Here is a 57,671-nt window from a genome sequence, read left to right as displayed (position 1 = left end):
CGCCTGGCGGAACAACTTCCGTCCACCCTCATTGCGTCCAGAACACTCCCACGAGCGTGCGCGAGCGCGGCCTTGTCTTCCATTGGAGACGGGGGCACAGGAGTTCCCCATGGTCCGTCTGGAAGACGCTCGTCGCATCATCGCCGCAGCCGAGAAGAAGGCCCAGGAGCTGGGTCAACCCATGAACATCGCCGTCGCCGACGAAGGCGGCAATCTGGTCGCGCATGTGCGCATGGATGGGGCGTGGCTGGGCAGCGTGGACATCTCCATCAAGAAGGCCTTCACCTCGCGGGCCTTCGACATCACCACGCAGGAGCTGGCGAAGCACTCCCAGCCGGGGGGCCCGTTCTATGGCATCCACGCGTCCAACGACGGCAAGGTGATGATTTTCGCGGGCGGTGTCCCGCTGAAGAAGAACGGCAAGGTCGTGGGCGCCGTCGGCGTCAGCGGTGGCTCCGGCGACCAGGACCATGCCGTCGCCACCGCGGGCGCGTCCGCCTTCTAGAAATAGTCGCCCAGGGTGAGCTTGCGCTTGCCGCCGTCCTTCATCGTGAGCACCACCGTCTGGCCCGCGGCGCGATACCGCCAGCGCGACAGCTGCGTGCTGGAGTAGTCGGGCCCGATGGCCTGTCCATCGATGGCGACGATTTCCTCGCCGGGCTTCCAGCCCGCGGCCGCGGCGGGGCTCCCGGGGGCGACCAGCTTCACCACGAGCCGACCCTCCGAGGGGAGGGCAATCAGTCCGGACCGGTCCTTGCGGAACGGCTGCCGCAGCGCGCGGGCGTCGGGGACCAGCATGAGCGTGTCGGTCGAATAGTCGGTGATCATCCGGAAGCGTCCGAGGACGTCGAGCCCCACGTTGCCCATGACCCGGTCCGAGGCGGACATGCTCTTGCCCGCGTCGTCGAACACCGTGGGCACGTTCTTCAGGGTGACGCCCGCGAACTGGATGTGCTTCAGCGTCGCCACGTCTCGCTCCCGCATGCCGCCCACCGCGCCGGACAGCGTCTTGGAGCTGCGCCGTCCCGTGAGCAGCCCCGCCTGCTGCCAGTATGAGGGGAAGAGCGAGAGCGCCCCTCCATTGCCCACGTCGAACAGCACCTCGATGGCGGGCCGGTCCTCGATGGAGAGCTGGACCGCGCGCTGCCCGCCCGCGGACTCGACCAGGGGGATGCGCACCGCTCGCGGCGGAGCCTTGAAGCTTCGCGGCTCGTGGAAGGCGACGCGCCGGTTGGGGAAGTCCACGTCCACGACGAGCTGGTTGAAGGCCTCCTTGCCCAGGATGACGGGAAGCGAGTGACCGAGATGCCGCGCGACCTCCGCCAGGTCGATGACGGCGACGGTCAGCCCCGTCAGTCGCAGGTTGCCCACGGTGATGTCCACGCCGCCGGCGAACTGGGCCTGCGCCTGTCCGCCGCTGCCGACCGCCGCGAGCTGCCCCTGCGTCTTCAGCCCCAGCTCGCGGGCATACGCCGTGTCGACCACCGTCATCTCCGCGCCGCTGTCCAGCAGCACCTGCGTCGCGCGGCCGTTCACCTGGGCCGGAATGTAGACGCGGTTCTCGTTGAAGAACTCGAAGGGGATGAAGCCCGTGCTGTGTCGGCCGTTCGCGAAGGTCGCCTTGCGCACGTCCTCGGGCCGTTCGAGGACGGCGGGCGGAATGGGCACGTTCAGCTCCAGCGTCTCCACCACCGTCCGCGAGTCGGAGTCCGGGTTGTCGGTGAGCTCCTCCTCCAGGAAGGGCATGCGCACGCCCTGCACCTGACGCCAGTCTCCCAGCCGCACGAAGCGGGTGACGTTGTCCTCGCGGATGAGCACGCCGTGGAGGGCCCCGTCGGCGTCATCGAGGAACAGGTCATAGAGGTCTTCGTCGCCGAACGTGACGCGCACCACCTTCCAGGTGCGGCCGTCGCGCTGCGCGTCGGGTTGCAGGGCGATTTTCGCTCCGGCACCGCCCCGCAGCGCCGTTCCGAAGTCGAGCGCCACCCGGTGCAGCGCATCGCGCGCGTCGGTGGGTGACGCGTCTTCGACCTGGCCGCTGGTGTTCACCTTCCAGCCGCCCTTGGGGGTGACGGCCATCGCTTCGCGCACCACGCCATAATCCGCGTTCATGCGGACGCGTCCGTCCCGATGGCGCCAGGACTCCATCGGGCCCTGGAGCCCGCCCGTCGCCGTCTTCCCCTGGGCGTGGATGCTCTCCAGTCGCGTGAAGGCGTCCCCGCCACGCCATGCGAGGTGCTTGTCGACGAGCGACCGCAGCGCGTCCGCCCTGGATGCGGCGGGAGTGAGCACGAGGGTCAGGGCCATCAGGCCCGGGAGGAGGAATCTCATGGAGTGTCTCCGCGCTTGGAAGTGGAAGAGGCCTGGCCCACGAGCTGGCGCAGGCCAGGCGGGCTCGAGGCAATGAGGGAGAAGGACCGCGCCAGTCGTGCGCGCGCGGACTGGGGCGCGTTCAGCCGGACCTCCGCGGACAGCCCGCTGTGCTGCAGGCAGGAGAGATAGCCGCTGTCGCTCCAGATGGCCTGCTTGACGCCGGTGCCATCCGGAGTGAGCAGCGCCACCAGGAACTCGCGGGCATCGACCACGAGCGTGAGCTGCGCGCCCGGCCAGCGCTCCCGCACGAAGTCCGCCTCGGACGAGCGCACGCAGTCGAAGGGCACCTTGGGAGTCTCGTCGTAGACGAGCCCCGCGATGGCCACGCGCCGGGAGCTCGCTTCGGTGAGCGCCTGGGTGAGGGACGCGAAGGGGGGAGGGAAGAGGTCGAAGAGCAGCCGCTCGGTGGCGCCGGCAATCATCGTCCGTGCGCGCTCCATCACCTGCGCGGTGCTCTTGAGGTGGTAGATGCGGTCGTCCTGCACCGGGGCGTGGAGCTTGCGCAGCGCGTTCGCGGCCTCGCGGCTGCGCGTCTCGAAGCCCCGCTGGAGCGCCGCGAGCACCTCGTCCGGAGGCACGGGCCGGAAGGAGCGGGGCTCGCCTTCTTCGACGAGCACGGCCCCCTTGTGTTCGAGCGAGGCGAGCGCCTGGTAGATGCTCGGAGGCGCCTTCCCCAGCGCCTGCGCGAGCCGGTACCCGGTGGCGGGCGCTCCCTTGAGCAGCTCGCAATACACCCGCGCCTCGACCTCGGTGAAGCCAAGGGCCACGAGCCCTTCATCCGCGTTCATGGACGCTGTTATTACTCGCGAATAATAATAGTCAAGCCGAAGCGCCGTGAGCCGGTGCCCCGACCTCCGGAGGGCGCCAGGGGGCAGGCGACCGTCCGAGGCCGTGCCCCGAGCGCCGCCCTGTGCTAATCCGCGCTGACCGCACAGCGACTTTTCACCCTCCAGCCCGAAAGAACTCCATGGCAGGCAGCAGTCTGATTGCGCTCATCGACGATATCGCGACCATCCTGGATGACGTCTCCATCCTGACGAAGGTGGCGGCGAAGAAGACGGCGGGTGTGCTCGGAGACGACCTGGCGCTCAACGCTCAGCAGGTGACGGGCGTGAACGCGGACCGCGAGCTGCCGGTGGTGTGGGCGGTGGCGAAGGGCTCGCTGGTCAACAAGGCCATCCTGGTCCCCGCGGCGCTGGCCATCAGCGCGCTGGCGCCCTGGCTGGTGACGCCCCTGCTGATGGTGGGCGGCGCCTTCCTCTGCTTCGAGGGCTTCGAGAAGCTCGCGCACAAGTTCCTCCACAGCGAGGAGGAGGACACCGCGCACCGCGCCGAGCTGCGCGAGGCACTGGTGAACCCGAGCGTGGACCTGGTAGCGCTGGAGAAGGACAAGATCAAGGGCGCGGTGCGCACCGACTTCATCCTCTCCGCGGAAATCATCGCCATCACGCTGGGCACCGTGGCGACGGTGAGCTTCGCCACCCGCGTCTCGGTCCTGGTGGGCATCGCCCTCATCATGACCGTGGGCGTGTACGGGCTCGTGGCGGGCATCGTGAAGCTGGACGACGCGGGGCTGTATCTCAGCCGCCAGTCCGGGGCCTTCCAGCGCAGCCTGGGCGCGGGCATCCTCCGCGCCGCGCCGTGGTTGATGAAGTTCCTCTCCGTGGCGGGGACGGCGGCCATGTTCCTGGTGGGCGGCGGCATCCTCGTGCACGGCGTCTCCCTCCTGCACCACGCGGAGACGTCCTTCACCGATTGGGTCACCACCGTGCCGGGTGTGGGCCGCCTCCTGGGGGGGCTCGCCCCCATGCTGCTCAATGCCGCGGTGGGTCTGGGCGCCGGAGCCGTGCTGGTCCTGCTCGTCGTCCTGGGCAAGAAGGTGATGAAGGGGAAGGCCGCGAAGAAGTAGCGCGGAGCGAGCGCGGGACCCCCGCCTCGATTCCTCCCTCCTGGCCAGCGCCTCTTGAAGGTGCCCAGGAGGGAGCTGTCGAGGCGACTGGATGGACCGTCATTCCAGCGCTCAGCGCTTCAGCGGGTCGCCGTGCTTCTGGTTGAGCGCCACGGCCTCGTGCACCAGCGCCGCGAGCGAAGCCGGGAGCCGCTGGCCCGACTGGATTCTCACGTACCGCATCCCGTCGCTGTCACCCTCCAGGATGCCGTCCGCATCGCGCATCTGCCCGCCACGCCAGAACCCGAGGGTGACATGCGCCTTGGCCGCCTTCACCAGCGCGAAGGGGCCCGCATGGTCCCACACGGGGTGTCCCCACTTGATGTAGGCCGATGCGCCGGGCGCCTCCTTCGCGATGAGCGCCGCGAGCGGGCGCACGAGGTCCTGCTGCCAGCCCTCCATCCTGGCGACAAAGGCGTCCACCGCCGACCCCTGCGCCGATGACGTCTGGGGGGTGACCTGCGCCGGCGCGAGCTTCGGTACGGGGCGCTCGGACCTGTCCTTCGACGAGGACTTCCGCGCCGTGGGGGCCTTCTTCGGGGGCGCGACCTTCTTGGGCGCTTCGTTCTTCTTCGACGTGGCGGTCTTCGAGGTGGAGTTCTTCATCGCCGCCTTTCGGGGCGCGGACTTCTTCGCGGTAGCCATCGGGTGGTGCCCTCCCTATTGGGTTCGGTTCGCTGCTTCACCCTGGCGACGAATGACCCACTGGGAGATCGACACACCCCTGCTTTTCTTGTCGGGCCCCTCGAAGCGGCTGGAGTTCCCGAGCCACCCTGACGCCCGTCGCCGTGGCGGGTTCGAGGGCACTGCGAAGTGGCGGTGGCACCCGCGTAAGGGTCGCGCCACGACGGCCTTGTCCGGAAAGGACAGGCCCGGGCTCGCGTCCTCAGAGGGAGCCGGGCCGTGCACCAGTCTTGCACTGACAGCGCGGCTCACAAGTGAAGGAGGTTCTCATGCGATGGACGCGCACGTTGTCCCTGGGTGTGCTGGTGATGCTGGGAGGCTGTACCGAGAGCAAGGTGGATGCGGACCAGGAGATCGCCCTGAGTGGGCGATTCATCGACGAGGCCGGCGCACCGCTCCCGGAAGCGCTGTTGAAGCTCTACCGCAGCGAGAACTCCTCGTGCGCGTTCGCGGGCTTCACGTCGAGCTGGAAGTCGGTGAAGACCCGGGCTGATGGCACCTTCGAACTCGACCTGCTGGGCGCGGACACCCGCAACGGGAGCATCGCGCGCTGCTTCGTCGCCCGCTCGCCCGAGCAGTCCCAGGGAAGGAGCCTCTCGGCCTTCTTCCTCATCCAGCAGTCAGGGGTGGCGCTGCCCACCCTCCAGGAGTGGACCGGCACGCTGACGGCCACCGGGGAAGCGCAGGGCGTGGGTGTGGGCTTCCGGCCCCTGTCCGCCACCCACGGCGCAGGGGACGACGACCACGTGCTCTCCGTTCACACCACCTCCCTCAGGGCGGCCTGGCAGGTCCCCAAGGTCACCTCGCCGGTCCACCTGAGCGACTCCGTCCTCGAGGACGTCCAAGGACTCAAGGCCTCCATCAGCGTCGAGCGCGAGGCGAATGCGGGGGGCGTGACGGTCGGCCTCTCCTACTCCAGCAACTTCGTGGCGCTGCCTCGCCGCGCGCTCGTCCCGGTGAGCCGTGGCGCGGCGTGTACCTACCTGAACGCGGAGACGCCCTGCCGCATCACCAACGGCGACCTCAGCGGGCTCGTGCTCTTCCAGCAGGGAGTCCGGGAGGTCGCCGTGCAGCTCTCGCGGCCCGTGGTTCCGCGCAAGGCCGTGCTGCGCAACTTCGAGGTGTCCGGCACCATGACCGAGCTGTTGCTGGAGGGCAGCGCCGACGGCACCCAGTGGCTGCCCCTGGCCAACCTGCTCGGCGGCGCTGGCGTGCGGCTCTTCATGGAAGTGGACCTCACGGGCACGACGTCCGTGTCGCACGTCCGCGTGCGAGCCACCCCGAGGGATACGACGGGAGAGCTTCGCTCGCTGGGACAGCTCTCCGTCTTCGAGTAGCGACGCGCTCGCGGACGGCTACCCTTCATGGCGCCACAGGTCCGGCCGGCTCGCGAACAGCTCCATCGTCCATTCGATGAAGACCCGCGGGCCGGCGCCCCGCGGGCGTGCGGGTGGGTAGACCAGGAACAGGGGCCGGGCTTCGGGCCGCCAATCCTCCAGCACCTGCACCAGCTCCCCGGTGGCGACGTACGGCTCCACCACGAAGCGGGGCGCGAACATGATGCCGAGGCCGGCCAGTCCGGCGGCCAGGTACGCGTTGGTTTCGTTGAGTGTGAGCAGGCTGCGGCCCTGGACCTCCAGCCGCTCCCCGTCGCGGAGGAAGACGAAGGGGAGCTCCTTGCCACTCAGCGACGAGAAGTAGCTGACCACCGCGTGCGTCGGGCCCGCCAGCTCTCGCGGGTGGCCTGGCGCACCGTGACGCTCCACATATCTGGGGGACGCGCACAGCCAATAGCAGAGGTCTCCCAGGTGTCGCGCCACCAGGGACTCATCCTTCACGCCCCCTCCGCGAATGGCGCAGTCGACATTGTCCGCGAGCAGGTCCACGACGCGGTCGCTCACCCCCAGTTCGATGTGCATCTGCGGGTAGCGCGCGTAGAACGACGGCAGCGCGGGGACGAGCAGCAGCCGGGAAATGGTTCCGCTCGACTCCACGCGTAGGCGTCCCCGGGGGCCGCGCCGTGACTGGGATAGCGTGGCTTCGAGCTCCCGCACCTCCCCGAGCAGGCGCAAGGCCTGGTGGTAGTAGGTCATGCCCTCCGGCGTGACAGTCACGCGGCGCGTGGTGCGGTGCAGCAGCTTCACGCGCAACTGCGCCTCCAGTTGTTGGATGAGCCGGGTCACCGCTGTCTTCGGGCGGCCCAGCGCGTCCGCCGCCTTGGTGAAGGTGCCGCTCTCCACCACGCGGACGAACGCCTCCATCGCCGTGAACCTGTCCATCTTCCACCTCCGCTGACGGCATATCGCGTTCAGCCCGAGGGCCGCGGGCTCCTGATTGTTTCTGGGGTGAAACAGTGTGTGTGACGCGCGCCCGTTTATCCGAGGCGAGGTCGGGCGCTACTTCGTCACCCATGACAAGACCTCTTCCTCGCGGTGTCTTTCTCGCTGTCTCACGCGCCCTGGCCTTGCTGGTGATGGCCACGGCTTCACTGCTTCCGGCCGCTGCCCACGCGGCCGCGCCCCAGGTGCGAACGCAGGCACCTGGCTTCTACCGGATGATGCTCGGAGACTTCGAGGTCACCGCGCTGTCCGACGGAACCGTCCCCCAGACGGTGCGCGACGTGGCGACGCACACGACGCCGGAGCGGGTGAAGGACCTGCTCGCGCGCGACCACCTCGAGGACCCCGTCGAGCTGTCCATCAACGCGTTCCTCATCAACACCGGCACGGCGCTGGTGCTCGTGGATACGGGCGTGGGTGGCTTCTTCGGCCCCGGCGTGGGAGGCCAACTCCAGCAGAGCCTCCAGGCCGCGGGCTACCAGCCCGAGCAGATTGACGTGGTGCTGCTCACGCACATCCATTCCGACCACTCCGGCGGCCTCATGTCTGGCACGCGCCGGGCGTTCCCCAACGCCATCCTCCAGGTCCACGCGCGCGAAGCGGACTTCTGGCTGGGGCGTGAGAAGGCGCGGGGACAGGTGGACCCGAAGTACTTCGAGGAGGCGCGGGCGATGGTGGAGCCCTACCGGGTCGCGGGGAAGCTGAAGACGTTCGGAGGCGGGGACTCCATCGTCCCGGGCATCCGGGGCATGCCCACCGCGGGACACACGCCGGGGCACAGCAGCTACATCATCGAGAGCCGGAGGCAGCGGCTGGTCCTGTTTGGCGACCTGATGCACTTCGGTTCGGTGCAACTGCGCGAGCCGTCGGTGACGGTCGCCTACGACGTGGATGACCGTGCGGCCGCGGCCCAGCGAGCGCGCACATTCGCTGAGGCGGCGCAGCGCGGCGACCTGCTCGGCCTTTCGCACATGCCCTTCCCTGGACTGGGCCGCCTGGGCGCGGAGGGGAGGAGCTACCGGTGGATTCCGGCCAATTACAGCTCAGGCCAGCGGTGGCCGGAAGCGAAGGTCCTCGCGGAGTGATTCGCTCCCGGCTCTGTTCACTGGTGTGCAGGTTGTCTGGGGAGGGGACACCTCCGCAGGCCGTGGCGACCGGGTTCCGGACAAGTCCAGGGGGCCACTATTGACGTTGTGCCAATAGCGGCCCATCATCCCTCTCACGAATCGCTCTCATGGCCTGTCAACGCAGCCGGTCGTCGGTTGCCGCGCAGGCCGCCACTGTCGAACTCCACCCTCCGGAGGCGCGCAACGGCTGCACGTTGACCATGGCCTGGCGGACGAACTCCGAGCTGCGCTCGACGATTCTCCTCCCCGCGGACGTCCGCCCCCGCCGACCGGGAAGTGGGAACACGCAGCGAAGGAGGAGGGACCCATGAGCGCAGTCAGGAAGGCGTTCGCAGCGCGCAGTACCGCTGTTCCATTCATTCGAGTGTTGCTGGCCATGGGGACACTGGCGATGCCCGGTGTCTCCGTCGCCAGTGATTTGCTGGGCAGCAGCCGAGGCGGCTCGGCGCAGTGGGACTTCTGTTATGGCAAGCCGGACGGTGCCGTCCTTCCGGTGGACCCACGAACCCTGGTGCAGCCCGGCGTCAGCAACGGCCGGGCGGTGCACTTCAATGCCTTCTGGAAGAACTGTCATGTCAATCCAGAGGCGGTGCAGGAGGAGGGCGCGGCCAGGACTTGCGGCGAGCTGCGTGGACGCTTCAGTCGCGGGGAGGGGCTGCTGACGAACGGCCATCCAGGCGTGGGTGCGCTGTTCACCGGCACCGACGCCACTCGCCCCGAGGCGGGCTTCGGCATCGCCACCTTCTCCGCGGCGCAGTACAACGAGCTGTGGCGTGTCTGGGGCTTTCCATTTCGTCCCGACAACTTCGATGCCCTGGTGGCCCAGCGCTACGGGTCGGGGCTGAGCACCGAGCGCAATCCCTATCCGCTGCCCTTGCAGCTGCCCAATCGCACCAACGGAGGAAGCGGCCAGCTGCCGCAGATGCTCACGCAGCTGCGCAACCCGGACGGGAGCTGGAGCGGACGCATGGGAGTCACCTGTCACGCCTGCCACAGCGGCGTGGTGGGCACTCCTTCGGACGGCCCGGGCCTTGGGGTGTTGATGGGCGGCGGCAGCAGCCTGGCGGACCTGGACCTGTTCCTGAGCGACCTCTTGCCCCTGGGGTATCCGGCGTCGCTGGCCACGTTCCTGAACCTCAACCGCACCCGGGGCACCAACAACGCCAGCGACATCAACCTCGCCTTCCTGTTCCCGGACGAGGAGCCGCTGACGCCCTCGGAGGTGATTGGCCTCATCAATTCCGGTTCGACCGCCGGAATGGATACGCCCGCCTGGTGGAACATGGGGCACCGGCCGGTGAAGTTCATCGACGGCGTGTTCCCGATGGATGCACCCCGCGTGGACATGGTGTTCTACACGCCGTTCCTCGGCCTGTTCGGCGGCCTCGGCGGGCCGGTGAGCGAAGCGGGGCAGGACTGGATGCGCGCCAACGGCCCGGCGCTCAACACCTGGGTGGAGTCGCTCAAGTCACCGCCCTATCCGCTGCCCGTCAACACGTCGCTGGCCGAGCAGGGCGCGGTGCTGTTCCACACCCTCGACATGTGGGCTCCGGGGCGCAACAACGCCGTGCCACGGCCTCAAGGCAATGGGTCCTGTGCGAGCTGCCATGGGGCCTACTCGCCCCGTTACGTCAATGACCCGGCGTTCCTGGCGACCCCCGCGTTGGCGGGCATGGCGAGCTACATCGCGCCGCTGCGCATCATCGGCACCGACCCGGTCCGGGTGAACACCAACAACGCCGCGGTGCAGTCCGCTGGCGCCAAGAACTTCTTCGGCTATCCGCAGACGGCCGGCACCGCGCAGGACTGCGGCCCGCAGAACCAGCCCCATCTTCGTGGAGACCGCGAGCACGGCTATCTCGCGCCGCCGCTCTACGGGGTCTGGGCCACCGCGCCGTACTTCCACAACGGCTCGGTTCCCAATGTCTGGGAGGTGCTCAAGCCCGCTGACCGCAAGCCCATCTGGCGCCGCGTCTCCGCCCCACCGCGCTGGGACCAGCCGCTCGTCATCATGGGCTTCGACACCAGTCTGCAGCGCGCCTACGACTCCTCCCGGCTCGGTTGGAAGTACGACAGCATCGCCTGCCAGTGGCGCACGCCCTGGAATCCGGCGGTATCGCCGTACATCAACTGCGACCCGGGTGACGAGTTCCGCACGCCCCTCGCGCAGGAAATCATGGCCGTGCTCTTCAGCAACCTGAGCGCTTCATGGAACATCCTCTTCCCACCGACGCGCACACGGCAGCAGCTCGAGGACCGGAAAATCTACAACACCCACGCGTTCGGCCAGGACAACGGCGGACATGAGTTCAACGCCGTCCTCACGGACCCGGAGCGCCTGGCGCTCATCGAGTACCTCAAGACGCTGTAGCCCCGGAGTCGTCCTCGGGCCGCCTGCTTCGACGACCTCGACTTCCGCCGAGGCCCGTCGCGGCGGGAGGCGCAGGTCGCTCTCCAACGGCCCGTGCTCGTCGTGTTGGCGAGCACGGGCGGGGCAGGGCGATTACGCCCGTGCCCGCGCCGTGTCGAGCTGCTCGGGCCTGGGGATGAGGTAGGCGCGGTCGATGGTGAGAAGCCCCAGCCGCTCGAGCGCGAGGCAGGCCACGAAGCCCAGGTCCACCTCGTGGCGGTGGTGCGAGAAGGACGCCGAGCCCGGGTAGGCGTGGTGGTTGTTCTGGAAGCCCTCGCCCAGGATGAGCCAGGCGGCCAGGTGGTTGTTGCGCGAGTTGTCCCGGGTGTCGAAGTTGCGCCCGCCCACCGCGTGCCCCAGCGCGTTGACGATGCCGCCCTGCACCGGGTGGCTCATCATCCCGAGGAAGTACGCCGCGCCCAGCACCCAGCCCACGCTCAGCGCCAGCGCCAGCCCCACGCCCGCGTGCAGCGCATAGGGCAGCCACCAGAGGTTCTTGCGGTTGAGGGCGTTGAGCGGGAAGTCGAGGTCCTTCGCGTACTTCGTGTACTCGGGCTTCTCTCGCATGAGCCCCACGATGATGCGCTTGTAGTTGCGCAGTTGCTCGTTCGCGATGCCCAGCAGCCCCACATTCACGGGGGAGTGCGGGTCGAGCGGCGTGTCCGAGTGCTCGTGGTGCAGCCGGTGCATCACCACCCACGCCTTGGGGTCCAGCCCGGTGAACCAGTTGCCGCCCACCACGAGCAGACGCCGCAGCGCCGGGTGCAGCCGCACCGCCTTGTGCGCGAGCGCGCGGTGATAGCCCACGGAGATGGTGAGGATGTTGAGCAGGTAGGCGCCAGTGAAGACGAGGCCGCAGAGGATGAGGTACACGGAGGTCTCCTGAAAACCGGCAGGTAGCCTACTCACCGGTAAGTTACGTTGAAGTAACCTACGCTCGGGTAGCCCAGAGGTCAAGGTGGCCAAGAAACAGCGTTTGACGGGCCCGCAGCGGCGCGCCCAGTTGCTGGAGGTGGGCCGCGAGCTCTTCGCCTCGCGCGGCTACGAGGCGACGTCCATCGAGGAGGTGGCGGCGAAGGCCGGCGTCTCCAAGCCCATCGTCTACGAGCACTTCGGGGCGAAGGAGGGCCTCTACGCGGCCATCGTGGAGCGGGAGATGGACGGGCTGGTGCAGGGCATGTCGGATGCCATCGCCCAGGGCAGCGCCCGCGAGCGCTTCGAGGCCGCGGTGCTGGTCTTCCTCACCTACGCGAAGGAGGAGCCGGCGGGCTTCGCCGTCCTCACGCGCGACTCGCCCACGTCCAGCGCCCGGCGCGGCCTCACGCGCGTCATCGACGACCTGGCGCAGCGGGTGGGAGACATCTTCCAGGCGGAGTTCAGCCGAGCGGGCTTCAACCCCAAGGTCGCCCCGGTGTACGCCAACGCGCTCGTCGGCATGGTGACGCAGGTGGGGGTGTGGTGGGCGGCGGAGGGCCGTCCCATCCCCCTGGAGCACGTAGTGCGGCACGTGTCGGCGCTGGGCTGGATGGGCCTGCGGCACCTGCCGCGCGACCCCTCGGCCAGTGGCCTCCGGACCAAGGGCAAGGCCAAGGGCTGAGTGCGCCGCGTCGCGCGGGTTTCCGTCTGGCGATTCCGTTGGGAGTCGCCCGCCCGCTCAGGACGCCGAAGGTCTCACGGCGGCGGGCAGGCTCGAAAGAATGGTCACCTGCGCGGGGCCGCCGAAGACCGAGGCGGGCACTCCGAGGACCCCTTGCTCCAGGAGTTCATCGAAGGAGCACTGGGAGGTGGCGAAGTAGCCCACGCACGGTGAGGCCCGGAGCTCGGGCCGGGTGGCGGTGAACGCGTCCAGGGCGCGGGCTCGCTCGGCCAGCAGCGCGCCGACCTGGCGAGGACGGGACGCGTGCTCCGTGAGGGCCGCGTAGCCGATGCGCAGCTTCTGTTCGTCTTTCGGCAGCGGCGCGAAGACGGCGCGCGCGTCCTGGTGCCACCGCGAAGGCGTGATGCACAACCCCACGTGGTCGGGGATGAGCCAGCTCTTCGAGAGCGAGACGAGGACGAACGCGAGCTCCTCTCGCAGCAGCCGGAGTGTCCACGGGGTGGGAGGGGTCGCGTACGCGGAGTCGATGATGAGCACCCGCTTTCCCGGCTCGGCGCGGACCCAGCGCTCCACGCGCTCGGTCTCTTCGCTCCGTGGGGTTCGTCCCCAGGGCTTGAGCGGCTCGCACAGGAGCAGCGCGTCGCGGGCCTCGAGTTCGGGCAGCCCCTCCTGCGCGGAGAATGGAACGACCTCGACGCCTGCTTCCCCAGCGAGCTGGAGGTAGACCGGATACACGTCGGCGGGAACCGCGACGCGGGCGTTGCGTGACGCGAGCCAACCGAACAGCGCTCGCAGGGAGCGGCGCACGCCGTGACTGACCTGGGTCCTGGACTTGAGTTCCGCGTCGAGTTCGAGGTGCGCGAGAAAGCGTTCGGCGAGGTGACACCGATACGGAGCCTCGGGATGCGTCGACGGAGCGATGGCGGCGAAGGCCGGCGCGAGGCTGCGATAGACATTGAGCTCCGCCAGGTCGACGAGCTCGGGGCGCTTGCCACGCCACGCGTCAGCCAGGGAGAGAAAGGCGTCGTGTTTCATCGGCGCAGCTCCGAGGCCGGGTCTTCCAGCGAGGCCAGGCAGGTTCCATCACTCATGAGGTTCCACGAGCGCACCAACCGATGTGTTCGCTCCCAACCGACCGAGGGCTCCGTGTAGGCCGCGACGCGCAGCACGCGCCCTGCGACCTCTCCCTCGAACACCGGGCTGCCCCACGGCAGTTCGGTGACCTTCGTGAAGCCCCACGCGTCCATCGCGCGGAGCACCACTTCGAGCGGCACCTGGTTCGCCTCGCAGTAGCGATTCACGGCGCTCGGCGCCCAGGCGTTCTCGGAGAGGCTGGAGACGTAGAGTTCCTTGAAGCAGACCTCGTGGAACCCTTCGCGCGCGCTGCGCTCCAGGTACGCGTGGACCTGGGCCGCGTCATCGACTCCGCCGCGCTGAAGCACGCAGATGGCCCGGCTGCGGAGGCCAAAGGCTCGCGCGAGCGCACCCGAGTCGACGGACAGGCCCATGATGCGCGCGTCGTCCTCGCGGGTGACGCCGTGACGGCTGACGGCCAGCGTGGTGAGTCCCTCGTCACGCAGGGCGTGCAGTTGCTCGGCGTCGAGCCGCGCGCCATTGGTGATCAACAGCGTCTTCGGGAATCGCTCGGCGAGGCCACGGACCAGCGAACGCAACTGGCCAGGCGCCAGCAGGGTCGGCTCGCCGCCGCCGGTGATGACGGCGCGCTCCGCCCCTCGTGAGCGCGCGAGGTCCGCCCAGTGCAGTTGCTCTTCAAGCGAGACACTCCGCTGCCGCGCGAGGTCCGAGACACTGGCCTTCGAGAAGCAGAACGCGCATTTCGCCTGACAGGCCTTCGCCACGGGCAGCACCGAGAAGGAGCGAGGCCGACAGTCGGCCCAGGGCGCGAGCCCCGTGTCTTCGAGCAGGAAGGCCTGCGCGGTGACCTCCTCATGAAGCGTGGGCCGCAGCGCACCGGCGTCGTCGACCCAGGCCACTCCGCTCAGGGGCACTTCGGGGGCGGGCCAGCGCCAGCCGATTCCGGTGCCAGTGGTGTCATTGGGGCGCATCGCTGGCGCCCCCGACGTCGGCAGCCGCGCGCGCAACGCGACGACGCGGTCCTTCGCGCGACCGAGTTTCGCCACCAGCCGCCGAGCCTTCTCGAGCCCGGGGGCCCAGGGCTCGTCTTCCTTCAACATGTAGAACGCGTCGGGGAAGGTCGACTCGGCGATGGACGCCTTCGAGTACCGCATTCGGTAGCGATCAAATCCGCGCAGCCAGTTCGACAGCGGAATGAAGGCGACGAAGGCGGTGTCCATGGTGGCTGCACTCTCGCAGCACCATAGGCTTCGTGTCAATAGTACACTTATGTGTGAAGGGCCCGTGGGGCGCGGTTCAGGCCTCCGAGCGCAGCGCCGTCATCGGGTCCACCCGCGAGGCTCGCCGGGCCGGCAACCAGCTTGCGAGCAGCGCCACGCCGAGCAGGAGGAGCGCCACCGCGGCGAAGACGAGCGGGTCGGTGGTGCTCACTCCGTAGACGAGCCCCGCGAGCACCTGACTGAGCCCGATGGCGCCCAGCACGCCGAGCGCCACGCCCAGCCCCGAGAGCAGCGCCGCCTGCCGGAGCACCAGCTTCAGGACGTCCCCCGCCGTCGCTCCCAGGGCGAAGCGGATGCCGAACTCCTGGGTGCGCTGCGCCACCGCATAGGACACGACGGCCGCGAGCCCCGCGACAGAGAGCAGCAGCGCCACGGCACCGAAGGCCCCCAGCAGCAGGAGGCTGAAGCGCCTGGGGGCGAGTGAGTCCGTGAGCAGGCTCTCCACGGTGTGCAGGCGCGAGGGCAGCTCGGGGGCGAGCTCACGCAGCACCGGCCGGACCGAGGTGACGAGGGCCGCGGAGCCCACCGGGCCGTACACGGCGAGGTGGAAGCGGGAGGAGGCGCGCGCCCGTTGGCGGGAGCAGCCATAGAACATGGGCTTCGGCGCCTCATCCAACCCCCGCTCGCGCACGTCCGCCACCACGCCGACGATGGTGAAGGGACGCAGGTCGCCGTCCATGTTGCCGAACTGGATGGTCTTGCCCAGCGGGTCTTCTTGGGGCCAGCGGGCCTTCGCGAGCGACTCGCTGATGACGGCGACATGCTGCGTCTCGGCGGTGTCGCGTGCATCGAAGTGGCGCCCGCGCACGAGCGGAATGTCGAGCGCATGGAAGTAGCCCTCGCTCGCCACGCGGTACTCGGCGGAGCCCGTGCGCTCGCGCTCATGCGCCAGCCGCCCGAAGTCCTCGATGCTCTTCACCTCGTCGGGACGGTTGAGCACGAGGAAGGTGCCGTAGCCCGAGGGGCTCCCCTCGAGCGGGAAGTTGCTCACGGCGCCCACCGCGCGCACTCCGGGCAGTGCGCCCAGCCGCGCGAGGAGTTGCTCCTGCAGTTGAAGGTTGCGCCGCCACCCCGCCTCGTCCTCGACGGGAGGGAGCACGAGGCTGAGCACCGCGACGTCCTCGGTGCGATATCCCGGGTCCAGCGAGAGCAGGCGCATCAGGCTGCGCCCGAGCAGCGCCGCGCCCAGCAGCAGCACCAGTGCGAGCGCGAGCTGTCCGACCACGAGGGCACGGCGCGTGCGCTCCGCTCCGACTCCTCCGGCCTGGGTGCGCCCCGCCTGCACCAGCGTGGCCCAGGGGTTCTGGCGCGCCGCGCGCAACGCCGTCACCAGCCCGAGCCCCAGTGCGAGGAGCAGCGAGAGCCCGAGCGCGAAGAGGAGCGCGGTGGCGTTCACCTCCACCTCGTCCACGCGTGGCAGGCGGCCCGGCTCGAACGCGAGCAGTGCGCGCACGCTCCATGCTGCGAGCAGGGTGCCCAGCGCACCGCCGGCCAGCGACAGCAGCAGCGACTCGGTGAGGAACCGCCGCGCCAACGCGCCGGGCCCGGCGCCCAGCGCCACTCGGACGGCAAGCTCGCGCCTGTGGGTCGCCGCGCGGGCCAGCAGCAGGTTGGTGACGTTGGCTCCCGCCACCAGCAACAGGAAGGCCGCGGCGCCCAGCAGCACGTAGAGCGTGGACTGGGCACTCCCCACCAGGCTCTCGTGCAGGGGCACCATGGCGATGTCTTGCATCGAGATTTCCCGGCCGTACCGCGCCTCGAGCTCCCGTGCGATGCCCGTGAGCTCCGCTTGCGCGGCTTGGGGGTTGACGCCCTCCGCCAGCCGTCCCACCACCCACCAGTTGTGCGCGGTCCGGCTGGGCAGGGGCGCCTTCAACTCGCGCGGAATCCACAGCTGTGTGCCCACCGGGTAGTCGAAGGACTTGGGCATCACACCCACCACGGTATAGGCGCGCCCCTCGAAGGTGAGGGTGTCCGACAGCGGCAGCGGCCGTGCGCCCAGGTGCCGCTTCCAGAAGGTCTGGCTCACGACCACCACCGGGGCGCCTCCCTGCTGCTGCTCATCCTCGGCGAACAGGCGGCCCTGTACGGGCTGCACCGCGAAGGCGCGGAAGAAGTCGCGCGAGGCGAGCGCCATCATGGCGAAGGTCGGCTCGTCCGTGCCGGTGACGGCGACGCTCGCCGCTCCCGATACCTGGGCCAGCGCCGAGACGGTGCGGCTCTGTGTCCGCACATCCTCGAAGTTGGGGTCCGAGAACGGAATCGAGCGGCCGACGGCCGTCCGCTGCGACAGGTGCACGAGGCGCTCGGGACTTGGATAGGGCAGGGGGCGCAGCAGCACCCCCTCCACCACGCTGAAGAGCGCGGTGCTCGCTCCGATGCCTACCGCCAGCATCAGGACGCAACTGAGCGTGAAACCGGGGCTCCGGCGCAGCGAGCGCAGTGCCTGACGCAATCCAACAAAGAAGGTGTCCACGCGGGAGGCTACGTCCTGGCCGTCGAACGATTGCCGCACGGGGTGGGGGGGACTGAAACCCGGCCGCTGCGTCAATCAGGCCTCGGGTCGAGGGCGTCGCCAATTCCCGCCAAGCTTGTCCTTGAGCTGATTCCAGATGGGAACGAGCGGCTCGGAACCGCATGGGGGAGCGGTTGGCGCGGGCTTGCTCCGTTGCGCCGCGCTGGGTCCGAGGCCAGCAGCACCGACCGTCCTGGCGAATCTCCCGAGTCGTGAACCCTCCCCGGTGCGGTCCTCTTGTGACCCCGGCGCCACCCGCGCTACTTGAAAATTGTGGTACGAAAGGAACTTTGCTGGGACCCGGAGGCTTGCTTTGACGTTGTTTCGAGGGTGTCTGACCGCGTTGCTGGTCTTGGTTGTTTCCTGTGGTGATTCAGAGCCTGGGGTGATTCCCGATGCGGGGGAGACCCGGACTGACGCGGGAAATGGGACGCCGGACGCGGGTGGTGGGACGCCCGACGCGGGTGGTGGGACTCCGGATGCGGGCGAGGTGACGCCGGACGCGGGCGGAGACATTCCGGACGCAGGCGGAGAGCTTCCGGACGCGGGTGAGGTGACGCCGGACGCGGGCGGAGAGCTTCCGGACGCGGGCGAGGTGACGCCGGACGCGGGCGGAGAGCTTCCGGACGCGGGCGAGGTGACGCCGGACGCGGGCGGAGAGCTTCCCGACGCAGGCGAGGTGACGCCGGACGCGGGCGGAGAGCTTCCGGACGCAGGCGGTGAGCTCCCCGATGCTGGAGGTGAGACGCCGGACGCGGGTGGTGAACTCCCCGATGCGGGTGGTGGGACGCCTGACGCGGGTGGTGGGACTCCGGACGCCGGTGAGCCTCCCGTCGTGAGCGTCATCGACAACTGGGGCTTCGAGGTGTGGCCCGATGCGCTTCCGGCGCAGTGGTTCGGCAGCAAGTCGAATATCGATTCCGGCGCCGTGCAGAAGGTGACGACGAATGCCTTCGAAGGCGTGAACGCGGTCCGACTGACCAACGCCTCTTCCACGCACCGGCGGTTCACGACGCTGGCGAAGTCGATGCCCGCCGGTCGCTACTCCTGCACCTACCAGGCGCGGGGCACCGGCGACGTCCGGAATGCCTTCTTCGACGACGACTACTCCTCGTACTCGTCCTACATCTCCGTCGACACCACGGCGTGGACCCAGGTGACGTACAACTTCAACCTGGCGAGCGACGTCTTCGACACGTTCGAACTCATCTTCAGCGTTCGGAATACGAGCGGAGAGAACCTGCTCCTCGACGACGTGCGCTGCATGCGGGCGGCCGAACCGTGTGACGTGGTCAGCTGCGAGTCCTGGGAGCGGTGCGTGAATGCCTCCGCGACCTGCGAGCCGCTCTCGGGTCGCTGCAACATCGGCGGGGACTGCGCCGCGTGGGAGGCCTGTGATGACACCAACACGTGCGTGGTCGCCGAGGACCGCTGCGTCCGCCACGCCGATTGCGCGGAGACTCCGCAGACGCCGGTCTGCGAAACCAGCACGCACCTCTGCGTCGCCGGAGACCCTTGCGCTGGAGTCGTGTGCAGCAGCCCGGCGACCACCTGCAATCCCACGACGGGCGTGTGTGAGCTGGCCGAAGGCGCCTGCTTCACGACCCTCGACTGCGTCGGCGCCCTGCCGGCTTGTGACCCGGCGACCCGCAGCTGCGTCCCAGCGGAGCACCCCGCGAACATCGTCCGCAACGGTGGCTTCGAGTCCTGGAACATCTATTCCATCCCCTACCAGGGGAACCATCTCATCCCTGACTACTGGTACGGCATCGACAACGGCGTCGCGGACCCGGGCACGGAGATCAAGCCCACGCGTCTCGTGCGCTACCTCAACGCGGTGCACGGCGGTTCGACGGCGCTGCAGTTCGTCGTCCCCATCCAGGTCGCCGAGCGCTTCTCCACGGAGAAGTTCAACGTCCCGAGCGGCAACTACTCCTGCTCGTACCGGGTGCGAGGCCACGGCAGCATCCGTCATCGAATCTACTCGAGCGGAGGCTGGAGCCCGCAGACGGACTTCCTCGTCGTCGACAGTGACGAGTGGCAGCCGGTGTTCTTCCGCTTCACCGGCAACGTGCGCGACTGGCGCCTGTTCCTCTATCCGAGCCGGAGTGAAGCCGACCGCGACCACCTCCAGGTCGACGACGTCGTCTGTACGAAGGACTAGCGCCGCTGTCGCATGAGGGGGTCGAGCGCCGGTCGGGGTGGATGAACCCGACAGCGCTCGACCCTCTTTTCGTCGTGAGTCACCCGTCCTCGGTCTCCGCTGTCTCCAGGCTCAGCGTCAGCTTCCGCAGGAGCGAGGTCAGCGTCGCCCGCTCGTTGCGTGACAGGCCCGCGAGCAACCGGGCCTCGACGGCCATGTCGGCGCGGAACGCCGCCTCGGTGCGCTCACGGCCCTCCCGGGTCAACTCCACCGGAAGGCTGCGCGCGTCTCCCTCCGTCGCGGGGCGGCGAATCAAGCCCGCGCGGGTCAGCCGGGCCAGTCGGTCGGTCAGCCCCCCGGAGGAAATCATCAGCGACTTGTAGAGCTCCGTCGGGCGCATCCGGTAGGGCGGGCCCGAGCGCAGCAGCGCTGACACGACGTCGAACTCGCCCGTGTCCAGGCCGTGCTCCTCGAACACCGCTTCGATGGGGGGCCGCACCCGCAGGGTGATGCGACGGGCCCGCCCGAGGATTTCCATCCCTTGGGTGTCGACGTCCGGAAGCTCCCGCTCCCACTGGCCCCGCAAGCGGTCGACATGGTCCTGGGTGCTCCTGCTCATTCGCGAACTCCAGATATCTTGACGTCGAGATAATTCGGCTGCATTGTCTCGACATCAAGATAATGGAGTTCCAGCGATGAGTCAGCGACCCTTCCAACCAGCCACGGTCGACCACCTGGTCCTGCGTGTCGCCGACGCGGCGCGCATGGCCTCCTTCTATCGGGACGTGATTGGCTGCACCGTCGACCGGGAGGTGCCGCACCTCGGCTTGACGCACCTGCGGGTGGGGACGGCGATGATTGACCTGGTGTCCCTGGATGGAAAGCTGGGGCGCGCGGGAGGCGCGGCACCGGGGCGTGAGGGTCGCAACGTCGACCACTTCTGCATCACCGTGCAGCCGTTCGACGAGGCGGCGATTCGCGCCCACCTGGCCGAGCAGGGGGTCGCCGTGGTCGCTCCTGGGGAGCGGTACGGTGCGACGGGTGACGGCTTCTCGTTCTACATCCAGGACCCGGAGGGCAACACCATCGAGTTGAAGGGCGCATAGGCGTCGCGGATGCTCGCTCGACGCCGCGCCCGGCCCTCTGGAGCGCTGCCGCGTCAGAACCCGAAGAGGTTCGAGACGCCGTCCTTCTTGTCGGGGGACGCCGCGCTGGAGGACGAAGCCGGTGTCGTGGCGGGAGTGGACGCGGGGCGGTTGGAGACGCGCATGGGAGTGCTCCGGGGATGCGGTGGGGGATGGGGCCAGACGTCGTCCAGCCCGTGACGTGACCTCCCCTAAGGCACGGCGTGTGCCAGCCTCTCGCGGTCCCCCCAGTGTGCCGTTTCCCCTCTGAAGCGCTTCAGCCGGGACGGGCGCTGGAGCCCTGTGGCCGGTGACTGGAGCCATCGAGGGTGATGACCGCTGTCATCAGGCTCGATGAGGACTGTCCGGGCGTCAGCGAGGGGCCGCTGCGAGGGGCGCGGCCAGCCTCACGCGGAAGCCGAAGCCGACCCACAGGTGGAGGGTCCGCTCGCGGAGGCTCTCGCTTCCAGAGCCGGTGCTCAGGTCCACATCCAGCGTGCTGTATCGGCCGCCCGTGACATTGACGAAGAGCCCCGCCCAGAAGGCTCCGCCGAAGTTCCTGTCGAACCCTGCCTGGAGCGTGATTTCCGGCCCGGAGTACGTGATGTCGACGTCTCCAATCGAAAACGACGTTGTTTCGTGGCCGAGCGCCACCCCCGCCCAGGGTGAGTAGGGGCCGGCTGGATTCCAGTGGTAGTTGCCTTGGAGTCCGAAGCGCAGGTTGCTGCCTGGACACGCCTGGTCGGCGGAGCAGCGGATCCGCATCTGCGCGTAGGCGAGCTGAAGCCAGGGCCCCAACTCGACGTTCGGGCCGATTCGGACGGTGGGTTCCAGGATGGCGGCGAAGAGCCCCTTGTAGACCTCGTACAGGTAGAACGGCTCGGCGGAGCCATCCATGCGCCCGCCGGGCATGAGGTAGCCCCCGCGCGCGGAGATGGCGAGCCAGCGCGGAAAGCCCCCTTCGAGCCCCGCGTGTTCCTCCGCCAAGGTTGGAGAAGACACCAGGAGTGACAGCAGGACCAGCGCCTGCGCGGCGGGACGAGAGAGCGTTTGCATGCGCGGGTGTTTGGTTATTACGGTCAATCGACGGTCGTCAACCCAAGGTCTCCGGTGTCCCTCATTCGCTCATTTTTCAGCCCGCGCCTGTTCGCGCTGGTGGCCTGCGGCCTCTGGGTCGCCTGTGGTTTCCCTTCCGCCGAAGAAGACGCGCGCGTTTGCGCCGATGTGGAATGCAGCGCGGGACGCTGCGTCTCCGACGATGGCGCCCCCATGTGTCACTGCAGCGCATGGGAGGAGGCCTCGGGCCTCAGCTGTTTCATCTCCGCCTACCGGCAGCCGGACGACCACGGTGACGCCGTGGCGGCCGCCACGACGCTGGCACCCTCGGTGGATTTCCACGACGCTGCCATCCAGCCTCCCTTCCGGGTGTGGAAGGATCAGGATGTCTTCGCCATGCCCACCCTGCCGGGCCATGGCCTTCGCTTCATCGTCCGGCCCGGCACCTTGGCCAAGGTGGCCGTGCGCCTGCTGGGTGCCTCGGGGCAGGTAATGAGTTCGCTGGTTGTCGTGGCTCGAGGCGGCGCCCACCTGGAGTTCACTTCCACGGAGGCGTCTCCCCGGTTCATCACGGTGGCCGCGGATGAGGACGGCGCTTCGGGGACGTATCTCTACCGTTTGGAAGACATGGGCAAGGATGCGAACGGTGACACACCCGCCACGGCGACGCCGGTGGAGCTGGCGAGTGCACCATTCCCTGTCACGCTCGAGTTCGACGATGACGAGGATGTCTTTACCTTCCGCACCGAGGCGGGCCAGGGCTTCCGATTCTCTTGTGAGTCCGAGCGAACCTCCCTGACTCTGATGAATGGCGCGGGCGCAGTGTTGGAGAGCGGAGCGTCAGGAGGGGGAGTGGGTGGCAGCGTGGGCCACAAGAGCCCGGACCCGACCACGTGGTTCGTCCGCGTCTCCACCTCGAACGGCAGCCTGCCGGCCACCCACTGCCAGTTGGACGACCTGGGGGTGGATGAACACGCGGATGCGATTCCCGCCGCGACCCGACTGACGGACGGTGTCCCCGTGACGGCACGGCTTCAGGGCACCAACGACGTGGATGTCTTCTCCTTCTTCGCCACCGCGGGGGAAATCCATGACGTCAGGCTGACGCCCTCGCGTGTGGCGAACGTCAAGCTCACGGACGCGGACGGCACGACGCTGGCGGCGACCACCTCCAGCCGAATCGTCCAGGGCGCACCCACGACGGGGACGTATTACGTGCATGTCCAGAAGGACTCAGCCTGGGGGACGGACTTCCAGGTGGGAGTGGAGAACCTGGGACCGGATGACCATGGTGGCACTTCCGAAACGGCCACTCGCGTCGCGGTGGAGGAGACTGTCACCGGGCTCATCCACAACGTGGCGGACCTGGATGCCTTCACCATTCCTCTCGAGGCGGATGGCGTGTACCGGCTCACCTGCACGCCCGGCTGCACGCTGTCGACGAGCGCTCCTGTCGCGTCCTTCCGCGTGCATCGTGCGTCCGGGGGTGGCACCTGGAACATCCACCTGCTGTCCTCGGGGGACGTCACCTTCACGATCAGCTCGCAGACTGCTCCTCTCTTCTTCACGTTCAAGATGGCGCGGGTGGGCACGGACGACCACGGCGATGACGCGGCCCATGCCACGCCGTTGACGCTCCCTGCGACAGTGGACGGCTCCTTCGAACTGGGGACGGACATCGACGTATTCGCCTTCGAGTCGGAGGCGAGCCGGACCTATGTCGTGGAGTCCAGGGCGGTGGGTCTCCGGATTCTGGACCCGAATGGCGCGGAGGTTCCCCTGCTGTTCGATGCGCCAACGGCGACCCGGCGCTTCACCGCCCAATCGTCGGGGACTTATGGCGTCGTGGCCACCTCTCCCGATCCTTTCGTGGGTGTTGCCAGGTCCTGGAGTTTCACCCTGCGCCTGCCGTGAGCTGTCGGGCGGCGGGGCGCTCCAGAAGCGCTGAACCGTCGTGGGTGTCGGTGGTAGCCTCCTGGGTGTGGGCCCCGGTTCCGTCGAATCGTGGGCTTGATGTCAGGAGTGCCTGGGATGCATGGGGCTGACGCCGAGTCCTTCGAGCTGGTGGTGCAGTCCGCCGGCGAGCAGTCCTCCCTCCGTCTTCGAGAGGCTCCGGGAGCCCGAGCCGCAGTGGAGCGAGCCGTCTCCCAGGCCGCCGCCCTCCGCTCCGCCGCGCCCCAGCCGAGCACCTTCGCGCGTCACCTCGGGGCCCAGCTTTCACGGGCGGCGGACCCGATGCGCGTGCTGGAGCGACTGCATGCCCGGGACCTCGCGCTCGCGCTCTCCTGCGCGCAGGGGCTACCGGCGGCTTGTGCGCTCCTGGAGCAGGAGGTCCTCCTCAAGCTGCGTGTCCCCCTGTCGCGCATCCATCCCTCACCGGCGTTCGCGGACGAGGTCCTGCAGGTGCTCCGGGCCAACCTCCTGATGCCTCGCGAGGAGGCACCCTCACGGTTGCTTGGCTACTCGGGTATGGGGCCGCTGCTGCACTGGGTGAGCATCTCCGCGGTGCGGCTCGCGCTGAGGCTGCGCAAGGCGCAGGGTGAAGAATCACACGTCGAAGCGGAGGTGCTCGCCGCACATCCCGCCCCGGGTGGGCTGGAGCTGGGCTTCGTCCGGGAGGAGGCTCGGGGGCATGTGCGCGCGGCCTTCATCCGGGCGGTGGCCTCGCTGGACGACGAGGACCGGGAGCTGCTGCGACTGCACTTCGTCGAGCGCCTCTCCCTGGAGCGAATGGGCGCGCTGTTCGACCTGCACAAGTCCACGCTCTCACGCAGGCTCTCCGCGGTGCAGACGCTGCTGGAGAAGCGCACGCGGCGCGCGCTCGCCGAGCGTCTGTCGCTGCCCGAGCCGGAAGTCGACAGCCTGATGCGCGCCATCCATGGCCGGTTGGACCTGAGCCTCTCGGGTCTGCTGGCGGTGCGCGAATGAGCTGCCCGGACGAGAACACGCTCTCGGGTTATGCGAATGGCGCGTTGGACTCGGAGGGCACGGCGGTCGTGCGCCAGCATGTCGCGGGCTGCTCGGAGTGCCGGAGCGTGCTCGCCGCGCTGGGCGGACTCGAGGCGCCTCCACCGCTGGTCGACACGGGGCTGCTCGTCTCCGGCGCGCGCGTGGGGCGGTACATGGTGCTCGGTCTGCTTGGCGAAGGAGGCATGGGGCGCGTCCATGCCGCCTATGACCCGGAGCTGGACCGCAAGGTGGCGCTCAAGCTGCTGAACCTCGCGAGGCTGGGGGTGGACTCCCTGGCCCAGGCGCGTCAGCGACTGGAGCGCGAGGCCCGCACGATGGCCCGGCTGTCGCATCCCCATGTTGCCCACTTGCACGACGTGGGCGAGTTCCAGGGGCAGCTCTTCCTGGTCATGGAGTTGGTCGAGGGCGGCACGCTCCGGCGGTGGTTGGCGGAGAAGCCGCGCACGCGCCGGGAAATCCTCGCGCGCTTCATCCAGGCGGCGGATGGGCTCGCGGCGACGCACGCGCTGGGCATCATCCACCGCGACTTCAAGCCCGACAACGTCCTGCTGACGCGCGATGGTCAGGTGCGCATCACCGACTTCGGCCTGGCCAACGCGGCGGGTGCCCTGGAGCCTCTTCGAGAAGACGAGGCTCCAGTCCCTGGTGGAGAGTCGCTCACCGTCACCGGGGCGTTCCTGGGGACGCTCGCGTATGGCGCGCCGGAGCAGCTCCGCGGAGAGCGGGGGGATGCTCGCTCGGACCAGTTCGCCTTCTGCGTCGCGCTCTACGAGGCGCTCAACGGGCAGCGGCCCTTCGAGGGCGCCACGCGCGAGGAACTCCTGTCGTCCATGCAGCGCCAGGAGGTTCGTCCCGAGACGCGGGGCGTGCCCTCGTGGCTCAAGGCCGTGGTCCGGCGTGGACTCTCGGTGGACCTGTCGCGGCGTTTCGAGTCCATGCAGGTGCTGCGGGCCCAGCTCTCACGGGAGGTGGTGGCCTGGAATCGCATCGCCGCTACGGCGGTGCTCGCGGGAGGCGTGGTGGGCCTGGGGTTCGTCGTGCTGGGGCCTTCCGCGGCGACACCGAGCGAACTCTGTCAGGGCAGTGAGCGGCACCTCGCGGGCATCTGGGATGTGTCCGTGCGTGAGTCCACGCATCTGGCCTTCCTGCGGACGGAGGACCCTTCGGCCGAGGCCTCGTTCCAGGCCGTGGCCTCCTCGCTGGAGCGGTGGACCCGGGACTGGATGCACGCGCATCAGTCCGCGTGCGAGGCGACTCGTGTCTTCGGTGAGCAGTCGGAGGCAGTGCTCGGGCTTCGGATGACGTGTCTGGACCAGCGGCTGGGAGAGCTGTCCCGGCTGACGGTGGCGCTGCAGGGCGCGGACGCGCGGACGGTGGAGCGGGGCTTCGGGCTGGGTGCCTCGATTGGCGGCGTGGGCCGCTGCGCGGACGTGCGCACGTTGCAGGAGGCCGTGTCTCCACCGGAAGACCCGAGGGTGCGCGCGGAGGTGGACGCGGTGCGCACGGAGCTGGCGCGGGCGAACGCGGAGCTGCTCGCGGGCCATACACCGGAGGCGCTGCGAATCGCGCTGCCTGCCCGGGAGCGCGCGCTCGCCACCCGGCATCGCCCCCTGGAAGCGGAGGCGCATCAGCTCTGCGCGCTGTTGCAGGAGGATGCGGGAGCGTTCGAGGACGCGCGAGCGTCGCTGGCCCAGGGCTCGCTGGCGGCCGAGGCGGGGCGACACCTGGGTGTGCTCGCGCGGGTGCTGAAGTCGCAGGCATGGCTGCATGGATATGGCCTGGGGCGCACCCCGGAGGCGTGGCCCTTCCTCCAGCGCGCCCGTGCCGTGGCGGAGACGCTGCGTGACGCCGAGTTGGACACGATGTTGGACAACGTGCAGGCGGAGCTGCTGGAGCAGGAGGGCCGCTTCTCGGAGGCGGAGCCGCTCTTGCGTGCGTCGCTGGAGACCGTCACCGCGCGCGGACAGACGCACGCGCGCGCGGAGCTGAGTGGTCGGCTGGGCCTGCTGGCCCGGCAACAGGGGCGCCTGCTGGAGGCGAAGCGTTGGCAGGAGGAGGCGCTGCGGCTCCATGAGGAGCACTTTGGTCCGGTGCACCGGGACACGGGACGGGCCCTGGCGAACCTGGGTGGCACCCTGGCCCTGCTGGGTGAGTTGACGAGGGCCGAGGCGGTCCTCCAGCGGGCGCTCGGAATCCTTCGCCGGACGCTGGGCGAGGAGAACCTGTCGGTGGCCCGGACGTTGTCCAACCTGGCCCTCGTCTACTTCGAGTGGGGACATGGGGCCCAGGCGCGCAAGGCCGCGGAGGAGAGCTGGGCAGTGGCGCGCGCGAGCGTGGCCGCGGACAGCCCGGTGTTGATGGGGATGGAGTCGAACCGACTCGGCGTCCTGGGAGAGCAGGGCGAGCGCCCGCTGGAGCTGGCGCACGTGCGACGCGTCCTGGCGCATCGAGAGCGCGTCTACGGCGCCTCACACCCGGAGGTGGCCCTGGATGTCCACGAGGTGGGCAGGCTGCTGCGTCTGCTGGGGCGTCCGGACGAGGCGCGAGGTTTTCATGCGCGCGGCGTCTTGCTCCAAGCGCCCCTGGTCGCCAAGGGCGAGGTGGATGGTGCAGGGCTGCGTGCCCTGGCGGATGCCCTCCTCTTCCTGGGGCGGGTTGACGAGGCCCGGGGGCATGTGGAGCGGGCGCTCGCGAGCATGGAGCGGGACTTGGGGTCTTCGTCGTCCGAGCGCATCGAGGCGTTGCTCCTCCAGGGGGACGTCCACCTCGCGCGGGGCCAGCCCGCCGAGGCACTGGTGCCGCTGCGAACCGCGCTGGAGGTACTCACGGCGCGGCAGGTGGTCTCCGCGCGTGTCCCGAGAGTGCGTCGTCGGCTCGCGCGGGCGCTCCGGCTGACGGGTGCGGTGGATGAAGCCTGCGTAGAGGCTCGGCGCGCCTGGGAGGAGCTGTCCGTCTGGAGTAAGGCCTACGCTCAGGAGACGGCGGAGGCGCGAGCCGAGCTGGGGCGCTGTCGCGGGTAGCCGCTTCAAGGGGAGCGACATCAACGGCGAGGGGGCGCGGTCATCACCCGCGCCCCCGTGGTCCACGACTCCTCGTCAGCGGATGTACGTCGCGAGGTGCTCAGCGGTCAGCGTCGAGCGCGCCGCGACCAGGTCGGCCGGGGTGCCCTCGAAGACAATCTTCCCGCCCTCGTGGCCCGCGCCCGGTCCCAGGTCGATGATCCAATCGGCGTGCGCCATGACCGCCTGGTGGTGCTCGATGACGATGACCGACTTGCCGGAGTCGACCAGCCGGTCCAGCAGCCCGAGCATCTGCTCGACGTCGGCCAGGTGCAGTCCGGTGGTCGGTTCATCCAGCACGTAGATGCCTCCGTCGGTGCCCATGTGTGTCGCGAGCTTCAGCCGCTGCCGCTCGCCACCCGACAGCGTCGTGAGCGGCTGGCCGAGCCGCAGGTAGCCGAGCCCGACGTCGGCCATGTGCGTGAGAATCTCATGCGCGGCCGGCGTCTTCGCCGCGCCGGAACCGAAGAATGCGACCGCGTCCTTGACGGGCAGGTCGAGCACCTCGGCGATGTTGAGCCCGCCGAGCTTGTATTTCAGCACCGCCGCCTGGAACCGTCGGCCCTCGCAGTCCTCGCAGGGCGTGCTGATGCCGGCCATCATCGCCAGGTCGGTGTAGATGACTCCGGCGCCGTTGCACGTGGGGCAGGCGCCCTCGGAGTTGGCGCTGAACAAGGCGGGCTTCACGCCGTTGGCCTTCGCGAACGCCTTGCGAATGGGCTCCAGCATGTCCGTGTACGTCGCGGGGTTGCTCCGCCGCGAGCCCCGAATCGGGGCCTGGTCGACCGACACCACTCCGTCCCTGCCCGACACCGAGCCGTGAATCAGGGAACTCTTTCCCGACCCGGCCACGCCCGTCACCACCACCAGCACACCGAGCGGGATGTCGACGTCGACCTTCTTCAGGTTGTGGGAGCTGGCGCCGCGGATTTTCAGCGCCCCCGACGACTTGCGCACCGACGGCTTCAACGCAGCCCGGTCGTCCAGGTGCCGTCCGGTCAGCGTCTTGCTGGCCCGCAGCGCGGCGACGGTGCCCTCGAACACCACCTCACCACCGGCGGTTCCAGCCCCAGGGCCCAGGTCGACGACGTGGTCGGCGATCTCGATGACCTCCGGCTTGTGCTCCACGACGAGCACGGTGTTGCCCTTGTCGCGCAGCCGCAGCAGCAGGTTGTTCATCCGCTGGATGTCGTGCGGGTGCAGGCCGACCGTCGGCTCGTCGAACACGTACGTCACGTCCGTGAGCGCGGACCCGAGGTGACGAATCATCTGCGTGCGCTGGGCTTCACCGCCCGACAGCGTCCCCGACGGCCGGTCCAGGCTCAGGTAGCCCAGGCCAATCTCCACGAACGAGTCGAGCGTCTGCCGCAGCGTCGCCAGCAACGGCGCGACGGACGGCTCGTTCAGCCCGCGAATCCACTCGGCCAGGTCGCTGATCTGCATCGCGCAGGCGTCCGCGATGTTGATCTTCTTGATTTTGGAGGACCGGGCGGCTGCGTTGAGCCGGGTGCCGCCACACTCGGGACAGGGGGTGAACGTCACCGCCCGCTCCACGAACGCACGGATGTGCGGCTGCATCGCCTCCTTGTCCTTGGTCAGGAACGACTTCTGGATTCGCGGAATCAGGCCCTCGTAGGTCAGGTTGATGCTCTCGAACTTCACCTTGATGGGCTCGTGATGGAGGAAGTCGTGGAGCTCCTTCTTCGTGTACTTCCGAATGGGCTTGTTCGGGTCGACGAAGCCCGAGGCCGCGAAGATGCGCACCTGCCAGCCGTCGGGGGTGTACCCAGGAATCGTGAGCGCGCCCTCGGCGAGCGACTTCGTGTCGTCGTACAACTGCGCCAGGTCGATATCCGTTATCGAGCCCATGCCCTCGCAGCGCGGGCACATGCCGCCGGCGGCCGTGAACTCGCGCTTCTCGGTCTTCCCGTCGCCCTTCTCGACTGAAACCTCTCCGACCCCTCGGACCGACGGGATGTTGAAGGAGAAGGCGTTGGACGAGCCGATGTACGGCTTGCCGAGGCGGCTGAACAGCACCCGCAGCATCGCGTTGGCGTCGGTCGCCGTGCCGACCGTCGAGCGGGAGTTGGCGCCCATCCGCTCCTGGTCGACGATGATGGCCGGCGTCAGCCCCTCCAGGACGTCGACCTCCGGCCGGCCCAGGCTCGGCATGAACCCCTGCACGAACGCGCTGTAGGTCTCGTTGATGAGCCGCTGCGACTCCGCGGCGATGGTGCCGAACACCAGCGACGACTTGCCCGAGCCCGACACGCCGGTGAACACCGTCAGCCGTCGCTTGGGGAGCTCGACGCTCACGTCCTTCAAGTTGTTCTCACGTGCGCCCCGGACGCGAATCAGGTCGTGGCGGTCCGCGGGAGGCTGGCTGGGGGAGGGCTTGCGCTCAGTCATGGCTTGGGAACCAACGGCAGTGGGGTGGGGTGTGGGACATCCGAACGGTCTGGCCGTCCGGCCGCTCAGCTTCTACGTCGACCGGCGGCTGACGGCGAGTAATATGCCTTGACGGGTATATACCTCAATGGGTATATATTGGGCGTGGAATCATCGTTCGCCATCATCGCGGAGCCTCACAGACGGGCCATCCTGAGCCTGCTGCTCTCGTCGGAGCGCTCCGTGGGCGACATCGAGCGCGAGCTTCGATTGTCGCAGCCGTCCGTCTCCAAGCACCTGCGGGTGCTGCGGGACGCCGGGTTCGTGGAATCACGTATCGAAGCGCAGCGTCGCCTCTATCGATTGAGACCGGAGCCGCTCATGGAACTCGACGAATGGCTGATTCCCTTCAGGCGCTTCTGGTCGAAGCACCTGGATGCGCTGGAGCAGCACCTGGACAAGATGGACAAGGTTCCTCCTGTGAAAGGAAAGAAGAAACATGAGCAGCCGTGAGCACTACATGCCGGGTGCCGCTTCTGGTGCCAGGGTTCAGAAAGAGGGGGAGAAGTGGACGCTCGTGGTCGTGCGCGACCTCTCCCATCCTCCCGAGAAGGTCTGGCGGGCCATCACCCAGCCCGAGCATCTGCGCGAATGGGCGCCGTTCGACTCTGACCGGAACCTGGGAAGCGTGGGCACCGCGAAGCTGTCGACCGTGGGCGCTCCGAAGCAGATGGTCGCCGAGACGCAGATCAAGCGGGCCGACGAGCCCCGGCTGCTCGAATACAGCTGGGGGGGACAGGACCTCCGCTGGGAATTGGAGCCGCAGGGTGCCGGCACCCGGCTCACGCTCTGGCACAACATCAACCGTGGCTTCATCTCGATGGGCGCCGCGGGATGGCACATCTGCTTCGATGTGATGGATCGGCTGCTCGCGGGTCAGCCCATCGGACGCATCGTCGGCCCTGACGCCATGGGGTTCGACGGCTGGCAGCGCTTGAACGCCGAGTACGCCAGGCAGTTCGGCGTTGAAGCTCCCTCCTTCTAACTAACCCCCGTTGGACATGAACATGCACCGCTCAAAAGGTATCGTCATTGGCTTCTGGGTCGTCACCGCGCTGCTCTGCCTGCAGATGGGCTTCACCGCCTACGCGCAGCTGAGCATGCCGGAAGTGGCGGAGGCGATCGCCCAGCTCGGCTTCCCCTCCTACTTCCGCAAGGAGCTCGCGTGGGCCAAGTTGCTCGGCGTGGTGCTGCTGCTCGCGCCGGTGCCGGCGCGGCTCAAGGAGTGGGCCTATGCGGGCTTCGCCTTCACCCTCGTCTCGGCGCTCATCGCCCACCTCGCGATGGGACACGGCCCGGAGTCGTGGATCTACGCGGTGGTCACCGGCGTACTCTGGGGGCTCTCGTACTTCTTCTGGCGCCGCCTGCAGGCCCCGTCCGTTGGGCTTCGCCCGGCGACCGCCTGAGCGCTGGAATTTCTAGGAGGAGACCATGAAAAAGCCCGTCGCGGGTGAAGGCCCGTCGGCATCGGAGCTCATCTCGCAGAGAATCGTCGACCTTGGGGGCTGGCGTGGGGAGACCCTCGCCAGGATGCGCAAGCTCATCAAGGATGCGGACCCGGACGTCGTCGAGGAGTGGAAGTGGATGGGCACTCCGGTCTGGTCGCACGACGGCATCATCTGCACGGGCGAGTCCTACAAGGAGGTCGTGAAGCTGACCTTCATCAAGGGCGCCTCCCTGATGGACCCGGGCGGGCTCTTCAATTCGAGCCTCGAAGGGAATACGCGCCGCGCCATCGACATCCGCGAAGGAGAGAAGGTGGATGCGGCCGCGTTCAAGATGCTCATTCGCCAGGCGATCGACCTCAACAGCGAGGGCAAGGCGAAGCCGTCGAAGGCGAAGCCAGTGGTGAAGGCCAGTCCCGCGAAGGCGAAGCCGGTAGTGAAGGCGAAGCCCGCGAAGGCGAAGGCGGTGGTGAAGGCGAAGCCCTCGAAGGCGAAGGCGAAGCCGGCGGTGAAGGCCAGGCCCTCGAAGAAGGCGAAGTCCTGAGGGATTCCGCCCCTGCGTGGTTCCGCACGGGGCGCCTCATTTCGGGTCTGGAGAAGAGGCTGAGCGGATGAGGTCGGACACGCCGCCGCTGATGAAAGAGGCGGCGGCGTTCGCGCTGATTTCAGGAGCGGCGCGGGTGGCCGCTCACATCCGTTCGCCAGGCAATTTGCTGGCTTGCTTCACCCACCTGGCGAACTGAGCTTCGTCGAGCGGAGTGTCCTCGCGGATGTCGAGGTAGCGCGTGTCCTGGCTCTTGGATTCGCCCGGGGGGAGAGGACGCAGCGAGGTGCCGCGGAAGAACGCCACCTTGACGTACTTCGCGAAGCAATGGACGCCAAGGAACCAGCCCTGGTCTTCGACTCCGTACATCGGCGAGTTCCATTTGACCGCCTTGCTGACGCCGGGGACGGTGCGCGAGATGAGCGCGTCGAGGCGGTGCCCGACGTTGCGTTTCCAGCCCGGCATGGCCGCGATGTAGGCCTGCACGGGGGCGTCGCCGTAGCCCTTCGCGATTTGAGGATTGCCGCCGGAGAGGAGGCGAGGCTCCTTGGCGCTCTTGCGCGGGGCCGGGGTGGCTTTGGGCGCCGCACGGCGTGCCGGTGATTTCTTCGCCGGGGCCTTCGTGGGCTTGGGCTTGCTGGCTTTGGCGGCGGTCTTCTTGGCGACCTTCGCCGACTTCCGGGGTGTCTTGCCGGCCATTGTGCTCCCTCCTGGACCTCGGTGGCTTTGACGCACGTCATTCCAACGACTGGAGGATAAGCCTCGCGGCCCAGGCTGCCGAGGGCAACCTTCACTTCAGCTCAGCTCAGCGCAGACCGTCCAGGAGCGCGGCGAGCGCCTCGGGCTGCGACGCGAATGGCGAGTGCGAGGCCTCCAATGACTCGACGGTGAAGGCATTGCCGGGCGTGAAGGCGTTGGCCTCGCGAATCATCAACTCCTGGAGCGCCGGTGCCAGTGCGCGGTCCTGGGTGCAGCGAAGATAGCTGCGAGGAATCCGGCCCCAGCGCGCCGGGGTGGCTCCCACCTTGGCGGTCCAGAGCGACAAGGGGAGGTCCGGCGTCAGGGAGAGCGCGAAGGGCAGGAAGTCCACCAGGGGCACGTCCTGGTAATACGCCTCGCGAAGGGCCTCCAGATAGTCCGTGCCTCCGCGAGGGTTGATGCGCACCGCGCCCAGCTTCCCCGGGTCCCCGAGGAACAGCGTCTCCCCGTAGCCGGTGCGCGCCTCGGGCAGTTCGTTGTAGCCACTGGGGCTTCCCAGTCGCAGGGGGCAGTACGCGCTCAGGTAGACGAGCCGGCCGATGTGCTGTGGCGCCAGCTCTCCCGCCCGGGTGATGACGGCGCCGCCCACGCTGTGGCCCACGAGGACGGGCTTCGTCCCGCCCGCCCCCTGTCGCAGCTTCTCCAGCGCGGTGACCACGGCGACGGCGCAGTCCTCCAAGGTGAAGTCCGCCTGCGGTGAGCGCTCCTCGAGGAGCTTCGCCGCGTCGCCCGTCACGTAGGCCGAGGGAAACCGCGCATTGAGTCCGTGTCCGGGCAGGTTGATGGCCACCACCTGGTGGCCTCGCGCGGAGAGTGCCTCCGTGAGGCGCGCCCAGTGGAGGGCGTTGTGCCAGGCGCCATGCACCAGGAGGAACGAGCGACGGGGTTGCTTGCCCCGCTCGGACGCGGCGGCGAGGGCGCCGTGCATCGGGAGCATGCCCGCGCCCAGGAGGGCGGTCTTCATCAGGTCGCGACGATGCATGAGGTCCTCATTTCGTGGAGCGGGCATTCGCGCCCAGCGCGCGAGCGAGCCGGTCTCGACGGCCTGCGAGCTCCAGGAGTTGCTGGTCGAACTCCGCCAGCCGCTTGCGGTGGAGCGCGAGCGCCTGCGGACAGATGGCATGCGTGACGTCGCGGAGCATGCAGGGGGGAAAGGTGGCGATGTCCCCCAGGGAGAAGCCCAGCCGGATGAGGTGGGCCACCTGCATCACCCGGGGCACCGACTCCCCATCGAAATCCCGGTAGCCATTCGCGCGTCGATTCGACCTGAGGAGCCCCGTCTTCTCATAGTGACGGATGGAGCGCGCACTGCAGCCCGTGCGCCTGGCGAGTTCTCCGATGTTCATCCGGCTCTCTTGGAAACGAACGCTAGTCCCTGACACCAGTGTCAAGGTCAAGACCCGCGACGGTGCGTCGCGGGTCGGCTTCCTCTTCAAGAGCTTAGCGAACCTCGAACTCGTAGATTCGCGTCGCCGGGTCTCCATTCTGGGTGGGCGTCGTCACGTTGAGCTTGATGTAGCGCGCCGACGTCGAGGTGATGGCGTGCGTGGAGCTGCTGGCGGTGTTGGTGCTCACCGTGACAGGCGTGCTCCAGGTGGTCCCATTGCTCGACGTCTGGATGGTGAACGCCTGGGTGTTCCAGCTCGTGTTCTCACCCCCGGCCCCCGCGTGCTTGAGGGTGAAGCTGCTGACCGTCTGCGCCGAGCCCAGGTCCACCTGCATCCACGCCGGCGAGACCAGCGAGCAGAACTTGTCGGTGGTGCCGCCCGAGACGCTGCCGTTGACCGCCTTGGCCGCGGACTCGTTGCTGTTGCAGGCGGCCGAGCTGGTGGTGGGCTTGTTCAACGCCAGATTGGCGACGCCCGCGCCGACCGAGACCGTCTGGCTCTTGGTATTACTCGCGCCGCCGTTGTCGGTGACGGTGAGGGTGACGTTGTAGTTGCCGGCACTCGCATAGGTGCGCGAGGGGTTCGTCGCGGTGGAGGTGCCGCCGTCGCCGAAGTTCCAACTGCGCGAGGTGATGGTGCCGTCGGCGTCGGTGGACGAGTCGCTGAAGGTCGCGGTGAGGCTGCTGACGGTGACGCCGAAGTTCGCCACCGGCGGGGTGTTGCCGCTGACCGCGGTGTTGATGGCCGCCGCGTACTGCGCGCTCGTGCCCTGCGCGGAGCACCGCTGGATGTCGTCGTACAACCACATGAAGCCGCCGCGAATGCCAGCGCTGGTCTTCCAGCCGCTCATCCGGCTCTGCACCGAGGCCGGGCTGTCGCCCGAAGTGCAGCCAGTGCCATGCCTGGACCACAGGCCCGGGTCGACCGTCATGCCCATCGCGGTGTTCCAGCTCGCCGGGTTGTTGCCGGCGCCGCCGTCGTACACCTGAAGGTAGATTCTATCGACGGCACTGCCCAGGTTGTCCTTGAGGCTCCGCCAGAACGTCTGCTGGGTGTACGGCGCGAAGGTGATTTTGTAACCCTGGCCGATGAGCATCTGTCCGAAGGTCGTCGTTGGAGCCAGGGCGTAGGCGCTCTCGTCGTCGAAGTTCACCGCGTCGGCGCCGGTGGCGGCCTTCAGCGCCTGGAAGTTCCTGTACAGGATGCTGTTGCTGCCGGTGCCGCAGACGAGGGTGGTGCCGCAGCCGGCGGCGGTGCCATTGACCAGTCTGGCCATGCGCTCGAAGTCCGGAACGCTCCAGGCACCGATGGACACCTCGATGCGATTCACCGAGGTCGGCGCGGTCTTGAGCGTGGCCAGGCGTGTCGGCCACGCGGCATCACCCATGTAGGCGCCGTTCCTGACCACGGGGATGTCGTTGTAGACGAGGTCGCCGTTGTCCTCGATGTGGAAGCTCCACAGGATGATGGTGGTGAAGCCCGAGGCGCGCAGGTCGTCCATCACCGCGGTGCCGCCGGAGTAGAACGGGCCACCGCCGTAGACCGCGGAGGCCGCGCTGGCGTCCGGTGCGGCGACGGCCAGGGCGAGGGCGGCGAGTGCTGGTAACAGGCGGCGGGAGAGGGGTGGCGCTGACTGGCTTGGTTTCGACATGGATGGCTCCTCGGCATTGAGCGTCGCGAACGACGCAATGGACGGCGATGCGCGTCTGCCTGTGAGAGCCATTGCGCTCGCTCACACCAGCAGGCGCTCCGGGTCGCCAGCGTCGGCGACAGGCCAACCTTGGGAGCGGCGATTTCGCCATGTCAATCTTTGGAGCGATTCAAGTCAGGCAGGAACGTTGAAGCATGGGCGTTGGTAGGGTTTTCCCCGAACACTCGAGCCACGACGATGGAGTTCAGGAGCGCCGGGTCGGCAAACGTTTCAGGCGATGAGAGCGGCTCGCCATCTGCGTGAGTCGATTCCACTCTGTTGAGTTCCTCGATGCGCGATACCGCGACCATCGCGTTGATTCGCTTGCGCACCGCAAGGGGCATTCTGAATGGACTGACAAGGGCGAGGTGGCGCTGGGAGGAGTTCAGTCGCGCAAGCAGCTCGGCTCCGGAGATGACTTGACTACGGCTGTAGTCACGCGTACGTTCTGACTACAGGTGTAGTCATGGCGACCGTGGGAGAGCGGGTGATGGAGTGGCTGCGGACGAAGGGGCACCTCACCCGGTTCTCGGAAGCTCCAGGACGTCGTGGCCCGGCTGAACTCTCGGAAGCAGGGGAAGGAGTGCGCCCATGGGTGCTGAATGGCTGACGGACTTCAGCTGGGGGTTTTCCACACTGGAGTGTCTGTGGCGGGCTTCCTGGCAGGGTGCGCCGTGGGCCGCGCTGGTCTGGGGGCTGTCCCACGCAGTGCCGCGCATGCCCTCCGCCCTGCGCGCGGGGCTGTGGTGGCTGGTTTCCCTCAAGTTCGTGCTGTCCCTGGGGGCGTTGAGCCCGGTGCAGCTTCCTCTCCTGCCCACGCTGATTCCGGGACGAGTGGAGTCGATGGGGCCGGAGGAGAACGTGGCCACTCCGGACACCATGGCTCTCATGGGCGATGGAGTGCCCTGGCGACATGGGGGCGCGGCGGTGCTGCTCGTTGCGTGGGGATTGGGAATCGCCTGGCAGCTCAAGGGGCATGTGCGGGCCTGGAGCCGCATGCGTCGCCTGCGCCTTCGCGCGGTGCCCCTTCGCCAACCGGACATCGAGAAGGCCATCAGCGAGCTCGCCTCCGCCGCGGGACTGCGCCGAGTGCCCTGTCTCCTGATGTCCGATGAGATGGCGAGCCCTCTGGCCACGGGGCTGATCTCCCCGGTGATTGTTCTGCCCGCGCAGGCGGTCCGGTGCCTGGACCTGGAAGCAGTGCGGATGGCATTGGCTCATGAGTTGGCCCATTTCCAGCGCCGCGACCTGTGGTTTGGCTGGGTTCCGGCACTCGCGGAGAGCGTCCTCTTCTTCCACCCGCTCGTACGCAAGACAGCCCAGGAGTATGCGCTGGCACGAGAGGAGGCCTGTGACGCCGAAGCCCTCCGCCTCACGGGGGCCGCGCCCGGTGATTATGGCCAGCTCCTCCTCACCTTTGGCGTCACCCGTAGCCACGGCACCGCCGCGGTGCTCGGTGCCTCAACTCGCATCCACACGCTGCACAGGAGGTTGTCCATGCTGGAACACGTCGATGTCTCCACTCCGCGACGCCGTACTTCGTTGCGAGTGGCGCTGCTACTCCTTGGCCTCGCGGTCCTCTTGCCGGTCCAACTGGTCGCACGCGAGCAGACAGCGTCGCCGCGGGCTCGCTCGGACTCGGCCGCGCCAGAGGTCGCGACTCCGGCCGTCGTCGCCACGAAGGTGTCGGCGGCTCCCATCCCTTCCGCCCCGCCTGCCGCACCGAGCCTCAATCCCGCCCCGGTTCCGTCTGCGCCCAGCCTTCCCTGGTCACCCGACGACGCGCTGTGGTCACCCGATGGACCCGATAGATGCTGAAGGACCTCCCTTGAGGGGAATGGGCCCGGGCTCGAGGCCCGGGCCTGGTGTGAATCACATCACGAGGCTGCGTCCTCCAGGTCTCGTGCGAGCTGCTCCACCAACTCGGAGACTCGCGGTGCGCTCAACATCGTGAAGTGGTCGCCCGCGACGTCGTGCACCGAGAGCGCCCCGGTGAGCCACTCGCGCCAGCCGCGGTCCTCGCGCAACGGGGCCTCGTCGGGAGACCGGGTGGCGCGGAAGAGCACGGTCCGACCCGTGTAGACACCGTCTGGCACATGGCGACGCTGGGCCTCGGTGAGTCGCTGGTAGACGTTGAAGAGCCGCTCAGCCGTGTCGAGTTCCAGCGTGTGCAAGGCCGGAGCGGCGAGTCGCAGCCGTGGCAGCACCTGGGCCAGCACCTCTCGCGCTCCCAGGCGCTCCAGCCGCCCCACCTCCAGTGAGGCGTCTTCCCAGGACACGCCGAGCATCTGACCGAAGCCGGCGAGCAGCGTGAGCGTGTCGGGCTTGGGCATCGGCTGCCGCGTAGGCGCGCGGCTGTCGAGCAGCACCAGCAGGTCCACCTTCTCTCCCGTGGCCTCGAGCAACCGCGCCATCTCGTGTGCCACGACGCCACCGAAGGACCAGCCGCCGAGGAGGTACGGCCCCCGAGGCTGCACCGTGCGGAGCTGTGCGAGGTAGTCGCGCGCCAGCGTCTTCACGGAGGACTCGGGAAGCTCGCCGCCCTCCATGCCGGACGCGGACAGGCCGTAGATGGGCCGCTGGGTACCGAGCTCACGAACGAGCTCGGTGTAGCCCAGCGCCGCGCCTCCGCCGCCGTGGACGAGGAAGAGGGGCCGCTCGGTCGACGTGCCGGTGTCCAGGCGCACGAGGTTGGGAGTGGGCCGTGGAGCCTGCTCGCGCTGCTCCACCCGTCGTGCCAGTCGCTCCACGGTGGAGGCCTGGAAGAGGGCTGACACCGGCAGCGAGACACCCAGCCGCTCGCGAAGCAGCGACATGAGGCGGACGGCCAGCAGGGAGTGGCCGCCGAGGGCGAAGAAGTCGTCGGTGGCACTCACCTTCTGCCTGCCGAGGAGCTCGCGCCAGAGGGCCGCGATGGTCTCCTCGCCAGGGTTGCGCGGAGCGACGTACTCGCTGCTCGTGGAGGACATGTCCGGAGCGGGCTGGGCCTTCGGGTCCACCGTGTCGTCGAAGCGGCCGAGGTACACCAGCTCGCCGTTGTCCCGTCTGCGCACCTTGTCGCCCGTGCGGTAGAGGCGGGCGCCCGGCGTGGACGAGAACGGGTCTGGGAGGAACCGCTCGGCGGTGAGGCCAGGCCCGCTGAGAGAGCCCCGGCTGACGCCCGCGCCCGCGAGGAAGAGCTCGCCGGGAACCCCCAGGGGAACGGGCTGCATGCGTGCATCGAGGACGTGGGCCTGCACGTTGGCCAGCGGGGTGCCGACGGGCCGGGGGGCGGAGAGCTTCTCCCAGTAGGACTCGTCAATGGCCTCTCCGTGGATGGCGCCCTCCCAGGGCCGCTCGCGATGGGTGTCGTTCCAGCGAGTCAGCATCTGCTCGCGCTCGGCGACGGGCATCAGCGGAAGCTCGCCCACATGTGTCTCGGGAGCGTGGATGGCGGCTTCCAGCAGCGTGGCGAAATGTCCCGCCATGCGAGTGATGGTGGACTCCTCGAACAGGTCGGTCCGATAGGTCAGTGCGCCGGAGAAGCCCTCCGGCGTTTCGGCGAGCGACAGCGTCAGGTCGAAGTGGGTGGAACGCACGTCGGGCGCGACGGACTGGACGCTCAGCATCGTGGTGCCTTCGCCGGCCTCCAGCGTGTCCGTGGGGGTGTTCTGGAGGGTGAACATCACCTGGAAGAGTGGCGAGTAGCTGAGGCTGCGCTGGGGCTTGAGCTCCTCGACGAGCTTCTCGAAGGGGACGTCCTGATGTTCATAGGCGGCGAGCGTGGAGGCTCGCACCTGGGAGAGGAGCTGACGGAAGGAGGCGCGCGGCTCGACGCGGGAGCGCAGGACGAGGGTGTTGACGAAGAAGCCGATGAGGCCCTCCAACTCGGAAGCCCTGCGGCCGGCGATGGGGGAGCCGATGGAGATGTCGTCCTGCCCGGAGTAGCGCGAGAGCAGGAGCTGGAAGGTGGCCAGCACGCCCATGAAGAGGGTGGCGCCCTCCTGCTTGCAGAAGGCTTCCACGGCGCGAGCGAGGGCCCCGGGAATCTGGAAGTCGACGGTGCGACCGTGGAAGGACTGGAGCGGTGGGCGAGGGAAGTCGGTGGGCAGTTCGAGGAGCGCGGGGGCTCCGGCGAGCTGGTGCTTCCACCAGGCCACCTGCCGGGAGAGGACGTCGTCCTTGAGCCACTGGCGCTGCCAGAGGGCGTAGTCGGCGTACTGGAGCGGCAGCTCGGGAAGGAGGGAGTGGAGTCCCTGGCGGAAGGCTTCGTAGAGGGTGACCACTTCTCGGACGAGCAGGCCCATGGACCAGCCGTCGGTGACGGCGTGGTGGAGGTTGAGGAGCAGCACGTGCTGCTGGGGTGCGAGGCGCAGCAGGGAGGCGCGAAGCAGGGGGCCGCGACTCAAGTCGAACGGGCGGACGGCGTCCTGATGCGCCCGCTCGCGAGCGAGGGCCTCACGCTCCTCGACGGAGGAGAGGTCCTCCACGAGGAGCGCGAAGGGAGCCGGGGGGGAGATGTGCTGGAAGGGAGCGCCGTTGTCCTCGGCGAAGGACGTGCGGAGGGCTTCGTGGCGGCGGAGCAGCTCCGAGAAGGCGCGCTGGAGGGACGGGACGTCGAGCGCGCCCTCGAGGCGGAGGGCCGTGGGCATGTTGTACGTGGGAGTGCCGGGCTGGAGCTGCTCGAGGAACCAGAGGCGCTGCTGCGCGAAGGAGAGAGGCAACGGTGCGCCGTCTCGCGGTGCGGGGAGCAGCGGCGGGAGCGCGGACGCCTCGGTGGCGCGCTCGACGCGGAGGGCGAGCAACTCCAGGGTGGGCGCCTCGAAGAGGGCGCGCAGGGGGAGCTCCAGGGCGAAGACGGAGCGGATGCGCGACATCAACCGGGTGGCCAACAGCGAATGGCCGCCGCGCTCGAAGAAGTGGTCATGCCGGCCGACAACCGGGAGGCGGAGGACGTCGGCCCAGAGGGCGGCGAGGCGCACCTCGGTGGGTGTGAGCGGAGCGACGAAGGCGTCGGCGCCGGGGGTCGCTTCGGGAGAAGGCAGGGCCTTGCGGTCCACCTTGCCGTTGGGCGTCAGCGGGAAGGATTCCAGGGCCATGAGCGCGCCGGGGACCTCGTAGGCCGGGAGTCTCTTGGTGAGGTAGGCGCGGAGGGCCGCGGGCTCGGGCGGGCGTGAGTGAGCGGTGTAGTAGGCGACGAGGCGCTGGTCTCCTGGGACATCCTCGCGGAGGAGGACCAGGGCTTCACGGATGTCGGGGTGGCGGGCGAGGGTGGCTTCGATTTCGCCCAGCTCGATGCGGAAGCCGCGCAGCTTCACCTGGAAGTCGAGGCGGCCGAGGAACGCGAGCTCTCCATCAGGGAGCCAGCGCACCTTGTCTCCCGTGCGGTACATGCGCGCGCCGGGGACGGAGCTGAACGGATTGGGGACGAAGCGCTCCGCGGTGAGCGACGGGCGCGCGAGGTAGCCACGCGCGAGGCCATCTCCGGCCAGGAACAGCTCTCCGGAGACACCCACGGGGACAGGCTGGAGGTGGGAATCCAGGACGTAGGCCCGCACATTCGTCAGCGGTGAGCCGAGCGAAGGACGCGGCGCTCCGCGCACCGCGCGTGCCGTGGAGTCCACCGTGCACTCGGTGGGCCCGTAGACGTTGAAGGCGGTGATGCGTGGATGGGTGGCGAGCCGCTCCCAGAGGGCGTCGTCCACCGCCTCACCCCCGACGAGGACTCGCAGGGCTCGATTGGAGGCCAGCCCCTCATCGAGCAGCAAACGCAGGTGGGACGGCGCGCAGTCGAGCACGTCGACGTGGTGTTGCTCCACCCAGTTCACCAGTCGGGGCGCGTCCTGGCGAACGGCCTGGGGCACCACGCACAGGGTGTGGCCATCGGAGAGCTGGATGAGCTGCTGGACAGACGCATCAAAGGCCAGCGGCGCGTTGAGGCTGACTCGCAGCGGGCCTCGCAGGCCGGCGAGCGCAGTGGACGCGAGGGCCGCATGCAGATTCATCACGGAGGCGTGCTGAATCATGACGCCCTTCGGATGCCCGGTGCTGCCCGACGTGTAGATGACGTAGGCGAGGTGCTGGGGCGCGGAGACACGGGGTAGCGCGGTGTCCGCTTCACTGGCGAGCATCTGGGCCACGTCCGGGTCATCCATGCGGAGGACCTTGACGGACGGCGTCTCCAGCCGCTCGGCCAGGAGTTGCTGCGTGAGGATGAGCGTGACGCCGGAGTCGCGGCGCACGAAGGCGAGCCGCTCGCGAGGATGGGAGGGGTCCAGGGGGACGTACGCGCCGCCCGCCTTGAGGACGCCGAGGACGGCGACAATCATGTCGACGCCGCGCTCCATGCAGATGGCGACGCGGGACTCGGGCCTGACGCCGTGAGCCCGCAGCCAGTGGGCGAGCCTGTTGGCCCGACGGTCGAGCTGGTCGAAGGTGAGCGACGTCGTGTCGTCGAGGACCGCCAGCGCATCGGGTGTGCGAACGACTTGAGCTTCGATTCGCTCGTGCAGCGCCCCTCCCCACGGCAGTTCGCGGTGCGTGTCGTTCCACGTCACGAGGAGCTGCTCCCGCTCCGCGTCGGAGAGGAGGGACAGCGAACCCAGGTCCGCATCGGGCGTGGTGACCACGGCCTTCAGCAGGGTGATGAGGTGCCCTGCCATGCGCGCGACGGTCCGCTCGTCGAACAGCTCCACGCGGAAGTCGAGCGCTCCTCCGAGTCCCTGGGATGTCCGGGCGAGCGAGAGCGAGAGGTCGAACTTCGCCTCCAGCCCCTCCACGCCCATCGGCGTGAGCTTCAGTGCTTCCAGCCCGCTCTGTTCGGAGCGGAGCGACGGCGCCTGTCGAGGCGTGCTCTGGAGCGCGAGCATCACCTGGAAGAGCGGCGAGTGGCTCAGGCTGCGCCGGGGATGGAGTTCCTCGACGAGCTTCTCGAAGGGGACGTCCTGGTGCTCGTAGGCGGCGAGCGTGGATGCACGGACCTGGGAGAGCAGCTCGCGGAAGGTGGAGCGTGGGGCGATGCGAGAGCGCAGGACGAGGGTGTTGACGAAGAAGCCGATGAGGCCCTCGGTCTCCGCTCGGTTGCGTCCCGCGATGGGCGAGCCCACGGAGATGTCGTCCTGCCCGGAGTAACGCGAGAGCAGGAGCTGGAAGGCGGCCAGCACGCCCATGAAGAGCGTCGCCCCTTCGGCTTGGGTGAAGGACTCCAGGGACTGGGTCAGCTCCTCGGGCAGGTGGAATGGCACCGCTCCACCCTGGGAGGACTGGACCGCCGGGCGGGGCCTGTCGGTGGGCAGCTCCAGCACGGCGGGCGCATCCGCGAGCTGGTGCTTCCAGTAGTCGAGCTGTCGCTGGAGCACCTCACCGCGCAGCCACGCGCGCTGCCATGCGGAGAAGTCGGCGTACTGCACAGGCAATGGCGCGAGGTCTGGCGACGTGTTCGTGGTGATGGCCGCGTAGAGCGTGACCAGCTCGCGCACCAGCACGTCCATGGACCAGCCGTCGGAGACGATGTGATGCATCGTCACCAGCAGCACGTGCTCCTTCGCGTCCATCCGGAGCAGCGAAGCGCGCAGCAGCGGGCCGGTGGCCAGGTGGAAGGGCTTGAGCGCCTCCTCGTTGATGAGCCGCTGAGCCCGAGCAGCGCGCTCGTCCCCGTGCTCGCGGCTCAGGTCCACGAGCGGAAGTGAGAAGGCCGCGGCCGGGTGGATGACCTGCACGGGCTCGCCGTCATGAGACGGGAAGGTGGTGCGGAGGGCTTCATGGCGTCGCACCAGGGCGTCGAAGCTGGCCTCGAGCGCGTCCGCGTCCAGCGCCCCTTCCAGCCGCAGCGCCGCGGGCATGTTGTAGAGCGCGCTGCCGGGCTCGAGCTGGTCGATGAACCACAGGCGCTGCTGCGCGAAGGACAGCGGCAGTGCCTGGGTGCGGGATACGGGAATCAGGGGAGGCAACGCAGAGGTGCCCCCGCGAGCGTTCGCGTCGATGCGTGCAGCGAGGGACGAGACGGTGGGCGCCTCGAAGAGGGCTCGGAGGGGCAGCTCGACCTGGAAGACCGTGCGGATGCGCGAGGCGAGCTGGGTGGCGAGGATGGAGTGTCCGCCGAGCGCGAAGAAGGAGTCCTCGGCGCCGACGTGCTCGATGCGCAGCAACTCCGCCATGAGGGTTGCCAGCGTGCGCTCGGTGGCGTTGAGAGGTGCGACGTGGGAGTCGGTGCTCACGGCGTCCGGCGAAGGCAGCGCGGCGCGGTCGACCTTGCCGTTGGAGGACAGGGGCAGTGCCTCCTGCGAGACGATGGCCGAGGGCACCATGTACGCCGGGAGGCGTTCACCCAGATGTCCCCGCAGGGCGTTGGCGTCGGGGAGGGGGGCGCCTGAATGCGGCGCGACGTAGGCCACGAGCCGTGCGCCCAAAGGGCCCTCCTCGCGCACCACCACCACCGCGTCGCCGACGGAGGCATGCGTCCGCAGCGCGGATTCAATCTCTCCCAGTTCGATGCGGTAGCCACGCACCTTCACCTGGAAGTCGGCGCGGCCCAGGTACTCCAGCCGTCCGTCGGCGCCCCAGCGGACGCGGTCGCCCGTCCGGTACATCCGGGCTCCAGGCAGCGCGCTGAAGGCATCGGGGATGAAGCGCTCCGCGGTCAGCGCGGGACGCCGCCAGTAGCCGCGCGCCACGCCCGAGCCGCCGATGAACAGCTCACCCACGACGCCTACCGGCACCGGGCGCAGGTGGGCATCCAGGACGTACAGGCGGGTATTGGCGATGGGACGGCCGATGGAGATGGCACCGCTCGTCGCGTCTCCAGGGGCCACGGTGTGGACGCTGCAACCGACCACCGTCTCGGTGGGGCCGTACTCGTTGATGAGCAGGGTGTCCGGAGCGTGCTTGCGCCAGAAGGCCACGCCTTCGGCGGTCAGGGCCTCGCCGCCGATGACAAAGGCTCGGGTGCGACCGGCCGCCTCACCCTGCGTGAGCTGGTAGGAGAGCAGTTGCAGGTGCGTCGGCGTCAGCTTCACGAGGCTGAAGTCGCTGCCCTCGCGCAGGGCTTCACCCAGCCCCTCCACGCCTGCCTCCTCGGGCACGAGCACCACGGGTCTCCCTGCGATGAGCGGAGCGATGAGGCTGGTGACGGTCAGGTCGAAGGAGAGCGGCGAGTGGACCGGTGAGCCCGAGCCCTCGGCGATGCGGTACGCGTGCAGGGCCCAGGTGAGGTAGTTCACGACGCCCCGGTGTTCCACCATGACGCCCTTGGGGAGGCCGGTGCTGCCAGAGGTGTAGATGAGGTAGGCGAGGTCGTCGGCGGTGGCCAGGGGGGCCGGAGCAGTCGTGGGCTGCTTGCCCGCCGTGACGTCCCAGTCCTTGTCGACTCGGAGGACGGAGACTGTGTTCGTGAGCAGTGCGTCCGCGAGCGCGGCCTGGGTGAGGACAACGGCGACGTCGGTGTCTTGCAGGAGGAAGGCGATGCGAGAGTCGGGCAGGGCCGGGTCGAGAGGCAGGTAGGCGGCACCGGCCTTGAGGGTTGCCCAGAGGGCCACGACCATGTCGGGTGCGCGGCGGAAGTACAGGCCCACTCGTGAGCCTTGCCCGACACCCAGGTCGCGCAGCGCGTGGGCGAGCTGATTGGCGCGTGCGTCCAGCTCACGGAAGGTGAGCTGAGCGTCGCCCATGGACACGGCGAGCGCGTCGGGAGTGCGAGCGACGGTTTCCTCGAAGAGGGCGTGGACGGTGGTGTGCGCGGGGAAGTCCGCATGCGTGTCGTTCCACTCCACCAGGACGCGGTGCTGCTCGGCCTCGTCCATGAGCGGAAGGGACGCGACCGGGGCATCCGGCTGCTTCACAGCGGCGCGGAGCAGCGTGAGGAAGTGCGCCACCATGCGCGCGGCCGTCGAGGCATCGAACAGCGCGGCGGCGACCTGGAGGGCGCCTTCGTATCCAGAAGGTGCTTCGACGAAGGTGAGGTTGAGGTCGAACTTGGCGAGCGCGTCACCCTGGTCGACGGAATGCACTCGCAGGCCGGGCAGCTCCAGGCCTCCCATGGGCGTGTTCAGCAGGGAGAACATGACCTGGAAGAGCGGGGGGACATCGAGGACCCGCTCGGGCTGCAGCTCTTCGACGAGCTTCTCGAAGGGCACGTCCTGGTGCTCGAAGGCTCCCAGGGTGGTGGCTCGGACGCGCTCCAACAGCGCGTGGAACGAGGCTCGTGGGTCGATGCGCGCACGGAGCACCAGCGTGTTGACGAAGAAGCCGATGAGGCCCTCGGTCTCCTCGCGGTTGCGGCCGGCGATGGGGGAGCCGACGGAGATGTCGTCCTGGCCCGAGTAGCGGGAGAGCAGGAGCTGGAAGACGGCAAGCAGCGTCATGAAGGGCGTGGCGCCCTGGCGCTGTGAGAGCGCCTTGATGGCGTTGGACAGCTCGGCTCCCAGCGCGATGGGGAGGATGACGGCCTCGCGCGACGCGTGGGCGGCGCGGGGCCTGTCGGTGGGCAGCTCCAACAGCGCGGGGGCTCCTTGGAGTTGCTGTTTCCAGTAGGCCAGCCGCGTCCGCAGCGCGTCGTCACGCAGCCAGCCGCGCTGCCACGCGGCGAAGTCGGCGTATTGCACGGACAGCGGAGGAAGCACGGCCGGCTCGCCGGAGAGGTGCGCCGCGTAGAGCGTGCCCAGCTCGCGCACCAGCACGCCGGAAGACCAACCGTCGGAGACGATGTGGTGGATGTTGGCGAGGAGCAGGTGCTCGCGCTCCGCCAGCTTGACGAGGCAGAGGCGGAACAACGGTCCGGAGGTGAGGTCGAAGGGACGCTCTCCTTCCTCCACCGTCAGTCGTCGGGCCTCGGCCTGACGGTGGTCATCCTCCAGGTGCCGCAGGTCGATGAGCGCGATGGAGACGGGCGCCGCGGGGTGGATGACCTGGGACGGTTGCCCGTCGATGGAGGTGAACGTGGTGCGGAGCGCCTCGTGGCGTGAGACGACGTCGGAGACCGCTCGCTCCAAGGCGGCGATGTCGAGTGTCCCCTCGAGGCGGAGCGCCGTGAGGATGTTGTAGAGGGCGCTGCCGGGATCGAGCTGGTCGATGAACCACAGTCGCTGCTGCGCGAAGGACAGCGGCAGGGCGCCTGTGCGCGGCACGGGCGTCAGCGCCGGAACCTCCAGCCCCTGCTGCTCCTGTCGCGAGGCATCCAGGTACCGGGCCAGTCCGGCGACGGTGGGGGCTTCGAAGAGTTCCCGCAGCGGGAGTTCGACGTTGAAGGCGGAGCGGATGCGGGAGACGACCTGCGTGGCGAGAAGGGAGTGGCCTCCCAGCTCGAAGAAGTCGTCCTCCGGGCCCACTCGCGAGACACCGAGCACCTCGGCGTAGATGCCCGCGAGCACCTCCTCCGTGGCGGTGCGTGGCATCTCGGGCGCCTCTTGAGGCTGAGTGCTGACTCCGGGCGGAGGGAGGGCCTTGCGGTCGACCTTGCCGTTCGCTGTCAGCGGCAGCTCCGTCAGCGTGACGATGGCCGACGGCACCATGTACGCGGGGAGCCGCTCCTCGAGGAAGCCGCGCACAGCGCCCGGGTCCAGTCCATGCTCCGAGGGCACCACGTAGGCGACGAGTCGCTTGTCGCCCGGGACGTCCTCACGCACGACGACGATGGCCTCACCGACGCCCGGGTGCTGGCGCAGGGTGCTCTCCACCTCTCCGGGCTCGATGCGGAAGCCACGCACCTTGACCTGGAAGTCGGCGCGGCCCTGGAACTCCAAGGTTCCATCCATCCGCCACCGGGCCTTGTCACCCGTGCGGTAGAGCCGCGTGCCCGGCGCCCCGAAGGGATGGGGCACGAAGCGCTCCGCTGTGAGGTCCGGCCGCCCGAGGTAGCCCCAGGCGAGGCCGTCGCCTCCGACGTACAGCTCGCCCGTCACTCCGGGAGGCGTCGGCTGGAATGAGCCGTCCAACACGAAGGCGGAGGAGTGAGGCACCGGCCCGCCGATGGGGACCGAGTCGCCCACCGCATCACCCGCGCGCAGGGCATGTGTGGCGGAGAATGTGGTGTTCTCGGTGGGGCCGTAGCCGTTGATGAGGACGCCGCTCGGAGGCAGCAGCGCGAGGTGTTCGCGCACGCGCCGCGCGGGCAGCACGTCTCCACCCGCGAGCACCTGGGAGACGCCGGTCAGCGCCTGAGGCTGATACGTCACCATCTGCTCGTAGAGGGCAGCGGTGAGCCAGAGCGAGGAGATGCGGTGACGCGCGAGCAGCGCTCCCAGCTCCTCAAGGGACAGCGCTCCAGGAGGCGCGAGGACGAGCCGGGCGCCGTGAAGCAGCGCGCCCCAGAGTTCGAGCGTGGAGGCATCGAAGGCGACGGGGGCCGCCTGGAGCCAGACCTCGTTGGGCCCGAAGCGGATGGCACCGTGAGGCTGCACGAGTCGGACGACGCCCCGGTGCGGCACGCAGACGCCCTTGGGCTCGCCGGTGCTCCCCGAGGTGAACATGACGTAGGCCAGGGAGTCCGCGCTCGCGGGCACCTCTGGGGCCGAGTCTGGCTGGCGGGCGATATGCGCGGCCTCTTCGTCCATGACGACGAGCACGACGCCCAGCTCCGGCAGCTCGTCTGCCACCGACGACTCCGTCAACAGGATGGCGGAGGAAGACTGGCGCAGGACCCACGCCATGCGCTCGGTCGGCCAGGTGGCATCCAGTGGGACGTACGCGGCTCCCGCCTTGAGGGTGCCGAGCAGCGCGACCACCAGGTCCACGGAGCGCTTCAGGTGCACGGCGACGCGGCTGCCGGGCTGAACGCCCAGTCCGCGGAGATGATGGGCGAGCCGGTTCGCGCGCGCGTCGAGCTGCGCGTACGTGAGGCTCGCGTCCTCGGACTCGACGGCGACGGCGTCCGGAGTGAGCGCGGCCTGTCGGGCGAAGAGTTGATGGATGGCTGCGTCACGCGGGTACTCCGCGGCAGCGGCGTTCCACCGCGTCAGGACCTGATGCCGCTCCTCGGAGGACAGCAGCGACACGAGGCCGAGCGGGCGCTCCGGCGCGGCGGTGACCGTCTCCAGCAGCACGGCGTAGTGGCGCATCAGCCGCTTCACCGTGTCCGCATCGAAGAGGTCGGTGTTGTAGTTGAGGGCGCCGGAGAAGCCCTGCGTCCCCTCCTCCAGCAGGAGGCTGACCTCGTACTGCGACGTGGTGATGTTCGCGGTGAGCGGAGCGAAGGAGAGCCCCGGGAGCTGGATGGCCTCGACCGGGGTGTTCTGGAGGGTGAGGGTGGCCTGGAAGAGCGGGCTGCGAGCGAGGTCGCGCTGGGGCTGGAGCTCCTCGACGAGCTTCTCGAAGGGGAGGTCCTGGTGCTGGTATGCGGCCAGCGTGGCGCTCCGCACGTGGGCGAGGAGCTGGAGGAAGGAGCCGCGCGCGTCGATGCGCGAGCGCAGGACGAGCGTGTTGACGAAGAAGCCGATGAGGCCCTCCGTCTCCCCCTGCTGGCGGTTGGCGATGGGGAAGCCCACGGAGACGTCGTCCTGGCCGGCGTAGCGGGCGAGCACGAGCTGCCAGGCCGCGAGCAGCACCATGAAGGGTGTGGCGCCCTCGCGCTGGGCCAGCGCTCGCACGGAGGCGCTCAGCTCGCCCGTCAGCGCGACAGGGAGCAGGGTGCCCTTGTGGGACTGGACGGCCGGACGAGGCCTGTCCGTGGGCAGCTCGAGGACACCCGAGGTGCCCGAGAGGTGTTCCTTCCAGAAGTCGAGCTGACGCTGGAGCATGTCGCCGCGCAGCCAGGTGCGCTGCCATGCCGCGTAGTCGGCGTACTGCACGGGCAGCGGAGGCAGCGCGGCCGGAGTGCCCGTGGTCCGAGCCACGTACAGCGTGGCCAGCTCGCGCACGAGGACGCCCGTGGACCACGCGTCGGAGACGATGTGGTGCATCGTCACCAGGAGCACATGGGCCTGTGCGCCATGCTTCAGCAACGAGGCGCGCAGGAGCGGCCCCGTGGAGAGGTCGAACGAAGCGAGGGCGTCCGCCGCGATGAGGGCTTGCGTCCGCGCCTGTCGCTCCTCTTCGGACAGCGCGCTCAGGTCCACCACGGGCACGCTGAAGTGCGAGGCGGGGCGGATGCGCTGCACGGGCGCACTGTCACGCATGGCGAAGGTGGTGCGCAGCACCTCGTGGCGGTTCACCAGGGCGTTGAAGGCATGCTCCAGCGCTCCGACCTCCAGTGCACCCTCCACGCGCAGCGCCGTGGGCAGGTTGAAGAGCGGCGTGCCCGGGGAGAGCTGGTCGATGAACCACAGGCGCTGCTGGGAGAAGGAGAGCGGCAACGCCTCCGTACGAGGTACGGGAAGCAGGGGCGGCACCGCCGGAGTCGTCTCCCCCCGGCTGGCGTCGATGCGCGCGGCGAGGCCCGCCACGGTGGGGTCCTCGAAGAGGGCGCGCAGGGGGAGGTCCACCTGGAACGCGGCCCGGATGCGAGAGGCGAGCTGGGTGGCGAGCAGCGAGTGGCCTCCCAGGGTGAAGAAGCTGTCCTGCGCTCCCACCTGCTCGACGCAGAGGATGGCGGCCATCAGCTCCGCCAGCGTCTGCTCCGTGGGCGTGCGGGGGGCGATCCACGCAGCCTCCACTTCGGCCTGCAGGTCTGGCGCGGGCAGCGCCTCGCGGTCCAGCTTGCCGTTCGGCGAGAGGGGCAGCGCATCCAGCACCACGAAGGCCGCGGGTACCAGGTGCTCAGGCAGTCCGGTCAGCAGTCCTCGCCGGAGCTCCGTGGCCTCCAGCGTGCTCTCTGCTCGTGGCACCACGTAGGCGACCAGCAGGTCGTCGCGCACCAGCACGACGGCCTCCTGGACGCCCGGCTGTCGCAGGAGCGCGGCTTCGACTTCACCTGGCTCGATGCGCAAGCCGCGCAGCTTCACCTGGGAGTCGAGGCGGCCGAGGTGCTCGAGGGTTCCGTTCGCGAGCCAGCGCGCCCTGTCGCCGGTGCGGTAGATGCGGGCACCGGGCTCGGTGCTGAACGGGTTTGGGATGAACCGCTCGGCGATGAGGTGGGGCTGGTGCGGGGCGCCGCGCGCCAGACCCTCGTCGCCCAGATACAGCTCGCCGGGCACGCCCGTGGGGACCGGCCGCAGGTCCGCGTCCAGGACATAGGTCTGGGTGTCGTTCCACTCTCCGAGGACGCGTCGCAGCTCGGCCTCGTCCATCAGCGGCAGGGCGGAGAGTGACTGCTCGGGGTCCGCCACGGCCGCGCGGAGCAGGGTGAGCAGGTGCTCCACCATCCGCGCCATGGTGGCGTTGTCGAACAGGTCGACGTTGTAGTCGAGCGTGCCCACGAAGCCCGCTGGCGTCTCCGTCAGGGTGAGGTTCAGGTCGAACTTGAGGGGCATCTCGTGGTCCCCCAGTCCCTCCAGCCGCAACCCGGGCAGCTCCAGCGCGCCCATGGGGGTGTTCAGCACGGAGAACATGACCTGGAACAGCGGCGAGTAGCTGAGGCTGCGCTCGGGGTGCAGCTCCTCGACGAGCTTCTCGAAGGGCACGTCCTGGTGGTCGAAGGCCTCCAGCGTGGTGCGCTTCACCTGCTTCAGCAGCGAGGCGAAGGAGGCGCGTGGCTCCAGCCGCGCGCGCAGCGCCAGCGTGTTGACGAAGAAGCCGATGAGGCCCTCGGTCTCCCCCCGGTTGCGCCCGGCGATGGGCGAGCCGACGACGATGTCGTCCTGGCCGGAGTAGCGCGCGAGGAGCACCTGGAACGCGGCCAGCAACGTCATGAAGGGCGTGGCGCCGTGCTGCTGCGACAGGGTCTTGATGGCGTCGGAGAGGTCCGTGGACAGCACGACGGCGCGCTGAGCGGCGTTGCGCGTCTGGACGGCCGGACGGGGTCTGTCGGTGGACAGCTCCAGCAGCGCCGGAGCGCCTTCGAGCTGTCGCTTCCAGTAGCCCAGGCGCGTGCGGAGCGCGTCGTCGCGCAGCCAGCCCCGCTGCCAGGCCGCGAAGTCGGCGTACTGCACGGGCAGCGGAGGCAGCTCCGCCTGTGTCCCTGACAGGTGCGCCGCATAGAGGGCGCCCAGCTCTCGCACCAGCACGCCCGTGGACCAGCCGTCGGAGACGATGTGGTGCATCGTCGAGAGCAGCACATGCTCCCGCGCTTCCACTCGCAGCAGTGTGACTCGGAAGAGCGGACCCGTGGCGAGGTCGAAGGGGGTCAGGGCCTCTTCGCGGGCGAGGCGGAGCACCTCGGCCTCGCGCTCGGCCGAGGGCAGGGTGCTCAGGTCCACCACCGGCAGCGTCACGGGCGCGGCCGGATGGATGTGCTGCACGGGCTCCCCTTCGCGCGAGGCGAAGGTGGTGCGCAGCGCCTCGTGGCGCTCCACCACGTCGGAGATGGAGTGCTCCAGCGCGGCCACGTCCAGGTCGCCCACCAGCCGGAGCGCGGAGGGCATGTTGTACAGGGCGCTGGCCGGCTCCAACTGGTCGATGAACCACAGGCGCTGCTGAGCGAAGGACAGCGGCAGCGCGTCCGTGCGCGGCACGGGCACGAGCGGGGGCAGGCCCAGGCCTCGCCGTTCCAGGCGCAGGGCGTCCACCTGCCCGGCCAGCGCGGAGAGCGTCGGGGACTCGAACAGCTCACGCAGGGCCAGCTCCAGGTCGAACGTCGCCCGGATGCGCGAGACGACCTGGGTGGCGAGGAGCGAGTGTCCGCCCAGCTCGAAGAAGTCGTCATTCCTCCCCACGCGCGGGACGCCCAGCACGTCGGAGAAGATGCTGGCCAGCGCCACTTCGGTGGCACCGACAGGCACCATGAAGGCGTCAGCGCCCGAGCCCTCCAGCTCCGGTGCCGGCAGGGCATTGCGGTCCACCTTGCCGTTCGGAGTCAGCGGCAGGGACTCCAGGCACACCAGGGCCGAGGGCACCATGTACTCGGGCAGCTTCTGGCGCAGGAAGTCCTTCAGCCCCGCCATGTCGGCGTCGGGCGCCACGACATAGGCCACCAGTCGCTTGTCGCCGGGCGCATCCTCGCGCACCACGACGACGGCCTCGCTCACGCTGGCGTGCAGCCGCAGGACGCTCTCCACCTCGCCCGGCTCGATTCGGAAGCCGCGCACCTTGACCTGGAAGTCCGTGCGGCCGAGGAACTCCAGCGTGCCGTCGTCGCTCCAGCGCACCTTGTCGCCCGTGCGGTAGAGGCGCTCTCCCGCGTTGAACGGATGGGGCACGAAGCGCTCGGCCGTGAGGTCCGGCCGGCCCAGGTAGCCCCAGGCCAGTCCGTCTCCTCCCGTGAACAGCTCGCCCGGCGCACCAGGGAGCACCGGCTCGAACCGCTCATCCAGCACGTAGACGCGGGTGTTGGAGATGGGGCGGCCAATGGGCACGGAAGCGCCGATGACGTCGCCCGCTTCCATCCGGTGGCACGCGGTGAAGGTCGTGTTCTCCGTGGGGCCGTAGCCGTTGACGAGCACGGCGTCGGGAGCCATCCGCGACAGGTGTTCGCGCACGCGCCGCACGGGCAGCACATCGCCTCCCGCCAGCACCTGTCGCACGGAGGCCAGGGCCTCGGGCTGGTGGATGGCGATCTGCTCGAAGAGGGCCGCCGTCAACCACAGGGTGGTGACGCGGTGGCGCACCAGCACCGCGCCCAGCTCTTCCAGCGTGGGCGTGTGAGGCGGGAAGAGGACCAGGCGGGCGCCATGGAGCAGCGCGCCCCAGACTTCCAACGTGGAGGCGTCGAAGGAGATGGGCGCGAGCTGGAGGAAGACCTCCTGGGGGCCAAAGTGGATGAACTCGCCGCTCATCACCAGTCGGGTGATGCCTCGGTGGGGGATGGCGACGCCCTTGGGCTGCCCCGTGGAGCCCGAGGTGAACATGACGTACGCGAGGCTGTCCGCGTCAGCGCGAGTGTCGAGCGTCGACACGGGCTGAAGGGCCACCTGCTCCCAGTCGGAGTCGAGGCAGACGAGGAGCGGGACGTAGGCGGGCAGCTCGTCGGCGAGCCGCTCCTGTGTCACGAGGACGGACGCACCCGTGCTCGCGAGCATGGCGGACAGCCGTTCCGCCGGATAGGCGGGGTCGAGCGGAACGAAGGCCGCGCCCGCCTTGAGGATGCCCAGCAGGCCCACGGGCAGCTCCAGGCTTCGCTCCAGGCACAGGGCCACGCGAGTCCCCGGCGTGACTCCCAGGGTGCGCAGATGGTGCGCGAGCTGGTTGGAGCGCTCGTCGAGCTCCCGGTAGGTGAGCGTGCCCGTCGTGGACTCGACGGCGATGGCGTCCGGTGTGCGCGCCGCCTGCTCGGCGAAGAGCTGATGCACTCCCGCGTCGCGCGGGTAGTCGCGCTGTGTCCGGTTCCACTCCACCAGCACTCGCTCGCGCTCCTCCTGTGTCACCAGGGAGAGCGAGGACAGCAGGGCCTGGGGCTGGGCCAGCATGGACTCCAGGGCCGCGGCCCAGTGGCGCAGCACCCGCTCCAGCGCCGGCGTCTCGAAGCGCTGCGTGTCGTAGACGAGGCGTAGCTCCAGCCGAGGGCCGGGCAGGACGATGGCCACGAAGGGCACGTCGGACTGTTCGGCGCTGGCGAGGTCGCGGACCTGGAAGTCGCTGCCGCCGGAGTAGACGGCGTCGTCGACGGGGTAGTTCTCGAAGACGTACAGGCTCTGGAACAGCGGCTGGCCGCGAGGCACGTCGCTCCATGCCTGGATGCGCGCCAGTGAGGCGTGCTCGTGCTGGTTCAGCGCCTGCATCTGGGCGTGTTGCGAAGCGAGCCACGCCACCACCGGCATGTCGGGCTCCAGCCGGCTGCGCAGGGGCAACGTATTGATGAACAGGCCCACCATGTGCTCGATGCCCGGCACGTCGGCGGCGCGGCCGGACACGGTGGTGCCGAAGATGACATCGCCCTCACCGGAGTAGCGGGCGAGCACCAGCGCCCAGGCGCCCTGCAGCACGGTGTTGGCCGTGAGCTGGTGCTGGCGTGCGTACGCGTGCAGCGCCTGGGTCGTCTCGGCGCTCAAGAGGAGCCCTCGCTCGCCCTGCGCGTACGGTGCGTCCTTGGTGTCGGGGAGCCGGGCGCCCGGGAGCGGCGTCGGTGCGGTGAAGCCCTGGAGGGCTTCGCGCCAGTGGGCCTCGCTGTGCGCGGTGGGGTCCTCTCGCAGCCAGGAGATGAAGTCCCGGTACGCGGGAGCGGCCCCCAGCGCGGGACGCTGGCCCTTGGAGGCGGCGTCGTAGGAGGCGAACAGCTCCTTGAAGACGAGGCCGAGGCTCCAGCCGTCCATCAGCAGGTGATGCGAGGACCACAGGACGCGGTGCAATCCATCATCCAGCTTCACCACCGTCAGGCGCATCAGGGGCGACTGGCGCAGGTCGAAGCCCCGGACGCGGTCCGAGGCCATGAGGGCATCGAAGCGGGCCTTCTGCTCGTCCGGAGTCAGGCCGCGCCAGTCCAGCTCCTCCCAGGGCAGCGCGACGCGCGGGCTCACCACCTGAAGCGGCTCATCCAGCCCTTCCCAGACGAACGCGGTGCGCAGGGGCGCATGGCGCTCCACCACCGTCTCCCATGCGCGGCGGAAGTGCCCCAGGTCGATGCGCGCGCCGAACGTCCAGCCGAACTGCGTGACGTACACGCCCGAGCCCGGCGCCATCAGCGACTGGAACAGCATGCCCTGCTGGAGCGCGGACAGCGGGTAGACGTCCTCCACGGGCAAGCCCGGTGGGAGCACCCTGTCCTGCGTCGCCTGTGTCAGCCGAGCCAGCGGGAAGTCGGCCGGGGTGTAGCGCAGGGCATCGGACGTGGCGCGGCCGGAGACGAGCAGGCGCAGCGCGTCCTTGAAGGACTCCACGAGCGCGAGCGCGGTGGCCTCGTCGTGGAGGTCGCGGCTGTACGTGAGGGAGAGGTGGAGTTGTCCCCCCTGGACGACGGCTGACACGTCGAGCAGGTGCGCGCGCGGCGCACGCGGGCTGATGGATGGACCCTGGGCCTCTGGAGCGAACGTGAACAGCGAGGCGTCGCTGGAGGTGGAGTCCACCTGGCCCAGGTAGTTGAGGGACACCTCGGGGACGGGCAGGTCGCGCAGCCGCGCATGGGTGTCGTCCTCGCGCAGATGGCGCAGCAGGCCGTGTCCCAGGCCATTGGCGGACAGGGTGCGCAGCGCGTCCCTCGTGGAGCGCACGGTGTCACCGGGGCTGTCCCCGGCGCCCACCTGGAGCAGGACCGGGTAGAGAGAGGTGAACCAGCCCACGGTGCGTGACAGGTCCACGTCGGTGAAGAGGTCCTCGCGGCCGTGGCCTTCGGCTTCGACGAGGAAGCGCGACTGGCCCGTGCGCACGGCCAGGGCACGGCCCAGCGCGGCCAGCAGCACGTCCTGGAGCCGCGCGCGGTATGCCGCGGGCACCTCACGCAGCAGCAGGCCCGTGTCTCCGGCGTCGAGACTCGTGGAGACGGTGTGCGAGGAGGCGACGGTGTTCAGCCCCTCCGCCCTGTCTCGGGGCAGCGGGAGGACGCGCGCGCGGGCCTCGTCCAGCCAGTAGGCGCGCTCGGCGTCGAGCGCCTCGGACCGGGCATGCGTGTGCAGGCGCTCGGACCACGTCTTGAAGGACGTCGTCTTTGCCGGGAGCGAGGGCGCCTCGCCACGCAGGGCCTGACGGCAGAGTGTCTCCAGGTCTTCGACGAGGATTCGCCAGGAGACTGCGTCGACGACGAGGTGGTGGGCCACGAGCAGCAGTCGCGCGGACTCCCCCGGGCCGAAGTCGAAGTGGACGGCGCGCAAGAGCGGCGCCGAGCCCAGGTCGAAGGACCTCTGCGCCTCGGTGGCGATGGCTTCCACCCGCGCGGTCCGCTCACCCGTGGATAGCGAGGACACGTCCTCCCGGCGCAGCGACGGGGTGTGCTCCAGGCCCGTGCCGTGCTGGCTCCACCGGCCGTCCACCTGGACGAAGCGGATGCGCAGGGCGTCGTGGTGCTCCACCAGCTTGCGCAGGGCGGCTTCGAGGACGGAGGGCTCCACCGGCTCGCGCAGCCGCAGCATCAGCGCCTGGTTGTAGTGGTGCGGCTCGGGATTCGTGCCCTCGAGGAACGCGCGCTGGATGGGCGTGAGGAGCACCGGGCCGACGACGGGCGTTTGCTCAGCGGTGGTGGCCTGGAGCCGGGAGACCTCGGGGGCCAGGGTGGCGATGGTCTGCGACTGGAAGAGCTGCCGGGGCGCGAAGTGCAGACCGGCACGACGGGCGCGCGCGACGAGCTGGAGGCTGATGATGGAGTCGCCGCCCAACTGGAAGAAGTTGTCGTGGATGCCGACACGCGGGACGCGCAACACCTGGGCCCACACCGTGGCGAGGGCCTCCTCCATCTCGTTGCGAGGCGCGACGTAGGAGTCGGTGCTCACGGCGTCCGGCGAAGGCAGCGCTGCGCGGTCGACCTTGCCGTTGGAGGACAAGGGCAGCGCCTCCAGCGCGACGATGGCCGAGGGCACCATGTACGAGGGGAGGCGCTCACCCAGGTGCGTCCGCAGCACGCCGATGTCGGGAAGGGAAGCGCCGGCATGCGGCGCGACATAGGCCACGAGCCGTGCGCCCGAGGGGCCGTCCTCGCGCACCACCACCACCGCGTCGCCGACAGAGGCATGCGTCCGCAGCGCGGATTCAATCTCTCCCAGTTCGATGCGGTAGCCACGCACCTTCACCTGGAAGTCGGCGCGGCCCAGGTACTCCAGCCGTCCGTCGGCGCCCCAGCGGACGCGGTCGCCCGTCCGGTACATCCGGGCTCC

At 69.2% G+C, this 57,671-nt stretch carries 33 protein-coding genes and 1 pseudogene; 17 read left to right on the top strand and 17 right to left on the bottom strand.

Annotated features, from left to right (window positions below; translation table 11 throughout):
* Positions 1-109 precede the first annotated feature (109 nt).
* Complete coding sequence (locus HUA78_RS15390; protein WP_141640314.1) at positions 110-505, top strand: heme-binding protein; 396 nt, start codon at positions 110-112, stop codon at positions 503-505.
* Here the strand turns inward: HUA78_RS15390 and HUA78_RS15385 are convergent.
* Together HUA78_RS15385 and HUA78_RS15380 are read right to left on the bottom strand one after the other, a co-directional pair.
* Positions 502-2,331 carry a retropepsin-like aspartic protease gene (locus tag HUA78_RS15385; protein WP_174476582.1) on the bottom strand — a complete coding sequence of 610 codons (1,830 nt, stop codon included), beginning with the start codon at positions 2,329-2,331 and terminating at the stop codon, positions 502-504. The genes HUA78_RS15390 and HUA78_RS15385 overlap by 4 nt on opposite strands.
* Positions 2,328-3,161, bottom strand: coding sequence for a TrmB family transcriptional regulator (locus tag HUA78_RS15380; protein ID WP_174464735.1), 834 nt, complete (start codon positions 3,159-3,161; stop codon positions 2,328-2,330). The genes HUA78_RS15385 and HUA78_RS15380 overlap by 4 nt, the downstream gene beginning before the upstream one ends.
* A gap of 179 nt (positions 3,162-3,340) precedes the next feature.
* Here HUA78_RS15380 and HUA78_RS15375 point away from each other — a divergent pair, with 179 nt between their 5' ends.
* Positions 3,341-4,282 (top strand): DUF808 domain-containing protein, encoded by a 942-nt coding sequence (locus HUA78_RS15375; RefSeq protein ID WP_141640311.1) that lies wholly within the window; start codon positions 3,341-3,343, stop codon positions 4,280-4,282.
* A 111-nt stretch (positions 4,283-4,393) separates the two neighbouring features.
* Here HUA78_RS15375 and HUA78_RS15370 read toward each other — a convergent pair whose 3' ends face one another.
* Positions 4,394-4,966, bottom strand: a complete 573-nt coding sequence (locus tag HUA78_RS15370; protein ID WP_174464734.1) for a DUF1801 domain-containing protein — start codon at positions 4,964-4,966, stop codon at positions 4,394-4,396.
* Positions 4,967-5,274: 308 nt separating this feature from the next.
* On the opposite strand from HUA78_RS15370, the gene HUA78_RS15365 reads away from it, so the two are divergent.
* Positions 5,275-6,342: a hypothetical protein gene (locus tag HUA78_RS15365; protein ID WP_254614796.1), complete on the top strand. Its 1,068-nt coding sequence runs from the start codon at positions 5,275-5,277 to the stop codon at positions 6,340-6,342.
* An 18-nt stretch (positions 6,343-6,360) separates the two neighbouring features.
* Here HUA78_RS15365 and HUA78_RS15360 read toward each other — a convergent pair whose 3' ends face one another.
* Positions 6,361-7,284 carry a LysR family transcriptional regulator gene (locus HUA78_RS15360; protein WP_174464733.1) on the bottom strand — a complete coding sequence of 308 codons (924 nt, stop codon included), beginning with the start codon at positions 7,282-7,284 and terminating at the stop codon, positions 6,361-6,363.
* A 131-nt stretch (positions 7,285-7,415) separates the two neighbouring features.
* Between HUA78_RS15360 and HUA78_RS15355 the strand changes: the two genes are divergently transcribed.
* Positions 7,416-8,429 (top strand): MBL fold metallo-hydrolase, encoded by a 1,014-nt coding sequence (locus HUA78_RS15355; protein ID WP_174464732.1) that lies wholly within the window; start codon positions 7,416-7,418, stop codon positions 8,427-8,429.
* Between the two features lie 349 nt (positions 8,430-8,778).
* The gene (locus HUA78_RS15350; protein WP_174476581.1) at positions 8,779-10,842 is read left to right on the top strand and encodes a hypothetical protein; all 2,064 of its coding nucleotides are present in this window, start codon (positions 8,779-8,781) and stop codon (positions 10,840-10,842) included.
* 132 nt (positions 10,843-10,974) lie between these two features.
* Here HUA78_RS15350 and HUA78_RS15345 read toward each other — a convergent pair whose 3' ends face one another.
* Complete coding sequence (locus HUA78_RS15345) at positions 10,975-11,754, bottom strand: acyl-CoA desaturase (RefSeq protein ID WP_174456280.1); 780 nt, start codon at positions 11,752-11,754, stop codon at positions 10,975-10,977.
* 85 nt (positions 11,755-11,839) lie between these two features.
* Between HUA78_RS15345 and HUA78_RS15340 the strand changes: the two genes are divergently transcribed.
* Complete coding sequence (locus HUA78_RS15340; protein WP_174463896.1) at positions 11,840-12,478, top strand: TetR/AcrR family transcriptional regulator; 639 nt, start codon at positions 11,840-11,842, stop codon at positions 12,476-12,478.
* Between the two features lie 57 nt (positions 12,479-12,535).
* Here HUA78_RS15340 and HUA78_RS15335 read toward each other — a convergent pair whose 3' ends face one another.
* The 3 genes from HUA78_RS15335 to HUA78_RS15325 all read right to left on the bottom strand — a co-directional run bounded on the left by HUA78_RS15335 (position 12,536) and on the right by HUA78_RS15325 (position 17,368).
* Positions 12,536-13,513, bottom strand: coding sequence for an aminotransferase class I/II-fold pyridoxal phosphate-dependent enzyme (locus tag HUA78_RS15335; RefSeq protein WP_174476580.1), 978 nt, complete (start codon positions 13,511-13,513; stop codon positions 12,536-12,538).
* Entirely contained in the window at positions 13,510-14,793 is a 1,284-nt protein-coding gene (locus HUA78_RS15330) for a radical SAM protein (RefSeq protein ID WP_141640304.1), read from the bottom strand. Before HUA78_RS15330 ends, HUA78_RS15335 begins: the two co-directional genes overlap by 4 nt.
* A gap of 76 nt (positions 14,794-14,869) precedes the next feature.
* On the bottom strand, positions 14,870-17,368 hold the full coding sequence (locus HUA78_RS15325) for an ABC transporter permease (RefSeq protein WP_371745587.1): 2,499 nt from the start codon (positions 17,366-17,368) through the stop codon (positions 14,870-14,872).
* A 313-nt stretch (positions 17,369-17,681) separates the two neighbouring features.
* On the opposite strand from HUA78_RS15325, the gene HUA78_RS15320 reads away from it, so the two are divergent.
* Entirely contained in the window at positions 17,682-19,532 is a 1,851-nt protein-coding gene (locus HUA78_RS15320; RefSeq protein WP_174476579.1) for an invertase recombinase-like protein, read from the top strand.
* A 79-nt stretch (positions 19,533-19,611) separates the two neighbouring features.
* Here the strand turns inward: HUA78_RS15320 and HUA78_RS15315 are convergent, their stop codons facing one another.
* Complete coding sequence (locus HUA78_RS15315) at positions 19,612-20,130, bottom strand: MarR family winged helix-turn-helix transcriptional regulator (protein WP_141640302.1); 519 nt, start codon at positions 20,128-20,130, stop codon at positions 19,612-19,614.
* A gap of 76 nt (positions 20,131-20,206) precedes the next feature.
* On the opposite strand from HUA78_RS15315, the gene HUA78_RS15310 reads away from it, so the two are divergent.
* Positions 20,207-20,617: a VOC family protein gene (locus HUA78_RS15310; RefSeq protein WP_174476578.1), complete on the top strand. Its 411-nt coding sequence runs from the start codon at positions 20,207-20,209 to the stop codon at positions 20,615-20,617.
* Positions 20,618-20,626: 9 nt separating this feature from the next.
* Entirely contained in the window at positions 20,627-20,836 is a 210-nt protein-coding gene (locus HUA78_RS15305) for a hypothetical protein (protein ID WP_174456273.1), read from the top strand.
* A gap of 171 nt (positions 20,837-21,007) precedes the next feature.
* Here the strand turns inward: HUA78_RS15305 and HUA78_RS15300 are convergent, their stop codons facing one another.
* Positions 21,008-21,691 (bottom strand): hypothetical protein, encoded by a 684-nt coding sequence (locus tag HUA78_RS15300; RefSeq protein ID WP_174463892.1) that lies wholly within the window; start codon positions 21,689-21,691, stop codon positions 21,008-21,010.
* Between the two features lie 213 nt (positions 21,692-21,904).
* On the opposite strand from HUA78_RS15300, the gene HUA78_RS15295 reads away from it, so the two are divergent.
* The 3 genes from HUA78_RS15295 (at position 21,905) to HUA78_RS15285 (ending at position 27,681) form a co-directional block, all read left to right on the top strand.
* Entirely contained in the window at positions 21,905-23,605 is a 1,701-nt protein-coding gene (locus tag HUA78_RS15295) for a hypothetical protein (protein ID WP_174463891.1), read from the top strand.
* Positions 23,606-23,722: 117 nt separating this feature from the next.
* The gene (locus tag HUA78_RS15290) at positions 23,723-24,619 is read left to right on the top strand and encodes a transcriptional regulator (RefSeq protein WP_174476577.1); all 897 of its coding nucleotides are present in this window, start codon (positions 23,723-23,725) and stop codon (positions 24,617-24,619) included.
* Positions 24,616-27,681, top strand: coding sequence for a serine/threonine-protein kinase (locus HUA78_RS15285; protein ID WP_174476576.1), 3,066 nt, complete (start codon positions 24,616-24,618; stop codon positions 27,679-27,681). The genes HUA78_RS15290 and HUA78_RS15285 overlap by 4 nt, the downstream gene beginning before the upstream one ends.
* Before the next feature lie 75 nt (positions 27,682-27,756).
* Here HUA78_RS15285 and HUA78_RS15280 read toward each other — a convergent pair whose 3' ends face one another.
* Positions 27,757-30,129, bottom strand: a complete 2,373-nt coding sequence (locus HUA78_RS15280; RefSeq protein WP_174456268.1) for an excinuclease ABC subunit UvrA — start codon at positions 30,127-30,129, stop codon at positions 27,757-27,759.
* Between the two features lie 144 nt (positions 30,130-30,273).
* On the opposite strand from HUA78_RS15280, the gene HUA78_RS15275 reads away from it, so the two are divergent.
* The 4 genes and pseudogenes from HUA78_RS15275 to HUA78_RS15260 form a co-directional block, all read left to right on the top strand.
* The gene (locus HUA78_RS15275) at positions 30,274-30,621 is read left to right on the top strand and encodes a helix-turn-helix transcriptional regulator (protein ID WP_141640293.1); all 348 of its coding nucleotides are present in this window, start codon (positions 30,274-30,276) and stop codon (positions 30,619-30,621) included.
* Positions 30,608-31,153, top strand: coding sequence for an SRPBCC family protein (locus HUA78_RS15270; protein WP_174476575.1), 546 nt, complete (start codon positions 30,608-30,610; stop codon positions 31,151-31,153). Before HUA78_RS15275 ends, HUA78_RS15270 begins: the two co-directional genes overlap by 14 nt.
* A gap of 22 nt (positions 31,154-31,175) precedes the next feature.
* Entirely contained in the window at positions 31,176-31,574 is a 399-nt protein-coding gene (locus HUA78_RS15265) for a DoxX family protein (RefSeq protein WP_174476574.1), read from the top strand.
* Between the two features lie 25 nt (positions 31,575-31,599).
* A pseudogene (locus tag HUA78_RS15260) lies at positions 31,600-32,010 on the top strand (DUF1801 domain-containing protein); the annotation flags it as partial.
* Positions 32,011-32,301: 291 nt separating this feature from the next.
* Here HUA78_RS15260 and HUA78_RS15255 read toward each other — a convergent pair.
* From HUA78_RS15255 to HUA78_RS15235, 5 genes are all read right to left on the bottom strand, one after another.
* Positions 32,302-32,856 (bottom strand): DUF1801 domain-containing protein, encoded by a 555-nt coding sequence (locus tag HUA78_RS15255; protein WP_174456265.1) that lies wholly within the window; start codon positions 32,854-32,856, stop codon positions 32,302-32,304.
* 106 nt (positions 32,857-32,962) lie between these two features.
* Positions 32,963-33,898 carry an alpha/beta fold hydrolase gene (locus HUA78_RS15250; protein WP_174476572.1) on the bottom strand — a complete coding sequence of 312 codons (936 nt, stop codon included), beginning with the start codon at positions 33,896-33,898 and terminating at the stop codon, positions 32,963-32,965.
* 7 nt (positions 33,899-33,905) lie between these two features.
* Positions 33,906-34,262: a MerR family transcriptional regulator gene (locus tag HUA78_RS15245; RefSeq protein WP_141640287.1), complete on the bottom strand. Its 357-nt coding sequence runs from the start codon at positions 34,260-34,262 to the stop codon at positions 33,906-33,908.
* 94 nt (positions 34,263-34,356) lie between these two features.
* A complete protein-coding gene (locus HUA78_RS15240; protein WP_141640286.1) occupies positions 34,357-35,955 on the bottom strand; it encodes a PKD domain-containing protein in 1,599 nt (532 codons plus the stop codon).
* A gap of 152 nt (positions 35,956-36,107) precedes the next feature.
* Positions 36,108-36,326 carry a hypothetical protein gene (locus HUA78_RS15235; RefSeq protein ID WP_141640285.1) on the bottom strand — a complete coding sequence of 73 codons (219 nt, stop codon included), beginning with the start codon at positions 36,324-36,326 and terminating at the stop codon, positions 36,108-36,110.
* Positions 36,327-36,585: 259 nt separating this feature from the next.
* Here HUA78_RS15235 and HUA78_RS15230 point away from each other — a divergent pair, with 259 nt between their 5' ends.
* Positions 36,586-37,812, top strand: coding sequence for a M56 family metallopeptidase (locus tag HUA78_RS15230; RefSeq protein WP_174476570.1), 1,227 nt, complete (start codon positions 36,586-36,588; stop codon positions 37,810-37,812).
* A 59-nt stretch (positions 37,813-37,871) separates the two neighbouring features.
* Here the strand turns inward: HUA78_RS15230 and HUA78_RS15225 are convergent, their stop codons facing one another.
* Entirely contained in the window at positions 37,872-57,662 is a 19,791-nt protein-coding gene (locus HUA78_RS15225; protein WP_254623733.1) for a non-ribosomal peptide synthase/polyketide synthase, read from the bottom strand.
* Positions 57,663-57,671: the final 9 nt, after the last annotated feature.

The sequence above is a fragment of the Myxococcus sp. CA033 genome, from assembly GCF_013336625.1.
GTDB lineage: Bacteria > Myxococcota > Myxococcia > Myxococcales > Myxococcaceae > Myxococcus > Myxococcus llanfairpwllgwyngyllgogerychwyrndrobwllllantysiliogogogochensis.
This window is presented reverse-complemented; position numbering and strand designations above follow the sequence as displayed.

Coding starts and splice junctions, on each gene's coding strand:
- HUA78_RS15390 (WP_141640314.1), top strand. CDS start 110: ATGGTCCGTCTGGAAGACGCTCGTCGCATCATCGCCGCAGCCGAGAAG.
- HUA78_RS15385 (WP_174476582.1), bottom strand. CDS start 2,331: ATGAGATTCCTCCTCCCGGGCCTGATGGCCCTGACCCTCGTGCTCACT.
- HUA78_RS15380 (WP_174464735.1), bottom strand. CDS start 3,161: ATGAACGCGGATGAAGGGCTCGTGGCCCTTGGCTTCACCGAGGTCGAG.
- HUA78_RS15375 (WP_141640311.1), top strand. CDS start 3,341: ATGGCAGGCAGCAGTCTGATTGCGCTCATCGACGATATCGCGACCATC.
- HUA78_RS15370 (WP_174464734.1), bottom strand. CDS start 4,966: ATGGCTACCGCGAAGAAGTCCGCGCCCCGAAAGGCGGCGATGAAGAAC.
- HUA78_RS15365 (WP_254614796.1), top strand. CDS start 5,275: ATGCGATGGACGCGCACGTTGTCCCTGGGTGTGCTGGTGATGCTGGGA.
- HUA78_RS15360 (WP_174464733.1), bottom strand. CDS start 7,284: ATGGACAGGTTCACGGCGATGGAGGCGTTCGTCCGCGTGGTGGAGAGC.
- HUA78_RS15355 (WP_174464732.1), top strand. CDS start 7,416: ATGACAAGACCTCTTCCTCGCGGTGTCTTTCTCGCTGTCTCACGCGCC.
- HUA78_RS15350 (WP_174476581.1), top strand. CDS start 8,779: ATGAGCGCAGTCAGGAAGGCGTTCGCAGCGCGCAGTACCGCTGTTCCA.
- HUA78_RS15335 (WP_174476580.1), bottom strand. CDS start 13,513: ATGAAACACGACGCCTTTCTCTCCCTGGCTGACGCGTGGCGTGGCAAG.
- HUA78_RS15330 (WP_141640304.1), bottom strand. CDS start 14,793: ATGGACACCGCCTTCGTCGCCTTCATTCCGCTGTCGAACTGGCTGCGC.
- HUA78_RS15315 (WP_141640302.1), bottom strand. CDS start 20,130: ATGAGCAGGAGCACCCAGGACCATGTCGACCGCTTGCGGGGCCAGTGG.
- HUA78_RS15310 (WP_174476578.1), top strand. CDS start 20,207: ATGAGTCAGCGACCCTTCCAACCAGCCACGGTCGACCACCTGGTCCTG.
- HUA78_RS15305 (WP_174456273.1), top strand. CDS start 20,627: ATGCTCGCTCGACGCCGCGCCCGGCCCTCTGGAGCGCTGCCGCGTCAG.
- HUA78_RS15300 (WP_174463892.1), bottom strand. CDS start 21,691: ATGCAAACGCTCTCTCGTCCCGCCGCGCAGGCGCTGGTCCTGCTGTCA.
- HUA78_RS15295 (WP_174463891.1), top strand. CDS start 21,905: ATGTGTCACTGCAGCGCATGGGAGGAGGCCTCGGGCCTCAGCTGTTTC.
- HUA78_RS15290 (WP_174476577.1), top strand. CDS start 23,723: ATGCATGGGGCTGACGCCGAGTCCTTCGAGCTGGTGGTGCAGTCCGCC.
- HUA78_RS15285 (WP_174476576.1), top strand. CDS start 24,616: ATGAGCTGCCCGGACGAGAACACGCTCTCGGGTTATGCGAATGGCGCG.
- HUA78_RS15280 (WP_174456268.1), bottom strand. CDS start 30,129: ATGACTGAGCGCAAGCCCTCCCCCAGCCAGCCTCCCGCGGACCGCCAC.
- HUA78_RS15270 (WP_174476575.1), top strand. CDS start 30,608: ATGAGCAGCCGTGAGCACTACATGCCGGGTGCCGCTTCTGGTGCCAGG.
- HUA78_RS15265 (WP_174476574.1), top strand. CDS start 31,176: ATGCACCGCTCAAAAGGTATCGTCATTGGCTTCTGGGTCGTCACCGCG.
- HUA78_RS15255 (WP_174456265.1), bottom strand. CDS start 32,856: ATGGCCGGCAAGACACCCCGGAAGTCGGCGAAGGTCGCCAAGAAGACC.
- HUA78_RS15250 (WP_174476572.1), bottom strand. CDS start 33,898: ATGCATCGTCGCGACCTGATGAAGACCGCCCTCCTGGGCGCGGGCATG.
- HUA78_RS15245 (WP_141640287.1), bottom strand. CDS start 34,262: ATGAACATCGGAGAACTCGCCAGGCGCACGGGCTGCAGTGCGCGCTCC.
- HUA78_RS15240 (WP_141640286.1), bottom strand. CDS start 35,955: ATGTCGAAACCAAGCCAGTCAGCGCCACCCCTCTCCCGCCGCCTGTTA.
- HUA78_RS15230 (WP_174476570.1), top strand. CDS start 36,586: ATGGGTGCTGAATGGCTGACGGACTTCAGCTGGGGGTTTTCCACACTG.
- HUA78_RS15225 (WP_254623733.1), bottom strand. CDS start 57,662: ATGTACCGGACGGGCGACCGCGTCCGCTGGGGCGCCGACGGACGGCTG.